At 70.6% G+C, this 55325-nt stretch carries 57 protein-coding genes, 1 tRNA gene and 1 pseudogene (2 of these 59 only partly in view); 41 read left to right on the forward strand and 18 right to left on the reverse strand.

What is annotated here, in order from left to right; all coding sequences use genetic code 11:
• A protein-coding gene (locus FB563_RS13225) for a type III secretion system chaperone family protein (protein WP_055708000.1) crosses the window boundary here: on the reverse strand, positions 1-376 show its 5' portion. It extends 164 nt beyond the left edge of the window; 376 of the gene's 540 nt are visible here — the first part of the coding sequence; the start codon lies at positions 374-376; its stop codon lies beyond the left edge, outside the window.
• 171 nt (positions 377-547) lie between these two features.
• Positions 548-3145 (reverse strand): ATP-dependent chaperone ClpB, encoded by a 2598-nt coding sequence (clpB, locus tag FB563_RS13230; protein WP_055707999.1) that lies wholly within the window; start codon positions 3143-3145, stop codon positions 548-550.
• Positions 3146-3283: 138 nt separating this feature from the next.
• Here clpB and FB563_RS13235 point away from each other — a divergent pair, with 138 nt between their 5' ends.
• Positions 3284-3676, forward strand: a complete 393-nt coding sequence (locus FB563_RS13235) for a pyridoxamine 5'-phosphate oxidase family protein (protein ID WP_055707998.1) — start codon at positions 3284-3286, stop codon at positions 3674-3676.
• Positions 3677-3834: 158 nt separating this feature from the next.
• Here the strand turns inward: FB563_RS13235 and FB563_RS13240 are convergent, their stop codons facing one another.
• Together FB563_RS13240 and FB563_RS13245 are read right to left on the reverse strand one after the other, a co-directional pair.
• Positions 3835-4170: a Rieske (2Fe-2S) protein gene (locus FB563_RS13240; RefSeq protein WP_055707997.1), complete on the reverse strand. Its 336-nt coding sequence runs from the start codon at positions 4168-4170 to the stop codon at positions 3835-3837.
• Complete coding sequence (locus FB563_RS13245) at positions 4167-4385, reverse strand: hypothetical protein (protein WP_234357864.1); 219 nt, start codon at positions 4383-4385, stop codon at positions 4167-4169. The genes FB563_RS13240 and FB563_RS13245 overlap by 4 nt, the downstream gene beginning before the upstream one ends.
• A 154-nt stretch (positions 4386-4539) precedes the next feature.
• Here FB563_RS13245 and FB563_RS13250 point away from each other — a divergent pair, with 154 nt between their 5' ends.
• Genes FB563_RS13250 through FB563_RS13260 form a run of 3 tightly spaced genes read left to right on the forward strand, consistent with a single transcriptional unit; the run spans position 4540 to position 7538 of the window.
• Positions 4540-5523: a helix-turn-helix transcriptional regulator gene (locus FB563_RS13250; protein WP_079048933.1), complete on the forward strand. Its 984-nt coding sequence runs from the start codon at positions 4540-4542 to the stop codon at positions 5521-5523.
• Between the two features lie 30 nt (positions 5524-5553).
• The gene (locus FB563_RS13255) at positions 5554-6552 is read left to right on the forward strand and encodes a helix-turn-helix transcriptional regulator (protein WP_142218672.1); all 999 of its coding nucleotides are present in this window, start codon (positions 5554-5556) and stop codon (positions 6550-6552) included.
• Positions 6549-7538, forward strand: coding sequence for a helix-turn-helix transcriptional regulator (locus FB563_RS13260; RefSeq protein WP_142218673.1), 990 nt, complete (start codon positions 6549-6551; stop codon positions 7536-7538). Before FB563_RS13255 ends, FB563_RS13260 begins: the two co-directional genes overlap by 4 nt.
• Here FB563_RS13260 and FB563_RS13265 read toward each other — a convergent pair.
• The gene (locus FB563_RS13265) at positions 7501-8547 is read right to left on the reverse strand and encodes a helix-turn-helix transcriptional regulator (protein WP_055705128.1); all 1047 of its coding nucleotides are present in this window, start codon (positions 8545-8547) and stop codon (positions 7501-7503) included. The genes FB563_RS13260 and FB563_RS13265 overlap by 38 nt on opposite strands.
• A 353-nt stretch (positions 8548-8900) precedes the next feature.
• Positions 8901-10001: a sugar ABC transporter substrate-binding protein gene (locus tag FB563_RS13270; RefSeq protein WP_055705129.1), complete on the reverse strand. Its 1101-nt coding sequence runs from the start codon at positions 9999-10001 to the stop codon at positions 8901-8903.
• Between the two features lie 295 nt (positions 10002-10296).
• Here FB563_RS13270 and FB563_RS43985 point away from each other — a divergent pair, with 295 nt between their 5' ends.
• Together FB563_RS43985 and FB563_RS43990 are read left to right on the forward strand one after the other, a co-directional pair.
• Positions 10297-11154: a PA14 domain-containing protein gene (locus FB563_RS43985; protein ID WP_234357644.1), complete on the forward strand. Its 858-nt coding sequence runs from the start codon at positions 10297-10299 to the stop codon at positions 11152-11154.
• Entirely contained in the window at positions 11079-12299 is a 1221-nt protein-coding gene (locus FB563_RS43990) for a fibronectin type III domain-containing protein (RefSeq protein ID WP_234357645.1), read from the forward strand. Before FB563_RS43985 ends, FB563_RS43990 begins: the two co-directional genes overlap by 76 nt.
• 81 nt (positions 12300-12380) lie before the next feature.
• Here FB563_RS43990 and FB563_RS13280 read toward each other — a convergent pair whose 3' ends face one another.
• The 5 genes from FB563_RS13280 to FB563_RS13300 form a co-directional block, all read right to left on the reverse strand.
• Positions 12381-12830 carry a heat shock protein transcriptional repressor HspR gene (locus FB563_RS13280; protein ID WP_055705130.1) on the reverse strand — a complete coding sequence of 150 codons (450 nt, stop codon included), beginning with the start codon at positions 12828-12830 and terminating at the stop codon, positions 12381-12383.
• 5 nt (positions 12831-12835) lie between these two features.
• Complete coding sequence (gene dnaJ / locus FB563_RS13285; protein WP_055705131.1) at positions 12836-14008, reverse strand: molecular chaperone DnaJ; 1173 nt, start codon at positions 14006-14008, stop codon at positions 12836-12838.
• Between the two features lie 36 nt (positions 14009-14044).
• Complete coding sequence (gene grpE / locus FB563_RS13290; RefSeq protein WP_055705132.1) at positions 14045-14707, reverse strand: nucleotide exchange factor GrpE; 663 nt, start codon at positions 14705-14707, stop codon at positions 14045-14047.
• Positions 14707-16554 carry a molecular chaperone DnaK gene (dnaK, locus tag FB563_RS13295; protein WP_055705133.1) on the reverse strand — a complete coding sequence of 616 codons (1848 nt, stop codon included), beginning with the start codon at positions 16552-16554 and terminating at the stop codon, positions 14707-14709. The genes grpE and dnaK overlap by 1 nt, the downstream gene beginning before the upstream one ends.
• 94 nt (positions 16555-16648) lie before the next feature.
• The gene (locus tag FB563_RS13300; RefSeq protein WP_055705134.1) at positions 16649-17692 is read right to left on the reverse strand and encodes an MraY family glycosyltransferase; all 1044 of its coding nucleotides are present in this window, start codon (positions 17690-17692) and stop codon (positions 16649-16651) included.
• Between the two features lie 173 nt (positions 17693-17865).
• Between FB563_RS13300 and FB563_RS13305 the strand changes: the two genes are divergently transcribed.
• The 3 genes and pseudogenes from FB563_RS13305 to FB563_RS13315 all read left to right on the forward strand — a co-directional run.
• On the forward strand, positions 17866-20148 hold the full coding sequence (locus tag FB563_RS13305; RefSeq protein WP_055705135.1) for a (Fe-S)-binding protein: 2283 nt from the start codon (positions 17866-17868) through the stop codon (positions 20146-20148).
• 229 nt (positions 20149-20377) lie between these two features.
• Positions 20378-20797 (forward strand): hypothetical protein, encoded by a 420-nt coding sequence (locus FB563_RS13310; protein ID WP_142218674.1) that lies wholly within the window; start codon positions 20378-20380, stop codon positions 20795-20797.
• A 362-nt stretch (positions 20798-21159) separates the two neighbouring features.
• Positions 21160-22225, forward strand: a pseudogene (locus tag FB563_RS13315) (glycoside hydrolase family 27 protein); the annotation flags it as partial.
• Positions 22226-22293: 68 nt separating this feature from the next.
• On the opposite strand, the gene FB563_RS13320 reads toward FB563_RS13315, so the two are convergent.
• Complete coding sequence (locus FB563_RS13320) at positions 22294-22620, reverse strand: antibiotic biosynthesis monooxygenase family protein (protein ID WP_055705137.1); 327 nt, start codon at positions 22618-22620, stop codon at positions 22294-22296.
• Positions 22621-22736: 116 nt separating this feature from the next.
• On the opposite strand from FB563_RS13320, the gene FB563_RS13325 reads away from it, so the two are divergent.
• The gene (locus FB563_RS13325; RefSeq protein WP_199832757.1) at positions 22737-23807 is read left to right on the forward strand and encodes a Yip1 family protein; all 1071 of its coding nucleotides are present in this window, start codon (positions 22737-22739) and stop codon (positions 23805-23807) included.
• 80 nt (positions 23808-23887) lie between these two features.
• Here the strand turns inward: FB563_RS13325 and FB563_RS13330 are convergent, their stop codons facing one another.
• The 3 genes from FB563_RS13330 to FB563_RS42905 form a co-directional block, all read right to left on the reverse strand.
• Positions 23888-24394 (reverse strand): phosphoribosyltransferase, encoded by a 507-nt coding sequence (locus FB563_RS13330; RefSeq protein WP_055705139.1) that lies wholly within the window; start codon positions 24392-24394, stop codon positions 23888-23890.
• Positions 24395-24407: 13 nt separating this feature from the next.
• Positions 24408-24983: a dCTP deaminase gene (gene dcd, locus FB563_RS13335; RefSeq protein WP_055705140.1), complete on the reverse strand. Its 576-nt coding sequence runs from the start codon at positions 24981-24983 to the stop codon at positions 24408-24410.
• A gap of 112 nt (positions 24984-25095) precedes the next feature.
• Positions 25096-25254, reverse strand: coding sequence for a hypothetical protein (locus FB563_RS42905; RefSeq protein WP_167528485.1), 159 nt, complete (start codon positions 25252-25254; stop codon positions 25096-25098).
• Between the two features lie 279 nt (positions 25255-25533).
• Here FB563_RS42905 and FB563_RS13340 point away from each other — a divergent pair.
• A tRNA-Gly gene (locus FB563_RS13340) sits at positions 25534-25607 on the forward strand.
• Positions 25608-25702: 95 nt separating this feature from the next.
• Here FB563_RS13340 and FB563_RS13345 read toward each other — a convergent pair.
• Positions 25703-26746, reverse strand: a complete 1044-nt coding sequence (locus FB563_RS13345; RefSeq protein ID WP_199832758.1) for a serine/threonine-protein kinase — start codon at positions 26744-26746, stop codon at positions 25703-25705.
• Positions 26747-26749: 3 nt separating this feature from the next.
• Between FB563_RS13345 and FB563_RS13350 the strand changes: the two genes are divergently transcribed.
• From FB563_RS13350 to FB563_RS13385, 8 genes are all read left to right on the forward strand, one after another.
• A complete protein-coding gene (locus FB563_RS13350; protein ID WP_234357646.1) occupies positions 26750-27265 on the forward strand; it encodes an RNA polymerase sigma factor in 516 nt (171 codons plus the stop codon).
• Positions 27266-27327: 62 nt separating this feature from the next.
• Complete coding sequence (locus FB563_RS13355) at positions 27328-28074, forward strand: hypothetical protein (protein ID WP_055705143.1); 747 nt, start codon at positions 27328-27330, stop codon at positions 28072-28074.
• 133 nt (positions 28075-28207) lie between these two features.
• Complete coding sequence (locus FB563_RS13360) at positions 28208-28903, forward strand: hypothetical protein (protein ID WP_055705144.1); 696 nt, start codon at positions 28208-28210, stop codon at positions 28901-28903.
• A gap of 329 nt (positions 28904-29232) precedes the next feature.
• Positions 29233-29571, forward strand: a complete 339-nt coding sequence (locus tag FB563_RS13365; RefSeq protein WP_055705145.1) for a helix-turn-helix domain-containing protein — start codon at positions 29233-29235, stop codon at positions 29569-29571.
• Positions 29572-29801: 230 nt separating this feature from the next.
• Positions 29802-30008 carry a cold-shock protein gene (locus tag FB563_RS13370; protein WP_020943091.1) on the forward strand — a complete coding sequence of 69 codons (207 nt, stop codon included), beginning with the start codon at positions 29802-29804 and terminating at the stop codon, positions 30006-30008.
• 244 nt (positions 30009-30252) lie between these two features.
• Positions 30253-31767 (forward strand): DEAD/DEAH box helicase, encoded by a 1515-nt coding sequence (locus tag FB563_RS13375; RefSeq protein WP_055705146.1) that lies wholly within the window; start codon positions 30253-30255, stop codon positions 31765-31767.
• Positions 31768-31846: 79 nt separating this feature from the next.
• Positions 31847-32254, forward strand: a complete 408-nt coding sequence (locus tag FB563_RS13380; RefSeq protein ID WP_079048646.1) for a CBS domain-containing protein — start codon at positions 31847-31849, stop codon at positions 32252-32254.
• Positions 32255-32330: 76 nt separating this feature from the next.
• A complete protein-coding gene (locus FB563_RS13385) occupies positions 32331-32618 on the forward strand; it encodes an SCO5918 family protein (protein ID WP_055705147.1) in 288 nt (95 codons plus the stop codon).
• A gap of 31 nt (positions 32619-32649) precedes the next feature.
• Here FB563_RS13385 and FB563_RS13390 read toward each other — a convergent pair whose 3' ends face one another.
• Positions 32650-35205: an NHL repeat-containing protein gene (locus tag FB563_RS13390; protein ID WP_055705148.1), complete on the reverse strand. Its 2556-nt coding sequence runs from the start codon at positions 35203-35205 to the stop codon at positions 32650-32652.
• Between the two features lie 449 nt (positions 35206-35654).
• Here FB563_RS13390 and FB563_RS13395 point away from each other — a divergent pair, with 449 nt between their 5' ends.
• The 7 genes from FB563_RS13395 to fabG all read left to right on the forward strand — a co-directional run bounded on the left by FB563_RS13395 (position 35655) and on the right by fabG (position 40829).
• Complete coding sequence (locus tag FB563_RS13395) at positions 35655-36191, forward strand: flavin reductase family protein (protein ID WP_055705149.1); 537 nt, start codon at positions 35655-35657, stop codon at positions 36189-36191.
• A gap of 111 nt (positions 36192-36302) precedes the next feature.
• Positions 36303-37343: a 3-oxoacyl-ACP synthase III family protein gene (locus FB563_RS13400; protein ID WP_055705150.1), complete on the forward strand. Its 1041-nt coding sequence runs from the start codon at positions 36303-36305 to the stop codon at positions 37341-37343.
• 109 nt (positions 37344-37452) lie between these two features.
• A complete protein-coding gene (locus FB563_RS13405; protein ID WP_159045469.1) occupies positions 37453-37827 on the forward strand; it encodes an SRPBCC family protein in 375 nt (124 codons plus the stop codon).
• A 106-nt stretch (positions 37828-37933) separates the two neighbouring features.
• Positions 37934-39049, forward strand: a complete 1116-nt coding sequence (locus tag FB563_RS13410; protein WP_055705152.1) for a 3-dehydroquinate synthase II family protein — start codon at positions 37934-37936, stop codon at positions 39047-39049.
• 132 nt (positions 39050-39181) lie between these two features.
• Positions 39182-39655 (forward strand): MaoC family dehydratase N-terminal domain-containing protein, encoded by a 474-nt coding sequence (locus FB563_RS13415; RefSeq protein ID WP_234357647.1) that lies wholly within the window; start codon positions 39182-39184, stop codon positions 39653-39655.
• Positions 39652-40092 (forward strand): MaoC/PaaZ C-terminal domain-containing protein, encoded by a 441-nt coding sequence (locus tag FB563_RS13420; protein WP_055705153.1) that lies wholly within the window; start codon positions 39652-39654, stop codon positions 40090-40092. Before FB563_RS13415 ends, FB563_RS13420 begins: the two co-directional genes overlap by 4 nt.
• Before the next feature lie 32 nt (positions 40093-40124).
• The gene (fabG, locus tag FB563_RS13425; RefSeq protein WP_055705154.1) at positions 40125-40829 is read left to right on the forward strand and encodes a 3-oxoacyl-ACP reductase FabG; all 705 of its coding nucleotides are present in this window, start codon (positions 40125-40127) and stop codon (positions 40827-40829) included.
• Positions 40830-40904: 75 nt separating this feature from the next.
• On the opposite strand, the gene FB563_RS13430 is transcribed toward fabG, so the two are convergent.
• Positions 40905-41870 (reverse strand): zinc-binding dehydrogenase, encoded by a 966-nt coding sequence (locus FB563_RS13430; protein WP_055705155.1) that lies wholly within the window; start codon positions 41868-41870, stop codon positions 40905-40907.
• Between the two features lie 356 nt (positions 41871-42226).
• On the opposite strand from FB563_RS13430, the gene FB563_RS13435 reads away from it, so the two are divergent.
• The 15 genes from FB563_RS13435 to FB563_RS13505 form a co-directional block, all read left to right on the forward strand.
• A complete protein-coding gene (locus tag FB563_RS13435) occupies positions 42227-43273 on the forward strand; it encodes a 3-oxoacyl-ACP synthase III family protein (protein ID WP_055705156.1) in 1047 nt (348 codons plus the stop codon).
• Positions 43274-44041: an SDR family NAD(P)-dependent oxidoreductase gene (locus FB563_RS13440; RefSeq protein WP_055705157.1), complete on the forward strand. Its 768-nt coding sequence runs from the start codon at positions 43274-43276 to the stop codon at positions 44039-44041.
• Between the two features lie 13 nt (positions 44042-44054).
• Positions 44055-45461, forward strand: a complete 1407-nt coding sequence (locus FB563_RS13445) for a class I adenylate-forming enzyme family protein (RefSeq protein ID WP_055705158.1) — start codon at positions 44055-44057, stop codon at positions 45459-45461.
• A gap of 123 nt (positions 45462-45584) precedes the next feature.
• Entirely contained in the window at positions 45585-46478 is an 894-nt protein-coding gene (locus tag FB563_RS13450) for a helix-turn-helix domain-containing protein (RefSeq protein ID WP_142218675.1), read from the forward strand.
• A gap of 211 nt (positions 46479-46689) precedes the next feature.
• Positions 46690-47397: a helix-turn-helix transcriptional regulator gene (locus tag FB563_RS13455; RefSeq protein WP_159045470.1), complete on the forward strand. Its 708-nt coding sequence runs from the start codon at positions 46690-46692 to the stop codon at positions 47395-47397.
• Positions 47390-48067 carry a 4'-phosphopantetheinyl transferase family protein gene (locus tag FB563_RS13460; protein WP_055705161.1) on the forward strand — a complete coding sequence of 226 codons (678 nt, stop codon included), beginning with the start codon at positions 47390-47392 and terminating at the stop codon, positions 48065-48067. The genes FB563_RS13455 and FB563_RS13460 overlap by 8 nt, the downstream gene beginning before the upstream one ends.
• Positions 48068-48354: 287 nt before the next feature.
• Positions 48355-48789, forward strand: coding sequence for a TIGR03618 family F420-dependent PPOX class oxidoreductase (locus FB563_RS13465; RefSeq protein WP_159045471.1), 435 nt, complete (start codon positions 48355-48357; stop codon positions 48787-48789).
• Positions 48790-48874: 85 nt separating this feature from the next.
• Positions 48875-50095: an MFS transporter gene (locus FB563_RS13470; protein ID WP_055705163.1), complete on the forward strand. Its 1221-nt coding sequence runs from the start codon at positions 48875-48877 to the stop codon at positions 50093-50095.
• Between the two features lie 325 nt (positions 50096-50420).
• Positions 50421-51257, forward strand: a complete 837-nt coding sequence (locus FB563_RS13475) for a 2-amino-3,7-dideoxy-D-threo-hept-6-ulosonate synthase (RefSeq protein WP_055705164.1) — start codon at positions 50421-50423, stop codon at positions 51255-51257.
• 48 nt (positions 51258-51305) lie between these two features.
• Positions 51306-51578 (forward strand): acyl carrier protein, encoded by a 273-nt coding sequence (locus FB563_RS13480; RefSeq protein WP_055705165.1) that lies wholly within the window; start codon positions 51306-51308, stop codon positions 51576-51578.
• Positions 51575-51838, forward strand: coding sequence for a hypothetical protein (locus FB563_RS13485; RefSeq protein WP_055705166.1), 264 nt, complete (start codon positions 51575-51577; stop codon positions 51836-51838). Before FB563_RS13480 ends, FB563_RS13485 begins: the two co-directional genes overlap by 4 nt.
• Complete coding sequence (locus tag FB563_RS13490) at positions 51828-53036, forward strand: beta-ketoacyl-[acyl-carrier-protein] synthase family protein (protein ID WP_055705167.1); 1209 nt, start codon at positions 51828-51830, stop codon at positions 53034-53036. Before FB563_RS13485 ends, FB563_RS13490 begins: the two co-directional genes overlap by 11 nt.
• Complete coding sequence (locus FB563_RS13495; RefSeq protein ID WP_055705168.1) at positions 53033-53794, forward strand: beta-ketoacyl-[acyl-carrier-protein] synthase family protein; 762 nt, start codon at positions 53033-53035, stop codon at positions 53792-53794. The genes FB563_RS13490 and FB563_RS13495 overlap by 4 nt, the downstream gene beginning before the upstream one ends.
• Entirely contained in the window at positions 53791-54276 is a 486-nt protein-coding gene (locus FB563_RS13500) for a PaaI family thioesterase (protein ID WP_055705169.1), read from the forward strand. Before FB563_RS13495 ends, FB563_RS13500 begins: the two co-directional genes overlap by 4 nt.
• A gap of 5 nt (positions 54277-54281) precedes the next feature.
• Positions 54282-55325, forward strand: the 5' portion of a protein-coding gene (locus FB563_RS13505) for an FAD-dependent oxidoreductase (protein WP_055705170.1). The gene runs 201 nt beyond the window's last position; 1044 of the gene's 1245 nt are visible here — the first part of the coding sequence; its start codon is at positions 54282-54284; the stop codon falls past the right edge of the window.

Here is a 55325-nt window from a genome sequence, read left to right on the forward strand (position 1 = left end):
TCTGGGCCTCGCCGATCAGCCGGACGGTGCCGTCGTCGTGGGTGTGGGTGTACACCTTGGGCCACAGGGTGCGGCGGTTCCAGTCGTCGACGGACTCCAGCAGCTGCGGCTTCTCGTCGATCTTGTGGGGGCGGTCGTAGAACGTCCGCACCGAGAAGATGGCCTGTTCGGCCTCCCCGCGGAACATGAAGTACGTACGGAACTGCTCCCACGGAGCCGCGAGGTCACCCTCCTCGTCGACGACGTACTTCAGCTCCATCTGGTCGAGGAGCTGCTTCACGAGGTCCTGATCCGGGACGACGGGGCCCGCCGGTCCTTGGGGCTGCGGTTCGGGCTGGCCCCCGAAGTTCGGAATCGAGGACGGGTCGATGCTCACCGTGTATTTCCCTTCATGCGGATTCCGCCATCCTCCCTCACGGGGGGAGGGGGGGTGCAAGCCCCGACGCCGCCTGTCCGCCTTTGGCTGACATGATTCCGGCTGCTCGACGTGACGTACGAGGGCCCCGGCCAGGCCCTCGTACGCTTCGCCGCGTTCACCGTGTGAGCGTCACAGCGTCTTCCCCGTCGCCGGACCCACCAGCAGCCCCTCGCCGAAGCGGTCCACGCGGACCGTGTCGCCGTCCTTGATCTCGCCGGCGAGGATCTCCTTGGCGAGGCGGTCGCCGATGGCGGTCTGGACGAGGCGGCGCAGCGGGCGGGCGCCGTAGGCCGGGTCGAGCCCCTCCTCCGCGAGCCAGGCCAGCGCCTGAGGGGTGACGTCCAGGGTCAGGCGCCGCTCGGCGAGCCGCTTGCCCAGGCGGCCGATCTGGAGCTGCGCGATCCGCTCCAGCTCGGGCTTGGTCAGGGCGGAGAAGACCACCAGGTCGTCGAGGCGGTTGAGGAACTCCGGCTTGAAGGACGTCCGGACCACCTCCAGGACCTGCTCCTTCTTCTCCGCCTCGCTCGTCGTCGGGTCGACCAGGAACTGGCTGCCCAGGTTGGAGGTGAGCACCAGGATGGTGTTGCGGAAGTCGACCGTGCGGCCCTGACCGTCCGTCAGGCGGCCGTCGTCCAGCACCTGGAGCAGGATGTCGAAGACCTCGGGGTGGGCCTTCTCCACCTCGTCCAGGAGGATGACGGAGTACGGGCGGCGGCGGACGGCCTCGGTGAGCTGGCCGCCCTCCTCGTAGCCGACGTAGCCGGGGGGCGCGCCGACCAGCCGGGCCACGCTGTGCTTCTCGCCGTACTCCGACATGTCGATGCGGACCATGGCCCGCTCGTCGTCGAAGAGGAAGTCCGCGAGCGCCTTGGCGAGTTCGGTCTTTCCGACACCGGTCGGACCGAGGAAGAGGAAGGAACCGGTGGGCCGGTCGGGGTCGGCGATCCCGGCGCGGGAGCGGCGTACGGCGTCCGACACCGCGCGTACGGCCTCGGTCTGGCCGATGAGCCGCTTGCCCAGCTCGTCCTCCATGCGCAGCAGCTTCTGCGTCTCGCCCTCCAGCAGGCGGCCGGCCGGGATGCCGGTCCATGCGGCGACGACGTCGGCGATGTCGTCGGAGCCGACCTCCTCCTTGACCATCGTGTCCCTGGCGGCCTCCTCCTCGGCCTCGGAGGCGGCCTCCAGCTCCTTCTCCAGCTGCGGGATCTCGCCGTACAGCAGCTTGGCCGCGGTGTCGAAGTCGCCGTCGCGCTGGGCGCGTTCGGCCTGGCCACGCAGGTCGTCCAGCTTCTCCTTCAGCTCGCCGACCCGGTTGAGGGACTGCTTCTCCTTCTCCCAGCGGGCGGTGAGGTGCCGCAGCTCCTCCTCCTTGTCGGCGAGGTCGCGGCGCAGCTTCTCCAGGCGGGCGACGGAGGCCGGGTCGGTCTCCTTGGCGATCGCCAGCTCCTCCATCTTCAACCGGTCGACGGCGCGCTGGAGTTCGTCGATCTCGACGGGGGACGAGTCGATCTCCATGCGCAGGCGGGAGGCGGCCTCGTCGACGAGGTCGATGGCCTTGTCGGGCAGGAAGCGGGAGGTGATGTAGCGGTCGGAGAGGGTGGCCGCCGCGACCAGCGCCGAGTCCGCGATCTGGACCTTGTGGTGGGCCTCGTAGCGGCCCTTCAGGCCACGGAGGATGGCGATGGTGTCCTCGACGGTCGGCTCGGCGACCAGCACCTGCTGGAAGCGCCGCTCCAGCGCGGGGTCCTTCTCGATCCGCTCCCGGTACTCGTCCAGGGTGGTGGCGCCGACCATGCGCAGTTCGCCGCGGGCCAGCATGGGCTTGAGCATGTTGCCCGCGTCCATGGCGGAGTCGCCGCCGGCACCGGCGCCGACGACGGTGTGCAGCTCGTCGATGAACGTGATGATCTGCCCGTCGGAGTCCTTGATCTCGGCGAGGACGGCCTTCAGCCGCTCCTCGAACTCACCGCGGTACTTGGCGCCGGCCACCATCGCCCCGAGGTCGAGCGCGACCAGCCGCTTGTCCTTCAGCGAGGAGGGCACGTCGCCCTTGACGATCCGCTGGGCGAGCCCCTCGACGACGGCGGTCTTGCCGACGCCGGGCTCACCGATGAGGACGGGGTTGTTCTTCGTGCGGCGGCTCAGCACCTGGACGACCCGCCGGATCTCCTGGTCCCGTCCGATGACCGGGTCGAGCCGGCCCTCGCGGGCGGCGGCGGTGAAGTCGGTGCCGAACTTCTCCAGGGCCTTGTACTGGCCCTCGGGGTCGGCGGTGGTCACGCGGCGTCCTCCCCTGGCCTTCTTGAAGGCCTCCAGCAGCTTCTTGGCATCGGCGCCCTGCTGTGCGAGCAGCTCGCCGACCCGGCCGCCCTTCGCGGCGATGCCGATGAGCAGGTGCTCGGTCGACAGGTACTCGTCGCCCAGTTCCCTGGCGCGCTCGCCGGCGTCGGCGATCACGGCCAGCAGCTCGCGGTTGGGCTGCGGGGGCGCGACGGTGGATCCGGTCACGCTGGGCAGCCCGGCCAGGATCTTCTCGGCGCCCGCGCGTACGGCGGCCTGGTCGGCCTCCACGGCCGCGAGCAGGTCGGTGATGTTCTCGTTGTCCTGCCCCTGGAGCAGAGCCAGCAGCAGGTGAGCGGGGGTGAGGTCCGGGTGCCCCTCGGTCACGGCACGGTTGCTCGCCGCGTTGATCGCGTCCCGGCTCCTGTTGGTCAGCTCGGCGTCCACGTCGTCCGTTCTCCTCCTCGGCCGCACTCTTCCACTGCTGACTTAATCAGCGTACACAAAGTTGAGTCTATTCCGCTCAAGTAAAGGGGGAACAGGAGGGAAGTGGGCGGGGCGTCCCCCGGGGACTAGGTTGCGGACATGGCGATCCACTCCGAGCAGTACCTGGCGTTCTGGCGAGAACGGCACCTGTGCACCCTGACGACACTCCGCCCCGACGGCAGCCCGCACGTGGTGCCGGTGGGGGTGACGTACGACGCGGAGGCCGGGGTGGCCAGGGTGATCACCAGCGGGACCAGCGCGAAGGCGGAACATGTGCGCGCGGCCGGGCCCGAGGGCGCCCGGGTCGCGGTGTGCCAGGTGGACGGCCGGCGCTGGGCCACGCTGGAGGGCCGGGCGCGGGTACGGACGGAGCCGGAGCGCGTGGCGGAGGCGGTACGGCGCTACGCCGAGCGCTACGAGCGGACTCCGAGGCCGAATCCCGCGCGCGTGGTGATCGAGATAGCAGTGGAGCGGGCCATGGGGAACGGCTGAGACGGCCGAAAACTTTCAGCCACCCTGGAAGCGGGCCCATACCAGGAAATGCCATGGAATGTCCCCAGAAAACTGCAGCGGCGTCACCGTGTTCAGGTCACGGTGACGCCGCTGCGGGGGGAAGCACCTGAGCGATCTTTTACGACGGGGGAATCGCGTCAGGCACTGCGGGGGGTGGCTGAGATGGTCCTCAGGTCCTGGTCCGTCGGCTCGGCGAGCCGGTGGTCGCGCTGGTCGAGGTTCACGAAGATCATTCCGTACCGGATGGCACACCGCACCGGTTGGGGCGCGCCACGCGGCTTGCGCAGACACCGGTACGCCCGCACGTCCTCGTCCTCGTCCCGCGTCACGACGACCGGCTCACCGAACACGGTCACCATCAACGAGTCGCCGCTGTGGGGGATGGCGGTGACCAGGTCGATGAAGTGCCAGCCGGAACGGTAGGCCGTGGCCATTTCGCGGCGGAAGGAGCGGTCGTCGGGTGGGGTGGTCATGCTGCCGCGTCCGCCGGAGTCGACCAGCCGACGTCCGTCGGGCTGCCACCGGCCGCGACGTCCCAGCCGACATCCGTGGGGCCGGCGCCGGCCACGACACCCCAGCCGACGTCCTGGGCCGAAGTGTGCTCGGTCTTGGTCGGGCTGCCCCAGCCGACGTCAAGAGGACCAGCCGCACCGCTGGCCAGCGCGACTACGAAGGCAGTGGCAAGCACCGAGCGAAGCATTCTCTTTTTCATGGTCGGCTTCGTCCTCACTTGATGGCTTCCTCTCCCCCGTCTGACAAGACGATGGCTCATTCAGGCACGTCAATGCCACACAGGAGATGCATCATGTTCCTGCACGTTCAGGACCCTGGGGGGTGGAGATTTGCCAAGTAAGCGCACAAAACCGACACATCCTCACGGCATCACAGACCTGTGTGCCGACGGTGCGCGTCTCTACGCCAGTGCTCTCAGTTCCGGACGTATCTCCCGGGACGAGGCCGAGAACACGCCCTGTCTGCTCGAGTTCGCCCTGCTCCACCCGGATCCGGACGACCCGGGCTGGCTGCGCCCGGTTCCTCCGTCCGTCGTGCTCGCCCAGCAACTGCAGCCCCTGGAACGCGAGATCCAGGACCGGCGCCGCGCCACCATCGAACTCGCGGACACCTTCCAGCCGTTCCTGGACATCAGTGCCCAGAAACCGGCGACCACGCACGCGATCACCGTGCTGGAGGGCATCGACCGCATCCACGCGGCGCTCGACGTGGCGATCGCCGAGGCCCGCACCGAGGTCCTGACCGTGCAGCCCGGAGGCAGCCGGCCGGAGCACATCCTCAGCCAGGCGCTCAAGCGCAGCAAGCCCCTGATCGAGCGGGGCATCTCCATGCGGACCCTGTACCAGCACACCGTGCGGCACAGTCAGAGCACCTACGCGTACATGGACCAGATGGCGGGCGCCAAGGTCGAGATCCGCACCCTCGAGGAGCTGATCGAGCGGCTGATCATCTGCGACACGACGGTCGCCTTCATCCCCGCCCAGGACGACCGGCAGATCGCCCTGGAGCTGCGCCACCCGGGTCTCGTGCAGTACCTCATCAAGGTCTTCGAACAGCTCTGGCAGCGGGCCACCCCGCTGATGGAGGAGGTGCCCTACGAGTCCACCCCCGAGGGCATCACCGGCGTCCAGCGGTCCATAGCGAAGCTGCTCATCGAGGGCCATGTCGACGAGGCGATCGCCCGCCGGCTCGGCATGAACGTGCGCACCTGCCGGGCCCACATCGCCAAGCTCGCCGCCGCCCTGGGCAGCGGCAGCCGGGCCCAACTCGGCTTCCTCATCGCCCAGTCCGGCATTCTCGACCGGGACAGCTGAAGCGTGGGGCGGGGACAGGACAAGGTTGCGGTGAACGGATCACCGCACCCCGAACACGGCATGGAAGACCTGTGTGCCGCCGGGGCACTGCTGTACGAGCGGGCGGTACGGGAAGGCAGCATCCGCGCCGAGGACGTCGTACCGGCTCCATGTCTGGTGGACTTCGGACTGCTGCATCCCGGCGTCGGCGACCTCGGCCTGCTGGAGCCCGTCGCGCCCGCCGTCGCGCTGCGCCGACTGCTGCGGGCGTCCGACGACCGTGTCGCGGAGGAACGGCGGCGCGGGGAACGGCTGGCCGAGACCTTCGAGCCACTCCTGCGGCTCGACGACCGGCTCGTCCAGGACACGGACACCCCGACGCTCCGCGTCCTCAGCGGGCTGGAGCGGATCAACGGCGCCCTCAACCAGGCCCTGGCCGAAGCCTCCAGCGAGCTCCTCGCCATCCAGCCGCACACCAGCCACCTCCGCATCTCCCCCGAGCGCCGCGCCATGGCCCTGGCCCGTGACCAGGCGCTGCTGGACCGCGGGGGCCGCATCCGCACCCTCTACCAGCACACGCTGCGCCACGCCCCCTCGGTCCGCGCCCGCTACGAGCTCCTGCACGGCGATGTCGAGGCGCGAACCCTGGACGAGGTGACGGACCGGCTGCTCGTCGTGGACCGGACCGTCGCCTACGTACCGGCGAAGCCGGATCTCTCACTCGCCCTCGAGGTGCGCCACCCCGCCCTGCTCTCCTTCTTCCTCACGACGTTCGACCGCCTCTGGCGCCTGGCCACCCCCATGTACCCCGAGGCCGCCCAGCCCCCCGCCCCGAACGGCGTCACGCCCCGCCAGCGCGCCATAGCCGCCCTCCTGGTCGAGGGACACACCGACGCCGCCATAGCCGACCGGCTCGGCATGAACGTCCGTACCGCCCGGCTGCACATCGCCAAGCTCGCCGCCGCCCTCGGCAGCGACAGCCGCGCTCAGCTCGGCTATCTCATCGGGCGGTCCGGCATCCTCGACCAGCAGGGGGAGGTGAGCCGGTGAAGCACCGGGAGCACGGGGTGGAGGAGCTGTGCGCCGCCGGGGAGGAGGTGTACGAGCGGGCCCTGCGGGAGGGGCGGATACCCGTCGGCGACGCCGCCGATGTGCCCTGCCTGACCGACTTCGGGCTGCTCCACCCGGCCCTGGACGACGTCGGACTGCTCGAACCGGTCCCGCCGACCGCGGCCCTGCACCGGCTGCTGCGCGCCTCGGCGGCACGGGTCGCCGAGGAACGGCGGCGCGAGGACCGGCTGGTGGAGCGGTTCGGGCGGCTGCTGCGGACGGACGTACGGCAGACGCCCGGCACCGGCACCGAACCGGCGATGCTGCGGCTGCTCAGCGGCACCGAGCAGATCAACCAGGCCATCACGGACGCGATGGTCGACGCCACGGAGGAGTCCCTGACCATCCAGCCGCACGCCGGCCTCACCGGCCGGCGCGGCGAGGTGGCCCGCGACACCGCCTTCGGGCGCGATCAGGCGCTGCTGGACCGCGGCGGCCGGATCCGCACCCTCTACCAGCACACCCTGCGCCATGTGCCGGAGGTGTACGGCCCGTTGGAGCACTTCCGGCGCGGCGACACCGAGGCCCGCAGCCTCGACGAGGTGCCGGACCGGCTCATCGTCATCGACCGCAAGGTCGCCTTCCTGCCGGCCGACGACGACGGCACCCTCGCCCTGGAGGTCCGCCACCCGGCGCTGATCAAGTACTTCGTCACGACCTTCGAGCGGCTGTGGCGGCTGGCCACGCCGATGTTCCCGGAGGCGGTGCGGCCGCCGTCGGTGAACGGCGTCACGCCCCGCCAGCGCGCCATCGCCGCCCTCCTCGTCGAGGGTCACACCGACGCCGTCATCGCCGACCGCCTCGGCATGAACATCCGCACCGCCCGGCTGCACATCGCCAAGCTCGCCGCCACCCTCGGCAGCGACAGCCGGGCCCAGCTGGGCTATCTCATCGCACGCTCGGGGATCCTCGATCAGGAGCCGTGAGCGCGCCGGCCGGCAGCCCTGACCCGCGGTGGCCGTCCAGGCCGACCTGGGCGATCCGGACGCCCAGCTGGGTACGGCTGGCCGCGCCCAGGGTCTCCGACAGCCGGGCGATATGGGCGCGGCAGGTGCGCACGCTGATGCCGAGCCGCTCGGCGATCACCGCGTCCTGGTGGCCCTCGGCGAGCAGCGCGGCGATGGACTGCTCGCGGTGCGAGATGCCCTCGATGCCGGTGTCGGGGAGGGGGGCGGTGAGCGGGATGGCCAGGCGCCAGAGGCGTTCGAAGACGGTGACCAGGTACTCCACGAGGGCCGGGTGACGCAGTTCCAGGGCCATCGTGCGGTCGGCGTTGGCGGGGATGAAGGCCACCGTGCGGTCGAAGAGGATGAGCCGGTCGATCACCTCGTCCAGGGTGCGCGCCTCCACCGTGTCGCCCATCAGCTCCAGGTAGTTGAGCAGGCCCTGGCCGTGGCGGGCCACGTGCGTGTACAGGTCGCGCATGCGCACGCCGCGGCCGCGCAGGGCCAGCGCCCGGTGCAGCCCCTCGGTCAGCTCCGCCTCCCGCCGGATGCCGCCGGGCTGCACGGTGAGCACCTCGGTCGTGCACGCCTCGGTCGCCTCGTCCATCGCGGCCTGGATCCGGGAGAGCCCGTCCAGCACCCGGATCGCACTGCCCTCGGCCGGCGCGGCGAGCGCGCCGAGCCGGCGGCCGAGTCCGGCGTACCACTCGAAGGCGGCCACCGCCGAGCCCACCCGCCGCTGGCTCGCGCTGACCTCGTCGTAGACCCCGCGCAGCAGCCTGGTCATGACCTCCTGCGGGGAGGTCGGCACCAGCCAGTCCATGTCGTCGGGGTCGGGGTGCAGCAGGGCCAGCTCCAGCAGACAGGGCACCGCCTCGGCGTCAGTGCGCGGCACACGCCCCCGGCGTACGGCCCGGGAATAGACCCGGTCGCCGGCCGCGCACAGTCGGTCGGCGCCGTGTGGATGCTGCTCCGCCCCGCGCCCGGCCATCGCCCATTTCACCCCCGGTGTGCTGCCACTTCCGCAGCGCAACTATGCGCGGCGGCGACCGGGTCCGCAACACGGCTCACCACAACAGGGCTGCCACAAAACACCGTTATGTCCTGGTATCGCCCAGGCTCCGCCCTTCGCATTGCAACAAGCTGATGGTGGTGGGGCGGACCGCGTCACGGCATCGTTGGTCACACCTTCCCCGGGTGTCACCGGATCACCGGACACGGTGACGCTCGCCGGGAAAGCCGCAGGGCGGTCGCACCGCGTCCACGGGGGTGATGCGGTGGGCTCCCCGCCGGGAAGGGACCCGGGCCCCGGGGGTCGCCGACCCCAGGGCCCGGGGACGTGCCCTACTTCAGGCCGATCGCCAAGCACGCCGCCTTGTACTTGGCCGTGCAGATGTCGCCCACGGTGTAGATGCCGTCCGCGACGACCGTGGACTTGATGTTGCTCCTGGTCAGGGCGACCGGCTGGATCAGCTTGGCCGGGATGCTCTTGGTGGTGGGGCTGTCGACCTTTTCCTGGGTGAGCGCGTCGAACTGGATGTCCTTGCCCTGGACCTTGGCGACGGCCATCTGCGCCGCGGCTTCGGCCTCGTCCGGGTAGGCCTTGTAGACGCTCATGTACTGCTCGCCGGCCACGATCCGCTGGACCGCGTCCAGTTCGGCGTCCTGGCCGGTGACCGGGGGAAGGCTGGTGACACCGGCGGCCTTCAGGGCCTTGATGACGCCGCCCGCCATGCCGTCGTTGGCGGCGTAGACGCCGGCGATGTTGTTCTTGCCGAGCGCGGCGATGGCCTTGGCCATCTCGGTCTCGGCGAGCTCCGGCTTCCAGTCCGTGGTGTCGTACGTCTCCGCGATCGTCACCTTGCCGGTCAGCTCGGAGAGCGCGCCCTGCTTGAACTGCTTGGCGTTCGGGTCGGTGGGCGAGCCGTTCACCATGACGACCTTGCTGGAGGTGTCGGAGCCGAGGGCCTCCAGCAGCGTGCGGCCCTGCACCTCGCCGACGAGCTCGTTGTCGAAGGAGACGTAGGCGTCGATCGGGCCCTCGGCGAGACGGTCGTAGGCGATGACCGGGATGCCCGCGTCCTTGGCCTTCTTCACCTCGTCGGCGATGGAGTGCGCGTCCACCGCGTCGACCATGATGAGGTCGACCTTCTCGTCGATCATCTTCTGCATCTGCGAGGCCTGCCGGGAGGCGTCCGCGTCGGCGTTGGCGTACTCGACCTTGCCCTTCTTGCCCGTCAGTTCGGCCACCTTGCTCTTGATGATGGGGTAGTCGAACCTGTCGTAACGGGTGTTCGCCTTCTCCGGCAGCAGCAGGCCCACCGTGATGTCGTCGCCCTTGCTCGGGCTCGCGCTCGCGCCGCTCCCCGTCGCTCCCAGCACGCCGCAGCCGGCGAGCGAGAGGGTCATCGTGGATGCGGCCACGGATATGGCGATACGACGCATTCGAGGGCTCACTTCAGGTGCGTTCCGGACGTAGGGCAGCTATACGACCCAGGTGTCTGAAAAGACAACGCGGACGCCACACCCGCCGTCAAGAAGAACTACTTAACGAGTCCGCAACACCACGCTCAGCTGACTCTGTGAAGGGGCGGCGGAATCACCTCCAAACACTCTTTACGGACCCTCCATTCAAGGGCGGTTCATGGATCGGCAAAGACCGGTACAACCAACCGGGTTCCCGGCGAGTCGTGATCACCGGCAGCCGTGCGCCGCTTCCCCGACTCGAGCAGAGGACCGAATGAACCCAGCCAGACGCGCGACCGCGACAGCCGTCGTACTCGCCACCGCCGGCACCCTGCTGAACGCGGCCGCCCTGTCCGTCACCGCCGCGACGACGTGCGCCTCGCCGGTGTACAAGCGCACGTTCTACGCGAACACCACGTTCTCCGGCACACCGAAGAAGACGGACTGCGACTCCGTCATCGACCAGAGCTGGACCGGCGCACCCGCCTCGGGGCTGCCAAGGGACAACTTCGGCGTCCGCTGGACCGTCACCCGGGACTTCGGCTCCGGCGGGCCCTTCTCCTTCGCCGCCTCCGGGACCGACGGCATCCGCGTGTACCTGGACGGCGTCCGCAAGGTCGACCTGTGGTCCAACACCTCGGGCACGCGGGCGAGGACCGTCAACGTCACCGTCCCGTCCGGCAAGCACACCCTGCGGCTCGACTACGTCAACTGGACCGGCGCGGCGAGCGTGAAGTTCGGCTACACCCCGCGCACCTCCGCCACCGTCGACACGGTCAAGCCCCTGGTACCGACGGGGACTTCGGTCCGTTACGACTCCGCGACCGGCAAGACCCGGATCGGCTGGGCGAGGAACGCCGAGCTGGACCTCGCCGGTTACCGCGTCTACCGGCGGCTGAAGGGCACCTCGTACCCCGGCCGGCCACTGGCCACGACCACCTCCACCACGTACACCGACACCCCGCCCGCGACGGCGCCACCTACTACTACGAGGTCCGCGCCTACGACAAGGCGGGCAACGAGTCCTCGGGCACGGCCGACCAGCCCGTCACCACCGTGGACACCACCGCACCGGCCGCGCCCGCCGCCGACACGGGCTGGTCCATGGACCCGGTCCGCGAGGTCACGCTGACGTGGCGCCAGAACACCGAGCCCGACCTCGCCGGCTACCGGGTCCACCGCTCCACGTCGTGGCCGGTCACGGTGACCCGCGACAACCTGGTGAGCGGCGACACCCTCGTGCACTCCACGTGGTGGACCGACCGGCCCCCGCAGACCGGCGGGTCCTTCTTCTACGTCGTCACCGCCGTCGACACCTCGGGCAACGAGTCGGCCCCCTCGGCCGCCTCGCAGTACTTCACCCGGGACGAGACACCGCCCACCTACGTCCCGGAGGTGAAGGCCGTCGACGGCGAGCGCGGCGTCGACCTGAGCTGGGCGTGGGGCCCCGGGAGCGGCGACATCTCGCGCTTCGTCGTCTACCGGGACGGCGAGGAGATCGCCCGGGTGGCCGCCGCCTCCTACCAGGACACCGACATCGAGCGCTCCTCCACGCACACCTACGCAGTCCAGGCCATGGACGACGCGGGCAACAGCGCCCCCCGCTCCGCCCCCGTCACCGTCCAGCACATCGGCGACTACACGCCCCCGCCCGCCGTGACCGGGCTGACCGCCACCCCTCAGGGCAACGGCGTCCTGCTCGACTGGGACGACAGCCCCGCCGACGACGTGGACCACTACGAGATCCACCGGGGCGTGTACCGCGACGGCGCCTGGACCTACACCGACATCACCGACAGCATGCCGTTCGGCACGGTCTGGTCCAGGAACCGGGACGTGAGCCTGCCCGACGGCGAGCACCTGCGGTACGTCGTCGTGGCCGTCGACCGGGACGGCAACGCACTGGATCCGGGCGCCTCGTCCGCCGTCGAGGTCACCGAGCTGGACCAGATGCCGGCGGAGACCTACCCCTTGGAGTCCGGCGCGCTGCGCGTGCGGATCGAGGACACCGCCCAGGGCCCCGAGATCGACGCCTTCCACGACGGTGCCGACCCGAAGGGCGCCCCGACCGGGTACCTCGTGTACCGCTGGGACCGCTCCGCGGGCGCCTATGCGCGGCTGACGGACACGCCCGTCGGCTTCGGCTCCTTCGGCTACACGGACACCACCGCGCCCGCGGCCGACACCGTCTTCTACAAGGTCACCGCCGTCTACGCCGACGGCACCGAGTCGGACCCGGTCGGAGGGCACGTGTTCCGGATCGGCCTCACAGCCTGAGGCCCAGAACCTGAGGCCCAGAACCTGAGGCACGGAAAAGGGCCCGGAGGTCGTCCTCCGGGCCCCTTCGCCGTGTTCCACTCAGTCCTGCTGCTGCCGCTTCGGCCGCCACACCACCAGCGCGCTGGTCTGCTGGACCTCCTGGTACGGGACCAGGTCGCGCCGGTAGGAGGCGTGCACGGCGGCCTCGCGCTGCTGCATCGCGGCCGCCGCGCCGTCCAGGGCCGCTTCCAGTTCCGCGACGCGGGACTGCAGCGCGGCGACCTGGTTCTCCAGTTCGATGATGCGCTTGATGCCGGCCAGGTTGATGCCCTCGTCCTGCGACAACTGCTGCACCTGGCGGAGCAGTTCGATGTCGCGGGCCGAGTAACGGCGGCCCCGCCCGGCGGTCCGGTCCGGGGAGACCAGGCCCAGGCGGTCGTACTGGCGCAGCGTCTGCGGGTGGAGTCCGGAGAGCTGGGCCGCCACCGAGATGACGTAGACCGGGGTCTCCTCGGTCAGTTCATACGGGTTACGTCGACGGCCGTCCATCTCTCTCAGTCTCCCTTCGCGGCCTCGAACAGCTCCGCCCGCGGATCCTCGCCCGCGGTCGCCTCGCGATACGCCTCGAGCGCGTCACGAGCCTTCCCCGACAGGTCCTGGGGCACACGCACCTCGACGGTGACCAGCAGGTCGCCGCGGGTGCCGTCCTTGCGGACCGCGCCCTTGCCGCGGGCACGCATGGTGCGGCCGTTGGGCGTGCCGGGGGGCAGCTTCAGGGTGACGGCCGGGCCGCCCAGGGTGGGGACCCGCACCTCGCCGCCGAGCGCGGCCTCGGCGAAGGTCACCGGGACGGTCACCGTGAGGTTGTCGCCCTTGCGCCCGAACACCGGGTGCGCGCCGACGTGCACGACCACGTAGAGGTCGCCCGCCGGTCCGCCCCGCTCGCCGGGCGCGCCCTTGCCGCGCAGCCGGATGCGCTGCCCGTCGGTCACCCCGGCCGGGATGCGGACCTGCATGGTGCGCGAGGACTTGGCGCGGCCGCTGCCCTTGCACTCCATGCAGGGGTGCTCGGCGATGAGCCCGCGGCCCTTGCAGTCCGGGCAGGGGTCGGTGAGCGAGAAGCCGCCGCCGGAGCCCCGGGCGACCTGGCCGGTGCCGACGCAGGTCGGGCACACGCGCGGTGTGCCGTTCTTGTCGCCGGTGCCGGAGCAGGCCTTGCAGGGCGCCTGGGAGGACATCCGCAGCGGCACCGTGGCGCCCTCGATGGCCTCCGTGAAGCTCAGCGTGACCTCGGTGTCGATGTCCTGGCCACGCCGGGGCTGGGTACGGGCCGTACCCGCGCCGCCGCGGTTGAACAGGCCCCCGAAGACGTCACCGAGTCCACCCCCGAAGCCTCCGCCCTGGGTGGTGGTCCCGCCGCCTCCGAAGAGGTCGCCCAGGTCGAAGTTGAAGGAGCCGCCGGCGCCCGGCCCGGGGCGGAACCCGCCGTTGCCGAACAGGGCGCGGGCCTCGTCGTACTCCTTGCGCTTCTTGGGGTCGCCGAGTATGTCGTTCGCCTCGGAGATCTCCTTGAAGCGCTCCTCGGCCTTGGCGTTGCCCTTGTTGGCGTCCGGGTGGAACTCGCGGGCGAGCTTCCGGTACGCCTTCTTGATCTCGGCCTCGGTGGCGTCCTTGGGGACGCCGAGGACCTTGTAGTAGTCCTTCTCGATGAAGTCCTTGGTGCTCATCCCCGACGTCCCTCCTTCCCCTCAGTGGTCCTCACGTCAGCCCTCGTCCGGGCCACCGTTCTCCTTGTCGTCGGCCTTCGTCGCCTCGGACTTGTCCTCGGCGCCCTCGGCCTTGACCGTCTGCGCGCCCGGCTGCGGCTCGGCGACGGCCACCCGCGCGGGGCGGATGGTGCGCTCGCCGATGCGATACCCGGGCTGCAGGATCGCCACGCAGGTCGTCTCGGTGACGTCCGGCGCGTAGCTGTGCATCAGGGCCTCGTGGATGGTCGGGTCGAAGGGCTCGCCCTCCTTGCCGAACTGCTGCAGGCCCATCTTGGCCGCGACGGTCTCCAGCGACTCGGCCACCGACTTGAAGCCGCCGACCAGTTCGCCGTGTTCCCGCGCGCGGCCGATGTCGTCGAGCACGGGCAGGAGCTCGGTCAGGAGGTTCGCGACGGCGATCTCCTTGACCGCGATCCGGTCGCGCTCGACCCGGCGGCGGTAGTTCTGGTACTCGGCCTGGAGGCGCTGGAGGTCCAGCGTGCGCTCGTTGAGCGCCGTGCGCACCTGGTCCAGCTGGGCCACCAGACCCACGCTCTCGTTTCCGTCCCCGGCCGGGGCCGCCCCCTCCTCGGGGGCGGCCTTCGGCTCGGCGTCGTCGGGGGTCGCGCCGGAGGGGACGTCGGGCTTCTCCTCAAAGCCCGGGGTCTCCTCCGTCATTACGCGGCACCGTCCTTGCGCTCGTCGTCCACGATCTCGGCGTCCACGACGTCGTCGTCAGCGGCCTTGCCACCCTGAGCGGCACCCTCGGGACCGCCCGCGGCCTGCGCGGCCTGGGCGTCGGCGTACATGGCCTGGCCCAGCTTCTGCGAGACGGCCGCGACCTTCTCGGTGGCGGTGCGGATCTCGGCGGTGTCCTCGCCCTTGAGGGCTTCCTTCAGCTCGCCGACCGCGGCCTCGACCTCGGTCTTGATCTCGCCGGGGACCTTGTCCTCGTTGTCCTTGAGGAACTTCTCGGTCTGGTAGACCAGCTGCTCGCCCTGGTTGCGGGCCTCGGCGGCCTCGCGGCGCTTGTGGTCCTCCTCCGCGTAGCGCTCGGCCTCCTCGCGCATGCGGTCGACCTCTTCCTTCGGGAGCGAGGAGCCGCCGGTGACGGTCATCTTCTGCTCCTTCCCGGTGCCGAGGTCCTTCGCCGTGACGTGCATGATGCCGTTGGCGTCGATGTCGAAGGAGACCTCGATCTGCGGGACGCCGCGCGGCGCCGGCGGCAGACCGGTCAGCTCGAACATGCCGAGCTTCTTGTTGTACGCGGCGATCTCGCGCTCGCCCTGGTAGACCTGGATCTGCACCGACGGCTGGTTGTCCTCGGCCGTGGTGAAGATCTCCGAGCGCTTGGTCGGGATGGTCGTGTTGCGCTCGATCAGCTTGGTCATGATGCCGCCCTTGGTCTCGATGCCGAGGGACAGCGGGGTGACGTCGAGCAGCAGGACGTCCTTGACCTCGCCCTTGAGGACACCGGCCTGGAGCGAGGCGCCGATGGCGACGACCTCGTCCGGGTTCACACCCTTGTTGGCCTCCTTGCCGCCGGTCAGCTCCTTGACGAGCTCGGCGACGGCGGGCATACGGGTGGAGCCACCGACGAGCACGACGTGGTCGATGTCGTTGATGGAGATGCCGGCGTCCTTGATGACGTTGTGGAACGGCGTCTTGCAGCGCTCCAGCAGGTCGGCCGTCAGCTGCTGGAACTGGGCTCGGGTGAGCTTCTCGTCCAGGTGCAGCGGGCCCTCGGCGGACGCGGTGATGTACGGCAGGTTGATCGAGGTCTCCGTGGAGGAGGACAGCTCGATCTTGGCCTTCTCGGCGGCCTCGCGCAGACGCTGCAGGGCCATCTTGTCCTTGGACAGGTCCACGCCGTGACCGGACTGGAACTGCTTGACCAGGTAGTCGACGACGCGCTGGTCCCAGTCGTCACCACCGAGGTGGTTGTCACCGTTGGTGGCCTTCACCTCGACGACGCCGTCGCCGATCTCCAGCAGCGACACGTCGAAGGTGCCGCCACCGAGGTCGAAGACGAGGATGGTCTGGTCGTCCTTGTCGAGGCCGTACGCCAGCGCGGCGGCGGTCGGCTCGTTGACGATGCGCAGGACGTTCAGACCGGCGATCTCACCGGCCTCCTTGGTCGCCTGACGCTCGGAGTCGTTGAAGTACGCCGGGACGGTGATGACCGCGTCGGTCACCTTCTCGCCCAGGTAGGCCTCGGCGTCCCGCTTCAGCTTCTGCAGGATGAACGCGGAGATCTGCTGCGGGTTGAAGTCCTTGCCGTCGAGCTGGATCTTCCAGTCGGTGCCCATGTGGCGCTTGACGGACCGGATGGTCCGGTCCACGTTGGTGACGGCCTGCCGCTTCGCGACCTCGCCGACGAGCACCTCACCGTTCTTGGCGAAGGCGACGACGGACGGCGTGGTCCTGGCGCCCTCGGCGTTGGTGATGACGGTGGGCTCGCCGCCCTCCAGAACGCTGACGACGGAGTTAGTCGTGCCCAGGTCGATGCCGACCGCACGTGCCATGGTTGATTCCTCCAGCTGACTTGAGTGGAACGGACTCAAGTGTGCATGACGGCTCGCGTCGGGTCAACAGACCTGAGTCGACGGGGCTCAAGTCTTATCCGTTCCTTACACGCAACTGGCTGGTCACCTGCCCTCTGACCTGCGTCGACGGCCCTCTCCGGGGCGCCTGGGCGGGGATACGGACACGGATGCGAAGGAGTACGAGAACGGCGAGCAGCGCCCCTCCGCCCACCCACAGCGCGGCTCCCTCCCCCGTCCACCCGGTGTGCACGAGCACCCCGACGAGCACCGCGGAGAAGGAGCCCGCGCCGAGCAGTACGACCGTCCCCGCGGGGGTGAGCCCGAGCCCGCGCAGCCGGTGCGCGAGATGGTCGGGGCCGCGCTTCCACAGCGGACGCCGGGCCAGCCCCCGGGCGAGGACCACCAGGGCGGCGTCGGCGAGGGCGACCGCGGCGAGGCAGAACACCACCGCCGCGCTCGGCCGGAGGCCGTACCCCGCGCGCGTGAAGACCACGGACGACGACAGCAGGAAGCCGGTGAACAGCGAGCCGCAGGCGCCGAGCCCGATCCGCGCGGGGTGCCAGTTGTGCATCAGGAAGCCGGTGAGGGCGGCGGCGAGGACGCTCAGCAGCACGGCGAGCCCGTCCATGATCTCAGCGGCGGCGCAGGCCCCGGCCCCGAAGGCGGTGAAGACCCCGACGGTGCCCGCCAGCCCGTCCGCGTGGTCGAGCCCCTTGAAGGCGAAGGTGGCGAGCACGATCCAGCCCAGGGCGAGCAGGCCGCCCAGCACGCCCGTCTCGCCGTACGGCACCACCCAGGCCGCCGCCAGGGCCGTACCGGCGAACAGCACGCGCGGGCGGAGCCGCCAGATGTCCGCGACCAGGCCCAGTGCGGCCATCGCGGCGGCGGCGTACAGCAGCTGCACGACCCCCTCCCCGAGCGGCGCGACCCCGGTGCGCTGCCCCACCCAGGCGACGAGGCAGGTGACGGACACCACCGCGAGCCCGCCGAGCAGCGGCAGCCGCCGCTGCCGGCGCCGGTCGAGGATGCCCGCCCGCAGCGCGGGCACCCTGAGCAGCGCCGCGAGCAGCGCGGCGAGGAGCAGGGAGGCGGTGGCGGCGGCGATCCCGTAGAGCACGGCTCTAAGGTAGGGGCGAAAGTAGCAATTCGGTACGAATAACACGATCCGATGACCCTGGGATGATGCGCATCACCCCGCGCTCAGCTGCATCCCGACGGAAGATGGGGGTAGTCTCAGACGGACTGCATAAGTTACCGCTTAGTAAGTTCGAGGCCGCCTCAGGAGCCCCAATGCAACTCGCCGCGATCATCGTGTCGCTGGTCCTGATCGTGGTCGGCGTGGCACTGTTCGGCCGCGCCCTCCTCCAGATCTACAACTTCATGCGACTGGGCCAGTCGGTACCGGCCGGCACGCGGACCAACGACCCCGCACAGCGCACCATGACCGTGGTCAGGGAGTTCCTCGGCCACACCCGGATGAACCGCTGGGGCGTCGTCGGCGTGGCGCACTGGTTCGTGGCGGTGGGCTTCTTCACCCTGCTGCTGACGATCGTCAACGCGATCGGACAGCTGTTCAAGGCGGACTGGATCCTGCCGGTCATCGGCGAGTGGGCGCCGTACAACATCTACGTCGAGTTCATCGGCACGATGACGGTCGTCGGCATCCTCGTACTGATCGCGATCCGCCAGCTGAGCCACCCGCGCACCCCGGGGCGCAAGTCCCGCTTCGCGGGCTCCAACTTCGGCCAGGCGTACTTCGTCGAGGCCGTCATCCTCATCGTCGGCGTCTGCATCTTCATGCTGCACGCCCTGGAGGGCGCCCAGCACCACGTGGACGGCTACGAGGCCTCGTTCTTCATCTCGTACCCGGTCGTGGCGTGGCTGAAGGGCATGAGCGTCGCCACGCTCCAGAACCTCACCTACTTCTTCGCCGGCCTGAAGATCGCGACCTCCTTCATCTGGATGATCACGGTCGCCCTGAAGACCGACATGGGTGTGGCCTGGCACCGCTTCCTCGCCTTCCCGAACATCTACTTCAAGCGCAACGCCACCGGTGAAACCTCCCTCGGCGCCCTGCTGCCGATGACCTCGGGCGGCAAGCCGATCGACTTCACCGACCCCGGCGAGGACGACGTCTTCGGTGTCTCCCAGGTCGAGCAGTTCTCCTGGAAGGGCCTGCTGGACTTCTCCACCTGCACCGAGTGCGGCCGCTGCCAGTCGCAGTGCCCGGCCTGGAACACCGGCAAGCCGCTCTCCCCGAAGCTGCTGATCATGTCCCTGCGGGACCATGCGCACGCCAAGGCGCCGTACCTGCTGGCCGGCGGCGGTAAGACGATGGAGGGCGAGGAGAAGGCCTCCGAGGAGCAGCTGAAGGACGTGCCCGCGTCCGCGCTGGCCGAGGCCGAGCGCCCGCTGATCGGCACCGCCGAGGAGAACGGCGTCATCGACCCGGACGTGCTGTGGTCCTGCACCACCTGCGGCGCCTGCGTCGAGCAGTGCCCGGTGGACATCGAGCACGTCGACCACATCGTCGACATGCGCCGCTACCAGGTCATGATCGAGAGTGCCTTCCCCTCCGAGGCGGGCACGATGCTCAAGAACCTGGAGAAGAAGGGCAACCCCTGGGGCCTGGCCAAGAAGCAGCGCCTGGAGTGGACCAAGGAGGTCGACTTCGAGGTCCCGGTCGTCGGCAAGGACATCGAGGACCTCACCGAGGTCGAGTACCTGTACTGGGTCGGCTGCGCCGGCGCCCTGGAGGACCGCGCCAAGAAGACCACCAAGGCCTTCGCCGAGCTGCTGCACATCGCGGGCGTCAAGTTCGCGATCATGGGCGGCGACGAGAAGTGCACCGGTGACTCCGCCCGCCGCCTCGGCAACGAGCCCCTGTTCCAGGAGCTCGGCATGGAGAACGTGGCCGCGCTGAACATGGCGTTCGGCGAGGAGACCGACGAGGACGGCAACGTCACGCCGGAGTCCCGGAAGCCGAAGTCCGCGAAGAAGATCGTCGCCACCTGCCCGCACTGCCTCAACACCATCGGCAACGAGTACCCGCAGCTCGGCGGCGACTACGAGGTCATCCACCACACCCAGCTGCTGCAGCACCTGGTGGACGAGGGCAAGCTGGTCCCGGTCACCCCGGTCGAGGGCATCATCACCTACCACGACCCGTGCTACCTGGGCCGCCACAACAAGATCTACACGCCCCCGCGCGAGATCATCGGCAAGGTCCCGGGCCTGCGCAACGAGGAGATGCACCGCCACAAGGAGCGCGGCTTCTGCTGCGGCGCCGGCGGCGCGCGGATGTGGATGGAGGAGCGGATCGGCAAGCGCATCAACAACGAGCGCGTCGACGAGGCCCTCTCCCTCAACCCGGACATCGTCTCCACCGCCTGCCCGTTCTGCCTGGTCATGCTCACCGACTCGGTCAACGGCAAGAAGAACGAGGGCAAGGCCAAGGAGTCCATCCAGGTCGTGGACGTCGCTCAGCTGCTCCTCGACTCGGTGAAGACCCCGGTCGACCCGGCCGGCGAGGCGGAGGCCGAGAGCGAGCCGGAGCCCGAGCCGGTCAAGTAACAGCGGTTCCACGCCGTACGACGCCCCCCTGCCCACACCGGGCAGGGGGGCGTCGGTGTGCTGTCTGCGCTACACCATCCGGTGACTTATGCACGGCTTCATGTTATTTGTCCCCCTGATTTCCTATTTATTCCACTATCCAGGTATTGGAGCTGCCCTCATCGAGTCCGGGCGTCCCAAGTCGAGGAGAGTGGAAAACATGACGACATCGCCTAGATGGCGATCTGCCGTGGCGTCAGCCGCAGTGGTCGCGGCGCTCGTTGCCGCACCGCTGGCAGGCGCGGCGACCGCGCAGGCCGCCGGCAATCCCTACCCCCCGCATCCGACACACACGCCGTACCCGTCCAAGTCGCCGCACCACGGCCACGACGAGGACTGCGACCACGACGAGCACGGTGACCAAGACGAGCACGGCGACCAGAACGAGCACGGCGACCAGAACGAGCACGGCGACCACGACGAGCACGGCGACCAGAACGAGCACTGCGACAACGACGAGCACGGACACTCCGGCCCGGAGCGGCAGCAGCTCGCACACACCGGTGCCGAGGACCACACGCGGGACATGGTCCTGGGTGGTGTGGCCGCCGCTCTGATCGCGGCGGGTGCCGGCACCATGGTTGTCGCGCGCCGTCGCAGCAACTCATGACGCTGTCCACACCACGGTGTCCCTGCCCCTGAAGCGTCCGGTCGCACGTCGGACGCCCCCAGGGCACACCAGCGCGTTCCTGGCCCTCGGGTCAGGAACGCGCTGCCGACCGCCGCCGCTGTTCCAGCGGCGGCGGTCGCCTGGATCGGTGTCACCGGTCTGCTCGCCCACCACGAACTGCGCGCCGCCCAGGACGACCTGAACGCACTGCGGAACTCGGTCGCGACAGCGGCGACGTCCCGTCCCGCCACTGCCGCCGCCGCGGGGGCGCCGGCGGAGTCCTGGTAGAAGCGGCAGAGCAGGCCGGTCGTCCTGATCGAATCACGGCGCCCACAGTGGTGCTGCTGGGTACCGCCGGGCTCATGACCCCCACGGCCGCCCAGGCCGGCGTCCCGCCGACCGACGCGCAAACCGCGCAACTCCCCGACGACGACCTCACCCACACCCCGCCGATGGGTTTCAACAACTGGAACTCGACGTACTGCAATGCGACATTCAACGAGGAAATGGTCAAGGAGATCGCTGACCTGTTCGTCGAGAAGGGGCTCAGAGCCCTCGGTTACCGGTATGTCGATCTCGACGACTGCTGGGCGCTGCCCCAGCGGAACGCGGACGGCAAGCTCGTGCCCGACCCGGCCCGTTTTCCGCACGGCATCAAAGCAGTGGCGGACTACGTCCACTCCAAGGGCCTCAAGCTGGGCATCTACACCAGCGCCGGCACGATGACCTGCAACGAGGCCGGCTTCCCGGGCGCGCTCGGCCACGAGTACAGCGACGCCCAGCAGTTCGCCGACTGGGGTGCCGACTATGAGCAAGCCCTGGGAGTGGGCGGCCGACGTCGGCCATCTGTGGCGTACGACCGGCGACATCCATGACAGCTGGTCGTCCATGCTGTCGAACCTGAAGCAGAACCTGCCGCTCGCCCCGTCCGCGGGCCCCGGACACCGGAACGATCCCGACATGCTCGAGGTCGGCAACGGCGGGATGACCGAAACCGAGTACCGCACGCACTTCTCGATGTGGTCCGTCATGGCCGCGCCACTGCTCATCGGTACCGATCTGCGCAAGGCGTCGGACGCAACGCTGGCGATCCTCGGCAACAGGGAGGTGATCGCCGTCGACCAGGACCCACTGGGCAAGCAGGGCGAGGTCGTCTCCTCCGAGGGCGGACGCTGGGTCGTCGCCAAGCAGATGCACGACGGGAGCCGTGTCATTGCGCTCTTCAACGAGTCGGACGGCGACCAATGGATCAGCACAACAGCATCGGCCGTCGGGTTGCCTCGCGCCTACGGGTACGCCGTGCGTGACCTGTGGCAGCACCGGAGCTACCACACCACCGGCACGCTTGAGGCCACCGTCCCCGCGCACGGCACCGTCCTGCTGCGCGTGTCGGCCGACGCCGGCTGGAGCGCTCTCCCGTCCGCCGTCACACACGTCCTTGGGAGGGTCAGAGCGTGACGGCGGAACGGGCGGACGCCTGGCCGCGCCGCGGACCCCTACGCGCCCTTCGGCCCCGCCTGCTGCACCACCTCGAAGGACCACAGGGTGGAGCCCGAGGCGGCCGGCTTCGGGCGCTCCGCGCCCTCTCCGCCGCCCTGGTGCGCGGCCTTCATCGGCCCCTCCATCCACGCCTGGAAGGACTCCTCGTCACGCCAGCGCGTGTAGACGAGGTAGGTGTCGGTGCCCTCGACGGGGCGCAGCAGCTCGAACCACTCGAAGCCGTCGGAGCTCTCCACCGCGTGGGCGCGGGAGGCGAACCGCTTCTCCAGCACCTCCCGCTGCTCGGCGGGCACGGTCAGCACATTGATCTTGACTACGCTCATGGCACCATCCTGACCCACCACCCCCGCACTCCCGCACCGCCCCGGGGTGTCGCGGCGCGGCCTGCTCGGCAAACCCTGGAAAACCCCCGGACCGTCCCCTGACGGTCCCTTAGGGGATGTCACAGGTCGGCCGCAAAGCCGGGCCCCGACGCCCGGGCCCGGCACGTCACTCTCCTGGACCAGGTACGTTCGATGACGTGGCTGGATTCAGGATCGGACGCGGGGGCCGGGACAACCGCACCCCCCAAGGACAGCAGGCACCGCAGGGACCGTCGTACGGCCGGCCCGGACCGCAGCAGGGCCGGCCCGGGCCGTCGTACGGTCAGCCGGCGGGGCCCGCGTACGGCTACCCGCAGGCGCCGCAGCAGTCGTACCCGCAGCCGGGACAGCGGTCGTACCCGCAGCCGGGGCAGCAGCCGTACGGCCGGCCGGGCCAGTCGTACGGCTATCCGGGCCCGGCCGACGACGGACCGGAGTACTTCGGGGACGACGGCGGCCACCCGGGCGGCGGCGCTCCCGGCCAGGACCCGTACGCGGCCAACAACCCGGGCCACACCCAGGCATTCTCGGTCGACGAGGCCGCCGGTTACACGCAGGGCGCCACCTACCAGGCCGGCTCCACCGCGGCGCCCGCGGCCCCGCCCGGCCCGCCGCTGCACTGGAAGGAACTGCTGAAGGGGATCGTCCTCTCCCCCGACCAGACGTTCCTGCGCATGCGGGACTACACGATGTGGGCCCCGGCGCTCATCACCACCTTCCTCTACGGCCTGCTGGCCGTCTTCGGCTTCGACGGCGCCCGCAAGGACGCGATCGGCGCCACGCTCTCCAACGCGGTGCCGATCGTGCTGATCACGGCGGTCGTGATGGTGCTCGGCCTGTTCGTCCTGGGCGTGGTCACCCACACCCTGGCCCGTCAGCTCGGCGGCGACGGCGCCTGGCAGCCGACGGTCGCCCTGTCCATGCTGATCACGGCCCTCACGGACGCGCCGCGGCTGCTGGTCGCCATGTTCGCCGGCGGCGACGCGACCTTCGTGCAGCTGCTCGGCTGGGCCACCTGGATCGGCGCGGGCGCCCTGCTGACCCTGATGGTCTCCCGCTCCCACGACCTGCCCTGGCCGAAGGCGCTGGGCGCGTCGGCGATCCAGCTGGTCGCGCTGCTGTCGATAGTGAAGCTGGGCACGTTCTAGTCCGTGACGACACCGCGAAAGGGCCCCGGCGACTGCCGCCGGGGCCCTTTTGCACATCCGCTGCCCTCGGGCGCCCGACCTCAGGCGTCGAGAACCTGCCCGGCCCGCTTCACCACGGGGGGCTCGACGCTCCACGGGAAGTTGATCCAGTCGTCGGTCCGCTTCCAGACGTACTCGCACTTCACGAGGGAGTGGGACTTCTCATAGATCACCGCGGAGCGCACCTCGGCGACGGTGTCGAGGCAGAAGTCGCGTACGAGCTTCAGCGTCTTGCCGGTGTCGGCGACGTCGTCGGTGATCAGCACCTTCTTGTCGGAGAAGTCGATCACATTGGGGACGGGCGCCAGCATGACCGGCATCTCGAGGGTGGTCCCGACCCCGGTGTAGAACTCGACGTTCACGAGGTGGATGTTCTTGCAGTCGAGGGCGTAGGCGAGCCCACCGGCGACGAAGACCCCGCCCCGGGCGATGCTGAGCACGATGTCGGGCTCGTAGCCGTCGTCGGCGATGGTCTGCGCGAGCTCGCGAATGGCGCCGCCGAACGCCTCGTAGGTCAGGTTCTCCCGCACGCCCTGCGTGTCACTCATGCTGCTGTGGCCCTCACACCTGGGTCCGATGGAAATTGACGTAGGACCGCGAGGCGGTCGGCCCGCGCTGCCCCTGGTACCGGGAGCCGTAGCGCTCGCTGCCGTACGGGAACTCGGCGGGCGAGCTGAGCCGGAACATGCACAGCTGCCCGATCTTCATCCCCGGCCAGAGCTTGATCGGCAGGGTGGCGAGATTGGACAGCTCAAGGGTGACGTGCCCGCTGAAGCCGGGGTCGATGAACCCGGCGGTGGAGTGCGTGACGAGCCCGAGCCGCCCGAGCGAGCTCTTCCCCTCGAGCCGCGAGGCAAGATCATCGGGCAGGCTGATGACCTCGTACGTGGAGGCCAGCACGAACTCCCCGGGGTGCAGGATGAACGGCTCATCGCCCTCCGGCTCGACCAGCCTGGTCAGGTCGGGCTGCTCGACCGAGGGGTCGATGTGCGGGTACCGGTGGTTCTCGAACACCCGGAAGTAGCGGTCCAGCCGAACATCGACGCTCGACGGCTGCACCATGGATTCGTCGTAGGGATCGATCCGTACCCGCCCGGCGTCGATCTCGGCCCGGATGTCCTTGTCTGAGAGAAGCACGTAGCGAGGATACGCAAGGCGCGCGGAGCCGTGACAATCGTGACGACTCCGCGCGCCTGTGTTACCGCTGTGATCACTGCTGCCTGTGCCGGCGTGATCACCGCTGCCTGTGTCAGCGCCTCTCCAGGGCGACCGGCACCACACTGCGGAGCCGGGCACACCGGGGACACCTCATGAGCCGGCCGGGGCCGAGCCGCTCGGCCTGCTGCATCGGGAACGAAGCGGTGCTGAAGACGTGCCCGTCCGCGCAGCGGACGACGGTGCGTTCCATCAAGTCCCTCAAGTCCCTTCCCCAAGAGCCTCGTCGGGCTTCCCACCCCGACGACAAAAGCCACATTACGGGATCAAAGACGCGACTCTCCAGGCGGCACTCCGACCTCTTCCGGCCCCTCCGCGAGGCCTCCACGGTACGCCCCAACTCGCCCCGCCCGCAGCCCGATCCCACCCCGGAAACGGACTGAGACCCCGGGTCCAGGCACCAGGGGTCTGCGATGATGTACAGTGAGCAAGGTCCGGACAACGGTTCCGCGAGGATCATGTCCGTACTTACGCGGGTGTAGTTTAATGGTAGAACATCAGCTTCCCAAGCTGAGAGCGCGAGTTCGATTCTCGTCACCCGCTCCATGCGAAACCCCAGGTCAGCGGCCTGGGGTTTGTTGTTGTCCAGACCAATTCGAGGGCAGGCCGAAGGCCCGATGCGGGACGCGGTACCCGCGAGCTCAGCGGAACAACCAGGTCAGCACCGCTGTCATCAGGAACACGACCACCGCCGCAAGCCAGACCGTCAGGCGCGTCGGCCCCGAAGGCCTGACCGGCGCCCACTCCTCTCCCTCCCGTGACAGCAGCGCGTCCGCGAACGCCTGCGCGGTCTGCGGTCGGTCGTCAGGTTCCACGGACAGCGCAGCGCGCAGCAGTGTTTCGATGCCGTCCGGAACCCCCAGCTCCCTGGGAAGGGACGGCAACGGCGTCGTCGACGCCTGCTGCGTCACAAGGACGGTGCGACCGCCCGACCCGAACGGCTTGCGTCCGGTCAACAACTCGAACGCGACGACACCGAGGGCGTACACATCGGCTCGACCGTCGAACCCGCCCGTCTGGAAGGCCTGTTCGGGCGCCATGTACGCGGGAGTGCCGGTGGTGACCGTCAGCCCCGACGCGTCGGCCAGTCGCTTCGCGCTGCCGAGGTCCGCGACAAGTACGGCGGCGGGCGTGCGATCGGTGTCGAGCAGGAGGTTCGACGGTTTGATGTCGCGGTGGACGACGCCCGCGTCATGGAGCACCTGAACCGCGTACCCGGCCTCGGCCGCGAGCCGGAGCGCTTCCTCGGGCCGGCAGTGCCCTGCCTTCTCGGCCAGCGTGCCGCCCCGGACGTAGTCCATGACGAAGTACGGCCGGTCGTCCTGGACGCCGACGTCGTGAACGCGCACGACACGCGGGCTGGAGATCCTGCGGAGCAGCCTCGCCTCCGCCAGGAAGCGCTGCCGTACATCGGCGTTCGACGCCCAGTTGTCGGCCAGCACCTTGACCGCGACATCGGTGTCGAGCTCGGGGTCGTATGCCTTCCAGACGGTGGCGAACGAGCCGGCTCCCAGCCTGTCCTCGAGGAGATAACGACCTAGCTTCTGCATGTGGCAACATTTTTCCGGGGGCGATGCGGCGGATGTGGCCGGCTGTGGTGGGGAACTTCCGTGCGGCCCAGTGGGGTCCAGGTCGGACGATAGCGGGGGGACGGCAGGGTGCTCGAGGAGGATGAGCTGACGCACCTCGTGGCGTCTGCCCAGGCAGGAGACCGGGCGTCCCTGGACCGCCTCCTCGTCAGGCTTCGGCCCACCGTGATGCGCCGCTGCTCCCGGTTTCTTCCGCACCACGCCGACGCCGAAGAGGCCGCGCAGGACGCCCTGTTGTCCATCAGCACCCATCTGCACGAGTACACCGGGCGAGGCTCGTTCCTCGGCTGGGTGACAGTGATCGCCTCGAACGCCGCCAGGTCCACGTACCGCTCGATGCGCCGACGCGCGGAGGACAGCCATGCCGTCGTTCCCGGCGGTGTCGACCCACGGACGACGAGCGTCATCGCGGGGACCCGCCTGGACCTGATGGAGTCGCTGGCCGCACTGGAGGAACGGCACCCGGCCCTGGTGGAGTCCTTCGTGCTCCGCGATCTCGGGGACCTGACCTATCTTCAGGTCGCCGAGATCACCGGCGCTCCTCTGGGCACGGTCAAGGACCGCATCCATCAGGCCCGTCGCTTCATGCGGGACCGCCTCGGCGGTGGCCTCTGAGACGCCCCGGCCTCCCGCTCCCACCCGGCATCAGCCCGACCGCGGGCCGGGGAGGTGCTGCCGTGCGTCCCCGGACGATCGTGGTCATCCTGGCGGTAGCCGCCGTACTCGGCCTGCTGACCGGCCGGTTCGTCCTGCCCGCGCCCTCTGCTCCGGCCACCCCGACGATGACGCCGGGCGCTGCGGCGTCCTCGCCGGGCCACGGCTCTCCGGTGCCGAGGCCCGCGAGCGGGCCCATGACGAACCGGCACTTGCTGACAGCGGCCGAGTTCCGGAAGGTGGGTGTCTCCAAGCGCATCTACGTGCGGGATCGCGTCGGAGACGGCAACTACGCCAACGCGACCTGCACCGGCGAGAAGACCCTCGGTGAGACGCTGGGAGCGTACGACGCGCACTTCCGCGGCCTGGTGACGAGCAAGGACACCGGCCCCGACGACCCCACCGAGGCGGCGAACATCGACGACCAGGTCGCACGCGAGGTCGCCGACGACGCCGGCAGCCGCGCACTGGCTCAGAACTACGCGGAACGCCTGCTGCTGGAGGAAGTGCCGTGCCAGAGCGAGCCCGCCACCCACTGGGTCTACGGGCCGACGCGCACGATCGACGTCGCTGCGGACATCACCGCGAGCTGGATGGGTGTGTACGGCGGCGACCTGAACACCACAGGGACCGCGCCCCGAGGCAAGGAGCCGTGCGGAGGCGTCGCCGTACTCCGCAACGGCTCGCACTACGGGGTCCTGGAGATCGATGCCTGCCTGGACACGGCTGCGATGACGCGGATCGTCCGTGCGGCCGTGACACGGCTCTGAGACCACCCCGCCCCCCGTGGGCGTGACACGGGTCACATCGATCGCGGAGATCGCCATCCAACATCTCCCGTACCTCCGGCATCTCCCAGATGTACGACGACGCCAACCGCGTCGCGACCAGACAGGAGATGAGATGTTCGACAACCAGGCAGCCCGCAGGAAGTCCGCGCGTCGCGGCCGTACCGCAGGAACAGTCGCCTGCGTCGGTGCCGCCCTGATAGCGGTCGGCATCGGCGCGCTTCCCGCCGCCGGCGCGGAGACGAGTTCTGCGAGCCGGTCGGCGACCGCCTTTGCCGCCGCTGCTGCCGAACCCGGTCTCGGCTCCGCCGCCCTGATGCAGAGTGACGACTTCTTCCAGCAGGGCCTGGCCCCGGTCCGCGCGACGGTGGACCTGACCGGGAAGCAAGCTCTCTCGGCATGCTCCGGCGAGGAGACGATGCGAGAGCTGACCAAGGGGAAGGCCGCCGCCTATGCCGACGTGACCTGGACCTTCGACACCAAAGGCACCTCGCTGACCGAATCCGTCGCGGACGGTACCACCGGCGCATCGGCGGCCTCGTACGCGAAGCAGCTCGACAAGCTGGTGCGCGGCTGCCAGGACGAGCCGCGTGGCCACTGGTACTACGGCAAGGGGCACACGATCACCGTCAAGGCCGGCGAGGGAAGTTGGTACCCGGCCTTCAGCGGCGACGGCAAGGTTGCCGGCGGCGTCGCGGTGATCCGCAGCGGCCACAGGTTCGGCATCGTCGAGCTCACCGGTCAGCCCAGCGACGACCCCGGCTACATGGAGGGCATCACCGCCGGTGCCGTCAACCGGCTGGCCGGCTGATCCGATCCGGGCGGTTCCGGGAGCTGTTCGCGTGGGTGCTGCCCCCGTCCTGGGACCGTCCGGGCCGGCTGATGAACGTCCGGTCGGGGTTCAGCAGTGACGTGCAGGGCGTGAGGCCCGGTGGAGAGCGGGAGGCCCGGTGGACCGCGCCGGCGAGCCGGGCCGACGCGTTCAGCGCGTGGGCAGCGGGGGAAATCTGTCATGGCGAGCCCACATCTGCGTGCCTGCCGGAGTTAGGGTTGTCGCACGACGCGGATGGTGCCGGATCCTTCGGACACCAGTGCCCGGCACGACCGAATCCCTCGCCGCGTCCCCGGAACGAAGGTGCCATGCCCGCTGAGAACGCCTCCGTCGCAGGCAACCTCGACGATGACGACTACCCCGCCTACACCATGGGGCGGGCGGCGGACGTTCTCGGCACCACCCCCGCCTTCCTCCGGGCCGTCGGTGAAGTCGGACTGATCGTTCCGCTGCGTTCGGAAGGCGGCCACCGCCGTTATTCCCGCCGCCAGTTGCGCATCGCCGCCCGCGCCCGTGAGCTCGTCGACCAGGGCACCCCCATCGAGGCCGCGTGCCGCATCGTCTCCCTTGAGGACCAGCTCGACGACGCCCTGCGTCTGAACCGGGAAATACGCCGGAAGCTGGCCGAGCACGTCGCAGATACCTAGTGCCGCCACTACAGAAATACACGTCGACACAGGAGGACAATTACCGGACGCTCCCGAAAACGTATGACCGTCTCCATCCGGCCTGTGTTAACGTGAGAGCAGTTGCAGTTTTGGTTGCCAGAGATTTTTTCTTTGCAGAGCTTTCCGGATCTTTCCGGAGGGGTGATCATCGCGGCGACTCGGCTCCGCAAAGTGCGGAGTCCGGCACTGCCCCCCAAGGGAGATTCAATATGGCATCTGGCACCGTGAAGTGGTTCAACGCGGAAAAGGGCTTCGGCTTCATCGAGCAGGAGGGCGGCGGCGCTGACGTCTTCGCCCACTACTCGAACATCATCAGCAACGGTGGCTTCCGCGAGCTTCAGGAAGGCCAGAAGGTTAGCTTCGACGTCACGCAGGGCCAGAAGGGCCCGCAGGCCGAGAACATCGTTCCCGCCTGACTCTGACGCGAATCCTCGTGAGCCGGTGGCTCGCGCATCACGTGGCTGGGGCCCGCGCTCTTGGGGCGCGGGCCCCAGCTCATTGATTTTCCCGTCTTCCGGATTTCCCGGACCGCCGGCCGTCCCCGCCCCCAGCGGCCACGAGGCCCGGCTCTTTTTTCTTCGGCTCATTCTTGCGAATCCTCGTGCGGCCATCGCCGCCGGACGGAATTCCTCGATACGCCGCATCGAGGAAGGTTCTTCCATGAACCGCACCCCCCGTCACACCGGCACCGCTTCCGGCAGCCGCTTCCGTACGCAGGGGACGGGCCGTCAGGGCCCCCGTCCGGGTACCGGACGAAAGACCGGCCAGGGCGCAGGCTCCGGCCCGCGCCGACAGGAGTTCGCCCTGCCGGTCACCCTCACCGAGCCGCTGCCGGCGGTCGAGACGTTCTCTGAACTGGACTTGCCCGCAAGGCTGTTGGCCGCGCTCGGCGCCGAGGGCGTGACCGTGCCCTTCCCGATCCAGGCGGCCACACTGCCGAACGCGCTGGCCGGCCGGCACGTCCTGGGCCGAGGCCGGACGGGCTCGGGCAAGACGCTCGCCTTCGGCCTGCCGGTACTGGCCCGGCTGGACGGACAGCGGGCCCAGCCCCGGCAGCCGCTCGCCCTCGTCCTGGTCCCCACCCGGGAACTGGCCCAGCAGGTCACCGACGCGCTCACCCCCTACGCCCGCGCCCTGCGGCTGCGGCTCGCCACCGTGGTGGGCGGCATGTCAACAGGCCGCCAGACGAGTGCGCTGCGCGACGGCGCCGAGGTCGTCGTGGCGACGCCCGGCCGGCTCAAGGACCTCATCGAGCGGCGGGCCTGCCGGCTGGACCGGGTCGCCGTCACCGTGCTGGACGAAGCCGACCAGATGGCCGACATGGGTTTCATGCCGCAGGTGACCGCGCTGCTCGACCAAGTTCCCGCGAGCGGCCAGCGCTTGCTGTTCTCGGCCACGCTGGACCGCAACATCGACCTGCTGGTACGCCGCTACCTCCACGACCCCGTGGTGCACTCGGTCGACCCGTCCGCGGGAGCCGTCACCACCATGGAGCACCATCTGCTGCACGTGCGCGACGCCGACAAGGACACCGCCGCGACCGAGATCGCCGCACGCGAGGGACGCGTGCTCATGTTCCTGGACACCAAGCACGCGGCGGACCGGCTCGCCAGGCACCTGTTGTCCGTCGGGGTGCGTGCCTCGGCCCTGCACGGCGGCAAGTCCCAGTCGCAGCGCAACCGGACGCTCGCTCAGTTCAAGGACGGCCACATCACGGTGCTGGTGGCCACCAACGTCGCCGCCCGCGGAATCCACGTCACGGGCCTCGACCTCGTCGTGAACGTAGACCCTCCCGGCGACCACAAGGACTACCTCCACCGCGGCGGCCGTACCGCACGCGCCGGCGAGTCCGGCACCGTCGTGACCCTCGTGCTGCCGCACCAGCGGCGAGCGGTGGACCGTCTGATGGGCGATGCCGGAATCGCTCCGCGCACCGTGCGGATCCGCCCAGGTGAGGCCGAGCTGCAGCGCATCACCGGCGCCCGGACCCCCTCCGGCGTACCCGTCGTCCTCGCCGCACCGGTCGAAGGACGACCCGAGGGCAAGGGATCGGTCGGCCGGCATCGCAGGAGCCGGGCCGCCGGCCGTGAAAGGAGCGGCCAGGGAGCCGGCCGTGGCGGAAGCGGCCGGGCCGCCGCCCGGGACCGTCGCAGTGCGCCGAGGAACACGCCATAGCCCGAGCACGGGGAAACGCTCCCTGCGGGCAGGACGAGCCGTCGCCCGCCCTGCCCGCCCCGACGAAGAGGAGAAGCCCTTGACGCCGATTCCGCCCCGAACACAGCAGCCCGACAGCGCCGCCGGCACCGGTCTGACGGCCCGCGACGCCATGCACGCTCCCGGGCCGCAGGTCGACGACCACATGGCGGTCGACGTGGCCCTGTCCGTGCTCATCGGTGCGCGCGTCCCGCATCTGCTCCTCAGGGACGAGGACGGCCGGTGCACGGGTCTGGTCACCCGGGCCCAGCTCGCCGCGCACCGCGGCGGCTCCTGGTACATCGACCGGACGCGGCTGCGGGACATCCCGCTCGACCGCGGACCGTTCACCTCGTCCACGGCCATACTCGGCGAGGCGGAGGCCGCCATGCGGGTCCGGGCGCTGGACACGTCCCCCGTGATCGACGAACACGGCTACGCCCTGGGCGTGCTCGCTCTCACGCCCTGACCCTCGTCCGCCCCCGCCCGACCGCCGTCACCCGGTCACCGTCTCCGGCGTCATTCCCCATCTCGTGGAGGCAGCCATGCGCTGTGTCATCGCCCGGTACCCCTTCGACCTGACCAAGATCGAGGTCGAACAGTCCATGACCGGCGTACCGCCCGAACCCCTCACCGGCGTGTCCGTCACCATCGACCGCCGCGTCTACCCCGTGATGCAGGTCGGGGAAGTGATCACCAGGCAGAACCGCCGTGACTTCACGGTGGCCGAGATGCGCCGGGCGCTGACCCGGCTCGGCTTCGCCTGCCACGACGCGCGCCCGGTCGCGCCAAGCCGGGATGCGCGGGCGGACGACGACGCGCTCGGCTGGTGAACACTTCCCGGCCGATCGCCGCCGGGGCGGCTCAGGTCCTGACCGTGAGGTAGAGCCAGCCGCCCCACGTGGTCAGGTTGGTGTTGTCCTGCGTGCTGTGCACGTACTGCGAGCGCACCCGGAACTTCTGGTTGACCGCGTTGGTGAGGCTCAACTGCGTCACCCAGGTGCTGTTCGGGTCGAGGGAGTAGCAGCCCGAGGTGGTGAGCGTGTGCCAGGCGCCGCTGTAGTACTCCTGGGCCTGGAACTTCTCGCACTGGCCGGACTTGTTCGGTGTCACGACGGCGGTCACCCGCGGCTTCACCGTGTGGTGGTACACGCGGTAGGTGACGCCGCTGTACGTCGTGCTCGTGTAGTAGCCGCCCAGCGTCTCCGCGATCTTCACCTGGTCGTAGGCGGTGTGGGTGGCTGTGGCCGGGGCGTAGCGGTAGTCGCCCGCGAAGGACGCCGTGAACGTCGTGTTGCGGGTGAGCTTGTACGTGGCCGACAGGTTGCCGCCCGCGTCCACGGTGCCGGTCTTGACCAACGTCTTCCCGCCGCCGTAGGGCTGGGCGTAGAGCGAGACCGTACGGCCGTTGTACGTCGTGCCCAGGTGGGCGGTGACGGTGGCGGTGGCGCCGTACGCGTAGGAGGACGCGTTGGTGGTGACGGACAGGGCCGTCGCGGTCCGGGACACCTGGACGATCGCGGACGCGGTGGCCGCCTTGTGGGAGGCGTCGCCCGGGTAGCCGACCGTGTAGGTGTTGGCGCCACCGATGGACGGCGTGTCCTTGACCGTGATCGTGCCGTCGGCTCCGACGGGCACGGTCCACTGCGCGGGCGTCGTGGTGTGGGCGGCGTCCGTACGGGTCACGGTGACCGTCTCGCCGCTGTCGTACGGCGTGTCGCTCAGCGCGCCGCTGAACGTCAGCGCGGAGCCGCGGGTGGCGGTCGCGGGCGCGTTCAGCGTCAGGGCCGGAGCGTACGGGGAGACCTGGACGGACGCGTCGGAGGACGTCGGCTGGTGCGTGGCGTCACCCGCGTACGACAGGTGGTAGGTGAACCGTCCCGCGCGGTCCGGGTCGTCGGTGACGGTGAACTCGGTGGTGGCGGGGTCGACCGTGACCGACGGCAGCTGCGTCGTCTCCTGGGTGTCCTCGTTCGTCCGCGACACCTGGACGGTGGTGCCCTGGGGAAGGCCGCCGAGGTTCAGCTGGGTCATGAGCGAACCGGTGAAGACCACCGAACGGGGCGACGCCGAACTGATGTCGGGGAACGGGATGGTGGTGGACAACCTCGCCACGTGCACCGTCAGGGACGCCGTCGCGGCCCGGTGCGTCGCGTCGCCCGCGTACGTCACCTGGTAGGTGTGCGCGCCCTCGTCCTGGCTGGTGTCGCTGATGGCGAAGGTTCCGTCCTTGCCGACGGTGGCGTCGGGCAGGGCCGTGCCGTCGCGGGTGACCTGGAGCGACGCGCCGGCCGGTAGCAGGCCCCTGGTACTCAGCGAGCCGGTCAACGTGTACTGCTGGGTGGGAACCGCGTACTGCGGGGGATTCAGGGACAGTTGCGTGTCGGTGAGCTTGGGATCGCTCAGCACGTTGAGGGTGTAGGCCCCCGAGGAGTCCTGCGTGACGGCGTAGAGCGTCAGGCCGTCGGCTCCCCACCGCAGGCCGTCCGGGGTCAGGGTCCCGGACGGGAAGGTGACGTGGTTCTCGGCGAGGGTGTTCGAGCCGGCGTAGAGGTAGACACCGGCGGCCGAGCCCGAGGGGCTGCCGACGGCGATCGTTCCGTCGGTGTCCAGGGCGAGCGCGTTCGGGCCGGTGCCGCCGGTGAAGTAGACGGAAGGGCTGGCGACGGCGAGGTCCGCGGTGCGGTAGACACGGGCGGCGGGCTGCTGGGGAGCGGCGAGTACGACCTCGGTGCCGTCTGCGGTGACTTGGAGGCCGGTTGCCGTGCCGCCGGCGACGAGAGTGTCGGCCTTGACGGACGCCGCCTGGGAGGAGACGTCGAAGGTGGCCACGTGGCTGAGGTTCTGCTGCGGCTCCTCGGCCGCGAGCACACCTCCGCCCGTCGCGAGCAGGGGTGCGACCGACCAGTGCGACATCGAGGGCTGAGGTGTCGGCGCCGGGTCGGCGGCGGACGGATCCACCGATCCGATGGCGCCCTTGCCGTCGGCCGTGTATCCGTACCAGAGCCTGCCGCCCGCCACCGCGACGGAGGCCGGGGCGCTGCCCGTACCGGTCGAGTAGCGGGCGGACTCGGTGAGTTTCGCCGTGTCGACGGCGGCGACCGCGTCGCCGTCCGACAGCGCCGCGTAGAGCGTGGCACCGTCGGCGGACAGCGCCAGACCAGTGGCGCCCGGCTCGTTCTCGATGGTCGTGACGGGGGTGCCGGACAGGTCGGTCACCACGATGCCGGTCGAGCCGGCACCCTGGCTGAAGAAGATGTGCTGGTGGGCGGCGTCGACCAGCATGTGTGAGTAGTGGGACAGCGGCAGAGCCGCCGTGCTGTCGGCCCAGGCGGCGGAGCCGGTGAGGCCGACGGTGACAGTGGTCAGCCCCGCGACGACCGATATCGCCGCGGTGACGGAGACCTGCTTGAGGCTCATGGAGCTCCTGTTGAAAAGGTGAACAAGCAAGTCGGACGATAACCCCTGTCACTGACGAGGCTGTCTTCGCAGGCTCCTCCTTCCCCGCAGGAACAGGGAGTTTGCCCTGTTTCGCCGCCACGGCCACGCCGCCCCCCGCACAATTCCGCAGGTCAGCGCCTTTCACCCGGCCTGGTAAAAGGTTGGTGCCGATGGCGGCGGCGAGCCGGCGAGTGAGCCACCGTCAAGCGATCTGCTCCTCCGGCACATGTGCGGGCGGCATCTCGCGCCTTCGGCCCAGGTGCTGGTGCCCCTGGCTGCCTGGTGGGTCATGTCGGCACTGGGAGCGTGCTCTTTGGGCGACCCCGATCGTGCTCTCCCGTTGAGCGTTCCCGTCCCGTCCGCCGCACGGGAGTCTTCATGGCAGGCCGCGGCCAGCGGACGCGGAGCAGCTCTGGAGGAGGGAACGGATGCTCGACAAGGGGGCAGTTGCGCTCCCTGCCGTGGACGGCAGGGAGTTCAGGCAGGCCATGGGCAGGTTTCCCACGGGCGTCGCGATCGTCGCCTCCGGCGCGGGGACGAGCACCGAGGCGCTGACCGTGAACTCGGTGACCTCCGTCTCGCTCCACCCGCTCCTGGTCTCGGTCTGCCTGCGCCCCGAGGGACGCGTCTCCCGGCGGATCGCCCAGCGCCGGGAGTTCACGCTGAGCTTCCTCACCGCCGACCAGGAGCACGTGTCGGCACAGTTCGCCTCCCACGACCGGCCGGTCGGGCTCCAGGCACAGCGGCAGCTCGGCGATCTCGTGGGCCCGCGCGGCTCGGTCCTGGTCCACGAGGCCCTGGCCGCCATGGAGTGCACGGTGGAGGCGTTCCACAACGGCGGGGACCACGTGATCCTCCTCGGCCGTGTCGAGGGCCTGCACCTCGGCGACGCGGCCGGGGAACCGCTGGTCTTCCACCGCGGCGCCTACACCCGGCTCGCCTCGTACGCCGGCGCACAGGGCTGAGCATGGCCGGGCTCGCGACACGGGCCGGTGCGCCCGAGCGGCGACCGGGCCGGAAGAACGGGACCGAGCAACGACCCCCAGGCCGCCGACGCGGCCGGAAAGGTGCATGACATGGTGCACGCCGTCGCCGCGACCCGCGCCGGGATCACCGCCGGAATCAGGGAGATCGGCATCTGCGTCCCCGAACGCGTGGTGACCAACCAGGACCTCGAACGGACCCTCGACACCTCCGACGAGTGGATCCGCACCAACATCGGTGTGGAGACCCGGCGTTACGCGGATGCCGACGACTGGACCTCCGACCTGGGAAGCCGGGCCCTGCTGGACGCCTGTGGGCGCGCCGGCGTGCCGCCCGCCTCCGTCGACCTCGTCATCTGCGGTACGTACACCCCGGACCGCATGCTGCCCAGCACCGCCGTCACCATCATGGGCAAGGCCGGCATCAGCGGTACGCCCGGCTTCGACGTGAACAGCGGTGGCTGCCCCGGCTCGGTGTACGCGCTGGAGGTGGGCGCGAACTTCATCGCCTCCGGCGCCTACCGCCGCGTGGCCGTGGTCCTCAGCGACGTCAACACCAAGATCTTCGACCCTCAGGACCGCACGGTCGCCGTCATCTTCGGTGACGCCGCCGCCTGTTACCTGCTGGAGCCGGTGACGTCCGGCGCCGCCGGGATCGGCGCGGCACGGCTGGGCAGCGAGCCCTCCGGACAGTCCATCGGCTACGTCACCCGGGAGCCGCGTCACGACGCGAACGGGGAGCGGCGCCAGTCGGGATTCGGCGACAACTTCACCGTCATGGTGGGCCGCGGGATCCGCGACTTCGTGCTCGGTACCGTCCCCGGCCTGATCGAGAAGACGGTGGCCGACGCGGGGCTCGGGCTGGACGACATCGACTTCTACGCCCTGCATCAGGCCAACCGCCACATGGTGCACTCGATCCTGGACACCCTCGGTCAGCCGCGTGAGAAGACGCTGACGAACATCCAGCACATCGGCAACACCTCGGGCGCCTCGGTCCCGCTCGTCCTGCGCGATGCCGTCGACGCGGGACGGATCCGCACCGGAGACCGGGTCCTGTTGGCGGCGTTCGGCGCCGGCCTCAACTACGGGGCCCTGGTCGCGCGCTGGTGCGGCCCCGAGGACTTCGCCTGAACCGTTCCGTCCGGGCAGCGCGCGCCGACGCCGCCCCGGCCACCGCACACCAACCGCACACCGCACACCGCACACCGCACACCGCAGCGAGGGAGTCTGCATGGGAAGCGTGACAGGAAGCATCAGCATCGCGGCGCCGTTCGCCGAGGTCTACGCCGTCGTCTCCGATCCGGAGCGGCTGCCCGACTGGTGCACCGACTTCGCGCGCGCCGCGCGCAAGGACGGCGACCACTGGACGGTGGACACGCCGTTCGGCCCGGTCGAGGTCCGCTCCACGGCCGACCGCGGGACCGGGGTCGTCGACTACCGCGTGGTCTCCGAGCACGGCGACCACCGCGCGTTCACCCGGCTGATAGCCGAGTCCGACGACCGGACCGAGTTCGTCTTCACCCGCCTCTTCGGCGCCGGGGAGGGCGAGAACGAGGCGCCGCAGCTGCTCTCCGTCATCGAGGGCCGCCTCAAGAACCTCTCCTCGCTGTTCTGAACCGCGTCCGTGTTCCGAACCGCGTCTTCGCCCCGAACCGCTGTCCGACGTCCCGCATCGCTGCGCCCGTAGTGCTGCCGTCCCGCGTTCCTGGAAGGAAAAGCCCGTGAAGTTCGCCTGGATCGATCTGCGCAAGGTGAGTGCCGAGCACCGGGAGGCCGTGGTCGACGCCGCCGTCCACGCCCGCCTGGAGGGTGTTCTCGACGACAACCTGGACGTGCTCGCCTCGCTGCCGCCGACCGTCCTCAAGGTCCTGCTGCCGGCCCCCGGCGCGCCGCTGCCGCCCGAGGCCGCGGACGTCGCCGACATCGTCCTGTCCCCGGTCACGACGACCGAGGAGCTGGACAAGCTGAAGCTGACCGCGGGTGACGGCACCTCCGTCGGTGCCTTCGTCGACGTCATCGACGACCCCACGCTGCGGCTGGCCTGCGCCGCGGCGATCGCGCTGCCGAACACGCTGGTCAAGTTCCGCGACCCCACCAAGATCCCGCTGGAGATCGTGATCGCCGCGGCCGACAAGAGCCCGGGCCGGCTGATCTGCGAGGCCGGCGACCTGGAAGAGGCAGGGATCATCGTCGACGTGCTGGAGAAGGGCTCCGACGGCCTGCTGTACGGCCCGAAGGACGCGGGCGAGGTGTTCGCCCTGGTGGAGCTGCTCGGCGGCAAGACCCCGGACCTGGACCTGACCACCCTCACCGTCCAGTCCATCGAGCACAACGGCCTCGGCGACCGCGTCTGCGTCGACACCTGCACCCACTTCGGAAAGGACGAGGGCATCCTGGTCGGCTCCTACGCCTCGGGCTTCATCCTCGGCGTCAGCGAGACCCACCCGCTGCCCTACATGCCGACGCGCCCCTTCCGGGTCAACGCCGGTGCCCTGCACTCGTACGTCCTGGGCGAGGACAACCGCACCAACTACCTGAGCGAGCTGAAGGCCGGCAGCACCATCCTCGGTGTCACGGCGGACGGCAGGACGCGCCGCATCGTCGTCGGCCGGGTGAAGCTGGAGTCCCGCCCGCTGCTGACCATCCGCGCCGTCTCCCCGGAGGGCGTCGAGGTCAGCCTGACCGTCCAGGACGACTGGCACGTGCGCGTGCTCGGCCCGGGCGCCAAGGTGCTCAACGTCACCGAGCTGAAGGCCGGCGACCAGCTCCTCGGCTACATCGCCACCGACAAGCGCCACGTGGGCTGGCCGGTCGCCGAGTTCTGCATCGAGAAGTAGCCCACGGATCCCTCACCCCAAGCACCCCGTGGCCGTCGTACGGCGACGCGGGCGCCGAGATCAGGCCCGCCCCGGAAGCGCCCTTCCCCCCAGCGCTCCGGGGCGGGCCCCGTACCGAGTGGGAGGTGCCGCATGGCCGACACCGCACAGGCGACACACGACATGGGGCCGGCGCCCGGGACCCGGCTCGCGCCCTTCACCGTTCTGGTGGAGCGGGGGAGGCTGCGGTTCTTCGGGCAGGTGATCGGGCTGGAGGACACCGAGTTCACCAGCCTGGAGCGGGCCCGGGCGGCCGGACATCCCGACCTGCCCGTACCGCCGACCTTTCTCTTCGGACTGGAGCTGGAGCATCAGACGGGCACGGCCGGCCCTCTTGCGGTCGACCCGGCCCGGGTGCTGCACACCGAGCAGTCCTTCACGTACCACACCACGGCGCACGCCGGGGACGAGCTCGTCTTCTCCCCCGTGATCAGTGACGTGTACCGGCGTCGCGGCGGAACCATGGAGTTCGTGGTCCGCGACACCGCCGTCACCAGGCCCGACGGAACACCCGTCGCCGACCTGCACCAAGTGATCATGGTGCGGCATCCGGAGGCCGGACGATGAGCACGCCGACGCCCGCTTCCCTGATGGCCCCCGACCTCCCGGAACTGAGCCCCGGCGAGGTCACCCGGGCGAGGCTCGCCCTGTTCGCCGGTGCCTCCGGCGACCACAACCCGATCCACATCGACACCGACGCGGCCCGCGCCGCCGGCTTCGACGACGTCCTGGCCCACGGCATGCTCTCGATGGCCTTCCTGGGCCGGCTCGTGACCTCCTGGGTCCCCCTCGGCGCCGTCCGCTCCCTCAAGGCGCGGTTCTCCGCGGTGACCCCCGTGCACGCGCGGCCGCACTGCTCCGGGCGCGTCACCGCCGTCACCGAGGGTCCCGACGGGGAGCGCCTGTGCCGGATCGCGCTGACCGTGCGGCTCCAGGACGGCACGGTGACCGTGCGCGGCGAGGCCGTGGTGGCGGCCGACGCCCTGCTCGCCTCGGCGCCCTGACGCATCACCACCCATCCGAAAGGACATCAACCATGGCACGTTCCGTGCTGGTAACCGGAGGAAACCGGGGCATCGGGCTGGCGGTCGCCCGAGCCTTCCTGGCAGGCGGTGACAAGGTCGCCGTGACCTACCGCGGCAGCGCACCGCCCGACGGGATCTTCGGCGTACGGTGCGACGTGACCGACACCCGTCAGGTGGAGGCCGCCTTCAAGGAGGTCGAGGACGCGCACGGACCCGTCGAGGTCCTGGTGTCCAACGCCGGCATCACGGACGACGCGCTGCTGCTGCGGATGCCCGAGCAGCGGTTCACTTCGGTCCTGGACACCAACCTGACCGGCGCCTACCGGGTCTCCAAGCGGGCCGCGCGCAGCATGCTCAAGGGGCGCTGGGGCCGGGTGATCCTGATGTCCTCGGTCGCCGGCACCACCGGCACGGTCGGCCAGGTCAACTACGCGGCCAGCAAGTCCGGAATGATCGGCATGGCCCGCTCCATGGCGCGCGAGCTGGCCGCGTGGGGTGTCACCGTGAACGTGGTGGCGCCGGGCCTGGTGCTCACCGACATGGCCCAGAAGCTGTCCGAGGAGCGCCGGGAGGAGATGCGCGCCCAGGTTCCGCTCGGGCGCCACGGCAGCGTCGAGGAGGTGGCCTCGGCGGTGTGCTGGCTGGCCTCCGACGGTGCCGGCTACGTCACCGGTGCGGTCGTCCCGGTCGACGGAGGCCTGGGCATGGGACATTGAGCGCACGGCCGACGGGCCGGGGCACGCCGCTGGTACCGGCGCGCCCCGGCCCGTCGGCATGGACGGCCGGTGCGGTCACGGGATCGTCAGCACGATCTTCCCGAACAGATCGCCCAGTTCCATGCGGGCGAACGCCCGGTGGATGTCGCCCAGCGGGAACACCGAGTCGATGACCGGGCGCACGCCCTTGGCCACGCAGAAGTCGATCAGGGCACCCAGCTCCTTCTTGCTGCCCATCGTCGAGCCGATCACCCTCAGCTCGCGGTAGAAGATGTGCTGCAGTTCGCCGAGCGGCGGGTTGGGGCCGCTGGTGGCGCCGGAGATGACGAGCCGGCCGCCGTCCTTGAGCGCACGCACCGAGTGGGACCAGGTGGCCGCCCCCACCGTCTCCAGCACCGCGTCGACCCGCTGCGGCAGCCGTGCCCCCGTCTCGAAGGCGGCCTCCGCGCCCAGGGCGAGCGCCCGCTTGCGTTTGACGTCGTCGCGGCTGGTGACGAAGACGCGGAACCCGGCGGCCGAGCCGAGGACCACGGCCGCCGTGGCCACACCCCCGCCGGCGCCCTGTACGAGGACGGTGTCGCCGGGGCTCAGCGCCGCGTTGGTGAAGAGCATCCGGTACGCGGTCAGCCATGCGCCCGGCAGGCACGCCGCCTCCTCGAAGGTCAGCTCGGCGGGCTTGGGCAGCAGGTTCCAGCGCGGCACGGCGATCCGCTGCGCGAAGGTGCCGGGATACCTCTCGGACAGCATCGAGCGCCGCTCGTCCGGCCCGACGCCGTGGCCGCTCTCACCGATGACGGAGTGGATGACGACCTCGTTGCCCCGGTCGTCCACGCCGGCTCCGTCGCAGCCGAGGATCAGCGGAAGGTCCCGCGCGGTGACACCGACCCCGCGCAGGGACCACAGGTCATGGTGGTTGAGCGAGGCGGCGGCCAGCCGGACGGTGGTCCAGCCGTGTGGCACCTCCGGCTCCGGCACCTCTCCCAACTCAAGGCCCTCCAAAGGGTGTTGGGGATCGATACGGGCGGCGTAGGCAGCGATCATGGCGCGAGGCTAAGCCCCCGCGGCCCTCTTCCGGCTGCCCGGCGGGAGTCCCCCTTCGGCTGCGACGAAAGGGCACCGCCAACGGGTCTGTCCGCCCCGGCACCGGGACGAGAGGCTGGCGCGGCAGTACGGGGCACGGCACACACCCCGTGCAGGAAACGGACGTGGGACGAATCCGTCGCGCCGCCGGGCGAGACCCGTTCCGTGACGGCGCCGGACGCGCCGGGCCCACCGCGAGACCCCGTCCGCCCCGCACTGGCCATCCGGTGGTGGCGGTCCACCGCGGCCGTCACCACCGGCGGCGAGTCACCCGTTCAGCCGCCGTCGGCGGCGCCTGCCAGGAGGAGTCCAGACCTATGACGAAGGCTGCCAGTCTCGCCCCGTACGGCGTGGGGATCCGAGCCATCGGGGGGTACGTGCCCAGCCAGGTGGTGACCAACGCGGATCTCGAAGCGCGCCTGGACACGACGGACGCCTGGATCAGCGAGCACATCGGCATCACCACCCGGCGCTGGGCCGGCCCCGAGGAGCGCACGTCCGACCTGGGCGCCGCCGCGCTGCTCGACGCGTGCGAGCGGGCGGGCGTCAGCCCCGACTCCATCGACCTGCTCGTCTGCGGCACGTTCACGCCCGACCACATGCTGCCGGCCGCCGCGGTGGCCATCGCCCGCAAGCTGGGCCTGTCCGGCGTACCGGGGTTCGACGTCAACAGTGGTGGCTGCCCCGGCGGCACGTTCGCCCTCGACGTCGGTGCCAAGTACCTGATGTCGGGGCAGTACCGGCGCGTGGCCGTGGTCCTCGCCGACACCACCACCAAGACCCTCGACCCCGAGGACCGCACGGTCGGCGTGATCTTCGGCGACGCCGCTGCCTGCTACCTGCTCGAACCGTGCGCCCCCGGCACCGGCATGGCACCGGCCCTGCTGCGCAGTGACCCCAGCGCGTACGAGACCGCGTTCGTCAAGCGGGAGCAGCGCACCTGGTCGGCGGACGGGACCGAGAAGCTCTCCGGCTTCGGCACCAACTTCATGCACATGCACGGCCGTTCGGTGCGCAACTTCGCACTCGACACCATGCCGAACTTCGTCCTCGAACTGCTGGAGCACCACGCGATGACGGTGGAGGACCTCGACCTGATCATCTTCCACCAGGCCAACTACCACCTGATCCACCTCCTCATGGAGAAGATCGGGCTGCCCGCCGAGCGCACCCTGACCAATGTGGAGCGGCTCGGCAACACCTCGGGCGCGGGCGTGCCCCTGGTGCTGCGCGACGCCGTGGACTCGGGCCGGGTCAAGGCCGGCGACACGGTCGCACTGGTCTCGTTCGGGGCCGGGATGAGCCACGGCGGCACGGTCATCAGATGGACTGCCGAGGACGACTTCCTGGTGCCGGTCGGCTAGATGGACACCAAAGGAAGGATCGCGCTCGTCGCCGGCGGCACGTCCGGCCTCGGCCGCGCCGTGGCCGAGCGGCTGCTGGCGGCGGGTGCCGAAGTGGTCGTCATGGGACGGGACGCGGAGCGCGGGCGGGCCGCCACGGCGGAGCTGGGCGGTGGCGCCTCGTTCGTGGCCGGTGACATCACCGACCAGGACGACGTGGCCGCGGCGGTCGCCGAGGCCGAGCGCAGGGGCGGACCGCACATCGTCGTCAACTGTGCGGGTGCCACGGGTGCCGGCCGGGTCGTGGGCCGTGCGGGCCCGCTGCCCCTCGCCGAGTTCGCGCGCCTGGTCCAGGTGAACCTGATCGGCGCCTTCGACCTGGTCCGCACCGCGGCAGCGGCGATGACCCGCCGGCCGCACGCCGACGAGGACGAGGAACGCGGTGTCATCGTCTGCACGTCCTCCATCGCGGCGTACGACGGGCAGCAGGGCCAGGCGGCCTACGCGGCCTCGAAGGCGGGCGTCGTCGGCATGACCCTGCCGCTCGCCCGCGACCTTGCCGTACACGCCGTCCGCGTGGTGACGGTCGCCCCCGGCCTCTTCGACACCCCCATGTTCGCCGGGCTGCCCGAGCGGGTGCGCGGCGCCCTGGTGGGCGGCACCCCCTACCCGCGACGGCTGGGCCGCCCCGAGGAGTTCGCGGCCCTGGTCCAGCACATCGTGGAGAACCCCATGATCAACGGTGAGGTCGTCCGGCTCGACGGGGCCTCACGCCTCGCGACTACCTGAGGAACGGACGGAAATGGCCGACAGCACACAGTTCAGGTCCTGGCTCGAATCCCGTGTGGCGGACTGCGACGACGACGAGGTCTGGGCCGTCGGGGAGACCGTGGTCACCCGGCGCCAGCTGAGAAACCGCGTGGAGTACGAGCGTGCGGCGCTGACGTCGCGCAGCATCACCGAGGGCAGCGCGGTGGCCGTGCAGATGATGCCGAGCTTCACCCTGCTGTCGACCCTGTTCGCTCTCTGGTCCGTCGGCGCCCAGGTACAGCTCCTCGATCCGCGGCTGACCAAGACGGAGACCGCCCGGCTGCTCGACCTGTGCGAGCCGCAGTTCCACATCACCTCCGGTGATCTCGGCGGAGTGTTCAGCTCGTTCCGCGACGAGACGCCCGTGGAGGTGAACAGGCTGCGCCCGGGGCGTGCCGCCGAGTCCGGCCATCCGCTGGTGCAGTTCAGCTCGGGCTCGACGGGACTGCCCAAGGTGATCGGCCGCACCGGCGCGTCGCTGCGCGCGGAGATCGAGCGCTTCGCGCGGCTCCCCGAGATGCCACGCACGGGCGAGCGGGTGCTGCTGCTCAGCTCGATCATGCATTCCTTCGGCCTGATCGGCGGGGTCCTGCACGGTCTCGACGTCGGCGCCCCGCTGCACTTCAGCAGCCGGCCGCAGGCCCGGGACCTGGTGCGGATCATGGCCGAACGGGAGATCACGGCCGTCTTCGGCGTGCCACTGCACTTCGGCCTGCTGTGCCGCGCCCCGGACATCCCCGAACTCCCGGCGCTGCGACTGGCGGTGAGCGGCGGCGAGATCCTCGACGCCAAGGTCTACGAGGAGTTCAAGAAGGCCTACGGCATCGCCATCGGCCAGGCGTACGGCATGACCGAGACCGGGATCCTGGCGACGGACCTGGGCGGCCGCTACGGGCCTCCGGCCGTCGGCGAGCTGGTGCCGGGCATTCGGGCCGAGGTCAGGGAGAACACCCTGCGGGTCCGGCTGGAGGAGTCGCCGTACCTGTACGCGGATCGTGCGGACCGTTTCCAGGACGGCTGGCTCGACACCAAGGACCGCTGCGTGGTGCGGCCCGGCAGTGCGGCGCTGGAGATCGTCGGCCGCGCCGACTCCCTGGTCGCGGTGGGCGGTCTGAAGGTGGACCTGACGGAGGTCGAGCAGGTCGTCACCGAGCACCCCGCCGTCAAGGAAGCGGTGGTGGTGTTCGGCGAGTCGATCGAGGCCCATGTGGTGACCACCGGCCAGGTGTCCCGCGGCGAACTCCTCGGCTGGTGCCGGGAGCGGCTGGCGCCGTACAAGCTGCCGCGCGTCTTCCACTGCGTCGCCCGGCTGCCGCGCACCTCGAACGGGAAGGTCGTGCGCAATCCCGAGCTGCTGCACACCGCGAGGGCGCAGGGTCCGAGAATGCCGGTGTCCTGAGCGAACACAGCAAAGCGGAATCGTTTCCTCTGCGTAAATCGATCTCTGAGTGATCGCCTGAGCGCTCTAAGTTTGGTAGTGAACTTCCACCGGGACCGGTGGATGCCACTTAGGGGGATGCAGGTGCCACAGGACCATCGCCAGCGTACGAGGGAACAGAGAGCGTCCGCGCAGCCGGACGCCGCGCCGGCCGCCGAGGACCCGTCCGGCGGGACAGAGGCGCTGGATGAACTCGCCCTGGAGGCGGAGGCGGCCATCGCCCGGCTGCGGCAGTCCCTCGCGGCCCTGCCGCAGCCGGGCTTCGCGGTGAGCGGGGGACAGACCCTGACCGCGGAAGACCTGCAGCGGCTCCTCGCCCAAGTGACCACCACCGGGCCGGTGCTGGAGATGCGCCCGGGCGCGGGGGTGCGGCCCGAGCCGCTGAGAGGGCTCGACGAGTTCGAGTCGGAGCTGCTGGAGCGCGGCGTCGAGGTGCACACCCTGTGCCAGCACGTGACGCGTTTCGACCCGGACCTGCGCGAGGAACTGCGGCTGAGGGAGGAGCGGGGCGGGCTGGTCAGGACCATGGAGACGCTGCCGGGCTGGTTCCTGGTCATGAGTGACGCGCTCGCCCTGGTGCCGGCCCGGCACGGGTACGACGACACGGACACCGGTGACGTGTGCCTGGTACGCGATCCCGCGGTGGTCGGCGTGCTGCGCGCCGTCTTCACCGACTACTGGCTCCGGGCCCGTCCGTTCTCGCAGGGCCGCTGGCGCGGGTCGCAGATCGAGGACGTCTCCCAGGAGGTCAACGCCGTCATCATCCGGATGCTGTGCACGGGCGCCAAGGACGAGCTCGTCGCCAAGCGCCTGGGCATGTCCGTACGCACGCTGCGCCGCCGCATCGCCGACATGCTGGGCGGGCTGGGGGCGGCCAGCCGCTTCCAGGCCGGGTTCGAGATCGGCCGCTCCCTCGGAGACCAGGCGATCTGCGACGCGGAACGCCGTCTGGACGACAGCTTCGGTATCACCGGCTGAGTCCGTCAGGTTGCTGTCAGACAGGAACCTGAGGTTCTGCCGGGTGGATTGAGCCGGAGCGTTCCAGCAGGATGAATACCGGAGCGTTCCTCCGGCCGATGAAGTCCGGCGTCCCGCGAGAATGCGCAGCTCCACGCAAACGGGCCGCGCATTCCTAACGTTCGGTGCTCCACTGTCCTGCTGGATTCGGTGTGGTGCTACGGGGGTTGACATGTCGAATGCGATGCTGCTTGAGGACAATGACACCGCGACCACGAATGCGGAGTCCATACCCGAGACGAGAGGAATTCTCGTCGCCCTGTCCAGCGAACTGGTTCGCTGGGGACTCTGCAACATGCTCGAACGACTCGACCCGCCGCGTCCGGTGCAGCCGCACCACGACGTCGCCTCGGCGCTGCGGCTGCTGCGCGACGGACGGTACTCGCTGGTGATCGTCGACGCGACGGACGGCGAGGATGCCCTGCTGCGCCTGACCGAGGACGCCGGGAAGCTGGGGGTGAAGGTGCTCGTGCTGCTCGACCGTGCCGACGCGGCCACGGTGGAGCGCATCGCCGCCCTGCCGGCCGACGGGTTCCTGGTGCAGTCGGACCTCACGCTGGAGTGCATGAACGAGACGCTGCAGCGGCTCGACCGCGGCGACCTGCCGATTCCGGCGACCATGGTGCGTCAGCTCATGGCCCGGGTGCGCACCGGCGACTCCCGCTCGTACCAGACGCAGGTCCGGCTGACCCCGCGCGAGCAGGACGTGCTGCAGCTGATGGGCGAAGGGCTGAGCAACAAGCAGATAGCCCGGCGGTTCGGCATCTCGGTGCACGGGGTCAAACGGCATGTCACCAACGTGCTGGCCAAGCTGAACTGCCCCAACCGCACCCAGGCGGTGTCGGTGGCGCTCAAGCAGGGGCTGCTCGGCGATGGCTGACCGGGCCGGCTCGGCGAGTGTCCCGGCCGTCCACCTCAGCAGGGTGGACGCGCCGGGAGGCGAGGCGGCCCCGGAGATGGACGGGGCGCTCCTCAGCTCGGCCGAGCGGGCTCGCGCCGACCGCATGCCGCCCACCGCCCGCGCCGTGTGGATCCGCTCGCGCGTCCTGCTGCGGACGGTGGTGGGCCGGCACCTGGGATGCCCGGCCCACGAGGTGAGACTGGGCCGTGACCCGCTCGGCCGGCCGGTGCTGCCGGACGCGCCCGGCGTGCACATCAGCCTGGCGCACACCACCGGGTGCTGTGCGGTCGCAGTGAGCACGACGGGCCCGGTGGGCGTGGACGTGGAGTGGCTCCGGCCGGTGAGCCTGCCGGACGGAATGGCCCGGCGGATCCTCGGCCCCGCGGAGATCGAGGAGTGGGGCCGCGTCCCCGCCCCGGACCGCACGCGGTGGCTGCTGCGCCGCTGGACATGGAAGGAAGCCCTGCTCAAGGCCGAGGGCACCGGGCTGCCCGGAGGGCTGGGCTCCTTCCAGATCCGGCGCACGGCGGCCGGGCTGCGGGTCCACACCGCCCGGCGCGATCCGGAGCGCTGGTGGGTGGCCGAGGTCCCGGCCGGTCCACGGCACGTCGCGGCGGTGGCCTGCGACCGGCGGGTCGCCGCGCACTGAGAACGGCGGTCGGCCGGGCGCCGACATCGCGGAAACAGGACGCCGACATCGCGGAAACAGCACGCTGAAATCGCGGAAACAGCACGCTGAATTCACGGAGACGGCGCGCCGACATCGCGGGAAACCACGCCCGCTTCATGAATGTCCCCTGAGCACGGAGCGCTCTTTCGGCATGCCCGATCCCGCCTGTGCCGGAGGAAGAGGAAAACAGGATCCGGCAGCACAGTCCGGCACGACGAAAGGCATTTCAGATGGTCCGAGACGCGGAAGGACGGGTCGCGCGGCCCGTGCGCGCGGTATTGGTAACGCACCGCCAGGACGGCGGAATTCAGGCATCTCCGGTCTCCGCGCTGGCCATCGACGAGGACGTCTTTTTCATCACGTCCAGCGAGGTGACCGCCAAGGCCCGCAACCTACGGCGCGATCCGCGGGCGGCGCTCTGCGTCGTCTCGGAGAACTGGTACGGGCCCTGGCGGACGGTCGAGGGCAAGGCGGAGGTCCACACCCTCCCGGAGGCGTTCGAGGACCTCAAGGAGTTCCACCGGCTGCGCGACGGCGCCCGCCTCGGTGCCGGGCCCGAGGCGGACCGCCGGCTCCTGGAGACCTGGGAGGCAGAGGCGAAGGTGTTCATCGTCGTGCGCGCCGAGCGCATCGCGCGCGCCCCCTCGCTCGACGAGCTGGCCACCACCCTCGCGGCGCGGCGGTCCGGGCAGCCCCGCTGAAGGACCCCCCTCGCCGCGGTGTGCGCCGAGACAACCCCCGCTACCACACGCAGGTTTGACCACGTCCCCACTCACGGGAGAAAGAATGAAACGCATCGCACCCCTCGCCCTGGGCATGTTCGCCATCGGACTCGACGCCTTCGTCCTGTCCGGTCTGCTCCCGGGCATGGCCGGCTCCTTCCACGTGTCCCTGGGCGCGGTCGCCCAGGTCGTCACCGGCTTCACCTTCGCCTTCGCCCTGAGCGCCCCGCTGCTCGCCGTGGCCACGGCCAAGATCGGCCGCAAGAAGCTCGCGCTCTACGCGCTCACCATCTTCGCCCTGGCCAACGCGGCCAGTGCGCTCGCGCCCTCGCTGTGGGTGATGGTGCTCGTCCGCGTCCTCGCCGGTGCCATCGGCGGCGTCTACTCACCCGCCGCGATCGGCACGGCCGTTCAGCTCGTGCCCCCCGCCCAGCAGGGCCGCGCGCTCGGCACCATCATGAGTGGCCTGGCCGTGTCCACCATCCTCGGTGTGCCGGTGGGCGTGCTCGTCGGCACGCAGGTCGGCTGGCGCGCCGCCCTGTGGGTCGTGGTCGGCGTCATCGTGCTGGCCATCGTCGCCATCGCCGCGCTGGTCCCGTCCGTCGGCGCCACACCGACGCCCGGCCTCAAGGAACGCTTCGCCGTCCTCGGCGACGGCCGCGTCCTGGTGCGCATGGTCGTCATGTTCCTCTACGGCGTGGCGCAGATGGGCCTCGTCTACACGTTCCTCCCCGCGATCCTCCACGACAGCGCCGGCGTCTCCGTCAAGAGCCTGCCCGTCTACCTGCTGATCGCCGGCGTGGCCTCCTTCGCCGGCAACGCCCTGGCGGGTGCCCGCCTCGACAAGGGCACCTCGCCGAAGTCCATGCTCGGCGTGGCGCTCGCGGCCGTGGCGGCCATCATCGCCGTGTTCCCCTACGGAGCGTTCGACTCCGTCGCCGCCGGCGTCGTCATCCTCTTCTACGGGTTCGCGGTCGCCCATGTGCAGCTTCCGATCCAGTACCAGCTGATGCGCATCGTGCCGCAGCACACCAGCATCGTCGTCTCGCTCCTCAACTCCGCCATGTATCTGGGCACCGCGGCCGGTGCCGCGGTCGGCGGCGCGGTGCTCGCGGCCACCTCGACGACAGCGCTGACCTGGACCGGTGCCGCAGTGATCGCCGTCGCCCTGGCGATCAGCGTCGTCGTCAGGCAAGGCGACGCCCCGCGGGCCGCTCCGGGTGCGGCAGCGCCCCGGGAGGCCCAGCCGCAGGGCTCCGGCGCCCCGGCGGACGCCGCCTCCTGAGCGGGGCACTGCGCTCCCGGCAGCCGCCCGAGGAACAGGCAACCGCAGGAACAGCCAACCGCAGGACTCGGCGACCACGGAGGCCGAGCGCACACCCCATCCGGCATGCCCCGACGGGCCCGTCGCGCACCCCGCGCGACGGGCCCGTACGTGTCCCGCCCACGGCAGGGCCGGCTTCGGTGCCGGCCTCGGTGGACTGCCTGGTCGGCTACCTCCGATGGTGTGTCCGCGCGCCCCGCAGGAGCAGTCCTTTCGAGGATTCTGTGCCGGATCGGCCACCGAAAGAATCCCCTCAGTGTTTCCGCCACTTGGGGGTAGAACGAAGATGGTTGCGTTGACCACGGGCCTGGACGTCAGGCTCGCCCGGCTCTCCCGGCACCGCGCCGGTCATTTCCTGTTCGTGCCCATGGACCACTCGGTGGCCGACGGCCCGATCACCACCGCCCCCCGGTTCAACGAACTCGTGGGCGCGGTCGCCGCGGCCGGCGCCGACGCGATCGTCGTGCACAAGGGCCGCGCCCGCGCGGTCGATCCCCGGCTGTTGCACGCATGCGGACTGATCGTCCACCTCAGCGCCAGCACCCCGCACGCGCCCGACGGCGACGCCAAGATCCTCGTCGGGGACGTGGCGGACGCCGTGCGGGCCGGTGCCGACGCGGTGAGCGTGCACGTCAACATCGGCTCCGACACCGAGGCCGCGCAACTCGCCGACCTGGGCACCGTGGCCCGCGCCTGCCAGGAGTGGAACCTGCCGCTGCTGGCCATGATCTACCCGCGCGGCCCCCGGATCGCCGACCCGCACGTCCCCGCGCTGCTCTCACACGTCGTCAACATCGCCGCGGACCTCGGCGCGACCCTCGTGAAGACCACCTGGGCGGTGCCCGCCGAGAGCATGGCGGAGGTCACCGAGAGCTGCCCCATCCCGGTTCTGGTGGCCGGCGGTCCGAGCGACGGCGGCAGCCTCGCCGACTACGCGGCGGCCGCCCTGGACGCCGGCTGCCGCGGCCTCGCCGTGGGCCGCCGCGTCTTCCGGAGCAGCGACCCGGGCGCGGCCGTGCGCGAGGTCGCCGCCGTCGTGCACGGTGGCCGCTCCGCCCGTGCCACCGCCTCGCTGCCGCTCAGCTCCGTGATCGCCCGGGCGGGCGTCCCGGCCCAGATCTGAGCAACCCCTCGACCGTCAGCCCCACGACCCGAAAAGGGAGCCGAAGCCATGCAGGAAGAGATCCGGGACTTCGTCCTCGCCGTCATCCGCGACGTCATCAACCTCCCCGTCCCCGAGGACGCCGGCGCCGACACCCCGCTCGGCGCCGACGGCCTCGAACTGGAGTCACTGGCCATGATCGAGCTGCTGCTGCAGCTGGAGGGCGAGTACGGCATCGAGCTGCCGGAGGAGGACGTCGATCCCGAGACCGTGCGGACCCTCGGCCAGCTGGTCCAGGTGGTGGCCGACCGGCGTGCCGTGACGGCGGGGGCCGGGCGGTGATCACCCGCGGTGACATAGAGCGGCTTCTCGTCGACAGCGGCATCACGCCCGAACCCGGCCCCGACGGCCCCGACGAGTTCGTCCTCGACTCGCTCACCCTCGTCTGGATGCTGCACCTGCTCGACGAACGGCACGGCATCCGCTGGGAGCCGGCGGAGGAGGACCTCGTGGACTTCACCTCGGTGAGCGGCGCCCAGGCCGTGCTGGCCCGCAGCTTCCCCGGGCGCGTGGAACAGGAAGAGGTAACCCATGGCAGCTGAAGTGGTCATCACCGGGTACGGCGTCTTCACGGCCTACGGATTCGGCGCCCAGGCCCTGCGCGACGGGCTCTTCGCCGGCCGCGACGCCTTCACCCCCGTCACCCGGTTCGACTCGGCGCCGTACCACGCGGACCGCGCCGCGACGTACGAGGGGCAGGGCCCCGAGATCCCGGGCGTCCCGGTGAAACCGGGGGTCACGCCCGGCCAGGCGGAGGTGTTGCGCGCGTGCGCGCTGGCCGCTCTCGCCATGGCCCGGCACAGCGGAGCGGGCGCGCCCGTGCTGCTCGGCACCGCGGGCGACCACTCCGCCGGCCGCGGCTTCTGGGAGGACCTCACCGCCGGACGCCCCCCGCTGGACCCGCGGGTGCTCGACAGCCTGCCCGCCCGGCTCGCCGAACGGCTCGGCGAGGAACTGGGCCTCGGCCGGCCGCGGCTCGCCTTCGTGAACGCCTGTATCGCCTCGACCAACGCCATCGCGCACGGTGCCGACCTCATCAGCCGGGGCGCGGCCGACGTGGTCGTGGCCGGCGGCTCCTACCTCGTCACCGAGGACGTCTTCGCCAAGTTCGACTCGGGCAAGGCACTGAGCCGGGAAGGCGTCGTACGGCCCTTCGCCAAGGGGCGCATGGGCCTGCTGCAGGGCGACGGCACGGCGGTGCTCGTCCTGGAGTCGGCGCGGCACGCCCGCGAACGCGGAGCCGACGTCCTCGCCAAAGTGGCCGGCTGGGGCATGGCCGCCGACGCCCACCATGTCATCCAGCCCCACCCGCGGGGCGAGGGCATGGCCGCCGCGGCCACCGCGGCCATCCGCCGGGCCGGCATCTCCCCCGAGCAGATCGGCTACGTCAACGCACACGGCACCGGCACCCCGCTCAACGACGTGGCGGAGACCGCCGCGCTGCATCGCATCTTCGGCACGCACGCGCCCCGCATCCCGGTCAGCTCCACCAAGAGCGGCACCGGCCACATGCTGGAGGCCACGGGCGCCGTCGAGGCCGTCATCACCCTGCTGGCCCTGCGCGACGGACTGCTGCCCCCCACGCTGGGCCTGCGGGAGCCGGACCCGCAGTGCGACCTGGACTACGTGCCGAACGCCGCCCGGCCCGCCGACATCACGCACGCGCTCTCGCTGAACGCCGCCTTCGGCGGTGCGAACGCGGCACTGGTACTGGAGCGCGTAATGGAGGACGCAGCATGACCACGCCCGTGAACGCCCCCGCGGACGCGGAGTTCGCCCGCCCCCGCGCGGTCGCCGGTGCCGCCTGCCTGGCGCCGTGGGGCGAGCGCGCCGAGGGCGTCCCGGGAGGCGCCCCCGAGGAACTTCCCAAGCTCGTCGGCTTCGTACTGTCCCGGTTCAGCCCGATCGTGGGCGCGGCCGTCGTGCAGTGCCTCGGTGACCCTGCCTCCGAGTTCAACCTGATCGGCACGGCCGGCGCGCGCACCGCGATGGTCCTCGCCACCATGTACGGCGACACCGTCACCAGCGACACCGCGACCCGGCGGATGGTGGAGGGCCAGGTGCACAGCCCGCTGCTGTTCTTCCAGTCGGTGACCACGTCGATCCTCGGCCACCTCACCAAGAGGTACGGCATCACCGGGCCGCTCACCTCCCTGTCGCACATGACCGACCCGGCCGGCCAGGCCCTGCTGCTGGCCGACTCGCTGCTGGAGTCGGACGCCGCCGACCAGGTGGTGGTCATCGGCGTCGAGACCGCGGCCAACGAGCGCTCCCGCTCCATCCAGCAGCGCCTGACGGCCGCCGGGGAGCCCGCGGGCGCGCAGCCCGTCTCGGACGCCGCCGCCGTCGTACTGCTGCGCAAGGCCGCGCCCGGCACCGAGCGGCTGCCGCTCCTCGCGTCGTCCGTCACCGAGCCGGACGGCCCGGTGGCACCGGAGTACGGCTGGCTCAGCGCCCTGGTCGCCGCGGGACGCACTCAAGAAGGTAGGGCCGCATGAGCACGTTCACCGAGACGCCTGCCGACGAGCAGCAGGACGCCGTCTTCGAGCCGCCCTTCGACCAGGAGACGCTGACCCGCCCCGACCTGCTGACCACGAACCTCGGCTTCGTCATGGCGGACTGGAACCCCAAGCGGCTGGTGGGCAGCCTGCCGCTGGACCGCAACCGCCAGTACTACGGCTTCTTGCACGGCGGTGCCAGCGCGGCCCTCGTCGAGACGCTCGGCTCCCTGGCCGCCGTCCTGGAGGCGGGCCCCGGCGGCCTCGTGCTGGGACAGGAGCTGAACGTCACCCATCACCGGGCCGCGCGCGGCTCCGGATCGGTCACCGGCATCTGCACCCCGCTCTACGTGGGCACGTCGGTGGCGACGTACGAGGTCGTGGTGCAGGACGACCGAGACAGGCGCATCGCCACCGGACGCCTCACCTGCCAGATGCGCCGCCGCGGTGCCCGTTCCCCCGAACCCCGGAAGAAGGTGTAGCAGTCATGGCCGAGCAGTCAGCGCCAGCCCACCGCACGATCACAACGGACGTCTGCGTGGTGGGGGCCGGCCCGGCCGGCCTGCTCGCCGCCCTGGGCCTGGGACGGCAGGGCTGGCGGGTCACCGTGCTGGAACGCCGGGCCGAGCCGCCGGCCGACGCCGGCCCCAAGGGCCCCGCCGTGGTGAACATCGTCCAGCCCGTCACCCTGCACCTGCTGGACCGGCTCGGTCTGCTGGAGCGGCTGACGGAGCGGGCTGGCGTCATCCCCGGCGCGGAGATCTATTTCGGCGGCCATCTGGCCGCCCGCCACAGCTATGCCGAGCTGGACGGCTGTCCCGTGCCGCACGCGCTGTCCATCCGCGCCTTCGACCTCGTACGGCTGCTCCTCGGCGAGCTGGCCGAGCTGAGGAACGTGACGATGGTCTGGGAGGCGGAGACCCACGCGCTGGCCTCCGGCCCCGACGGCGGGCCCAGCACGCTCGGCGTGCGCACCGGCGAGGACACCCTGGACGTCGAGGCACGGTTCGTCCTCGCCGCCGACGGCCGCGAATCGACCATCCGCACCCTGGCCGGAATCCCGGCCGAGGTGGTTCCCTCCAGCGGCTCCTACCTCGACGTCGTGGTGCCGAGCCCGCCCGGCTGGGACGGCATGGCCCGCGCGCACTTCGGGGCCCACGGCTACCTGCTGGAGACCCGGCGCGCCGAAGAGGGCCTGGTCCTGGTGTGGATCACCGACTCCGCGACCGCGGCACAGGTCACCGAAGGGCCCGTCGAGCGCCTGGTCGAGACGCTGTCCGGGGTCGTGCCCCGGCTCGCCGAATGGATCGCCGAGCACGTCACGGAGTGGGACCAGGTCCGCCGCATCCAGCATCACTTCGTGCGCACCAAGACCTGGAGCCACGACAACGTCGTCCTCGTCGGTGACAGCGCGCACGGCATGCACGCCTTCGGCGGCCAGGGTCTCAACACCTCGCTGCAGGACGCCGCATGCCTGGCCGAGATGGTCGACAGCGCGCTGCGCGGCGGCAGCGCCGCGGACATCGAGCGC

The sequence above is a fragment of the Streptomyces puniciscabiei genome (assembly GCF_006715785.1).
Classification (GTDB): domain Bacteria; phylum Actinomycetota; class Actinomycetes; order Streptomycetales; family Streptomycetaceae; genus Streptomyces; species Streptomyces puniciscabiei.

What these genes read in the sequence shown, in the direction of transcription:
- FB563_RS13325 (WP_199832757.1), top strand. Translation starts at nt 22,737, where the DNA reads ATGTCACAGGTCGGCCGCAAAGCCGGGCCCCGACGCCCGGGCCCGGCA.
- dnaK (WP_055705133.1), bottom strand. Translation starts at nt 16,554, where the DNA reads ATGGCACGTGCGGTCGGCATCGACCTGGGCACGACTAACTCCGTCGTC.
- FB563_RS13265 (WP_055705128.1), bottom strand. Translation starts at nt 8,547, where the DNA reads ATGGCCGGGCGCGGGGCGGAGCAGCATCCACACGGCGCCGACCGACTG.
- FB563_RS13460 (WP_055705161.1), top strand. Translation starts at nt 47,390, where the DNA reads ATGGCTGACCGGGCCGGCTCGGCGAGTGTCCCGGCCGTCCACCTCAGC.
- FB563_RS13235 (WP_055707998.1), top strand. Translation starts at nt 3,284, where the DNA reads ATGGCGATCCACTCCGAGCAGTACCTGGCGTTCTGGCGAGAACGGCAC.
- FB563_RS13395 (WP_055705149.1), top strand. Translation starts at nt 35,655, where the DNA reads ATGCTCGACAAGGGGGCAGTTGCGCTCCCTGCCGTGGACGGCAGGGAG.
- dnaJ (WP_055705131.1), bottom strand. Translation starts at nt 14,008, where the DNA reads ATGAGCACCAAGGACTTCATCGAGAAGGACTACTACAAGGTCCTCGGC.
- FB563_RS13360 (WP_055705144.1), top strand. Translation starts at nt 28,208, where the DNA reads ATGTTCGACAACCAGGCAGCCCGCAGGAAGTCCGCGCGTCGCGGCCGT.
- fabG (WP_055705154.1), top strand. Translation starts at nt 40,125, where the DNA reads ATGGCACGTTCCGTGCTGGTAACCGGAGGAAACCGGGGCATCGGGCTG.
- FB563_RS42905 (WP_167528485.1), bottom strand. Translation starts at nt 25,254, where the DNA reads ATGGAACGCACCGTCGTCCGCTGCGCGGACGGGCACGTCTTCAGCACC.
- FB563_RS13500 (WP_055705169.1), top strand. Translation starts at nt 53,791, where the DNA reads ATGAGCACGTTCACCGAGACGCCTGCCGACGAGCAGCAGGACGCCGTC.
- FB563_RS13330 (WP_055705139.1), bottom strand. Translation starts at nt 24,394, where the DNA reads ATGAGTGACACGCAGGGCGTGCGGGAGAACCTGACCTACGAGGCGTTC.
- FB563_RS13375 (WP_055705146.1), top strand. Translation starts at nt 30,253, where the DNA reads ATGAACCGCACCCCCCGTCACACCGGCACCGCTTCCGGCAGCCGCTTC.
- FB563_RS13480 (WP_055705165.1), top strand. Translation starts at nt 51,306, where the DNA reads ATGCAGGAAGAGATCCGGGACTTCGTCCTCGCCGTCATCCGCGACGTC.
- FB563_RS13440 (WP_055705157.1), top strand. Translation starts at nt 43,274, where the DNA reads ATGGACACCAAAGGAAGGATCGCGCTCGTCGCCGGCGGCACGTCCGGC.
- FB563_RS13490 (WP_055705167.1), top strand. Translation starts at nt 51,828, where the DNA reads ATGGCAGCTGAAGTGGTCATCACCGGGTACGGCGTCTTCACGGCCTAC.
- FB563_RS13370 (WP_020943091.1), top strand. Translation starts at nt 29,802, where the DNA reads ATGGCATCTGGCACCGTGAAGTGGTTCAACGCGGAAAAGGGCTTCGGC.
- FB563_RS13385 (WP_055705147.1), top strand. Translation starts at nt 32,331, where the DNA reads ATGCGCTGTGTCATCGCCCGGTACCCCTTCGACCTGACCAAGATCGAG.
- FB563_RS13455 (WP_159045470.1), top strand. Translation starts at nt 46,690, where the DNA reads ATGTCGAATGCGATGCTGCTTGAGGACAATGACACCGCGACCACGAAT.
- FB563_RS43985 (WP_234357644.1), top strand. Translation starts at nt 10,297, where the DNA reads ATGAACCCAGCCAGACGCGCGACCGCGACAGCCGTCGTACTCGCCACC.
- grpE (WP_055705132.1), bottom strand. Translation starts at nt 14,707, where the DNA reads ATGACGGAGGAGACCCCGGGCTTTGAGGAGAAGCCCGACGTCCCCTCC.
- FB563_RS13415 (WP_234357647.1), top strand. Translation starts at nt 39,182, where the DNA reads ATGGCCGACACCGCACAGGCGACACACGACATGGGGCCGGCGCCCGGG.
- FB563_RS13270 (WP_055705129.1), bottom strand. Translation starts at nt 10,001, where the DNA reads ATGCGTCGTATCGCCATATCCGTGGCCGCATCCACGATGACCCTCTCG.
- FB563_RS13305 (WP_055705135.1), top strand. Translation starts at nt 17,866, where the DNA reads ATGCAACTCGCCGCGATCATCGTGTCGCTGGTCCTGATCGTGGTCGGC.
- FB563_RS13390 (WP_055705148.1), bottom strand. Translation starts at nt 35,205, where the DNA reads ATGAGCCTCAAGCAGGTCTCCGTCACCGCGGCGATATCGGTCGTCGCG.
- FB563_RS13470 (WP_055705163.1), top strand. Translation starts at nt 48,875, where the DNA reads ATGAAACGCATCGCACCCCTCGCCCTGGGCATGTTCGCCATCGGACTC.
- FB563_RS13320 (WP_055705137.1), bottom strand. Translation starts at nt 22,620, where the DNA reads ATGAGCGTAGTCAAGATCAATGTGCTGACCGTGCCCGCCGAGCAGCGG.
- FB563_RS13365 (WP_055705145.1), top strand. Translation starts at nt 29,233, where the DNA reads ATGCCCGCTGAGAACGCCTCCGTCGCAGGCAACCTCGACGATGACGAC.
- FB563_RS13475 (WP_055705164.1), top strand. Translation starts at nt 50,421, where the DNA reads ATGGTTGCGTTGACCACGGGCCTGGACGTCAGGCTCGCCCGGCTCTCC.
- FB563_RS13240 (WP_055707997.1), bottom strand. Translation starts at nt 4,170, where the DNA reads ATGACCACCCCACCCGACGACCGCTCCTTCCGCCGCGAAATGGCCACG.
- FB563_RS13495 (WP_055705168.1), top strand. Translation starts at nt 53,033, where the DNA reads ATGACCACGCCCGTGAACGCCCCCGCGGACGCGGAGTTCGCCCGCCCC.
- FB563_RS13435 (WP_055705156.1), top strand. Translation starts at nt 42,227, where the DNA reads ATGACGAAGGCTGCCAGTCTCGCCCCGTACGGCGTGGGGATCCGAGCC.
- FB563_RS13400 (WP_055705150.1), top strand. Translation starts at nt 36,303, where the DNA reads ATGGTGCACGCCGTCGCCGCGACCCGCGCCGGGATCACCGCCGGAATC.
- FB563_RS13420 (WP_055705153.1), top strand. Translation starts at nt 39,652, where the DNA reads ATGAGCACGCCGACGCCCGCTTCCCTGATGGCCCCCGACCTCCCGGAA.
- FB563_RS13430 (WP_055705155.1), bottom strand. Translation starts at nt 41,870, where the DNA reads ATGATCGCTGCCTACGCCGCCCGTATCGATCCCCAACACCCTTTGGAG.
- FB563_RS13445 (WP_055705158.1), top strand. Translation starts at nt 44,055, where the DNA reads ATGGCCGACAGCACACAGTTCAGGTCCTGGCTCGAATCCCGTGTGGCG.
- FB563_RS13280 (WP_055705130.1), bottom strand. Translation starts at nt 12,830, where the DNA reads ATGGACGGCCGTCGACGTAACCCGTATGAACTGACCGAGGAGACCCCG.